The sequence below is a fragment of the Streptomyces sp. NPDC054783 genome (assembly GCF_053611725.1).
The window spans coordinates 172,589-216,740 of record NZ_JBSHAY010000015.1 but is presented as its reverse complement, the minus strand read 5'-3'; the positions used below and the strand labels follow the sequence as shown (position 1 = coordinate 216,740).

Genomic DNA, 44,152 nt, shown 5'->3' with positions numbered 1-44,152 from the left:
ACGCCCCGCCACCGGCTTCCACACCACCCGGTAACGCCAGCCGTCCACCACCGACCGCTCACGCACCTGCCGCCGCCACGCCGACAACGCCGGCACAACCTCACTCAACGGCTGCTCGACACCAACCTCCAACTCGGAAGCCAGCGACTGCACATCCCCCTGCTCCACCACCTCCCAGAAACGCGCGTCCACCGAACCGGCTTCGGCCGCGACTGCGGAGTTGGCAGCAGGAACAGCCGGAACCTCAAGCCAGAACCGCTCCCGCTGGAACGCATACGTCGGCAACTCCACCCGCCGCGCATCCGTCCCCGCGAAATACGCCCCCCAGTCGACACCAAAGCCCCTGACCTGAACCTGGGCAACAGCCGAGACAACCGCTTCCACCTCAGGACGGCTCCTGCGCAGCACAGGGACGAACACATACCCGTCCCCACTCACACAGTCCTGAGCCATCGCCGACAGCACACCGTCCGGACCCAGCTCGACAAACGCCGTAACGCCCTCGGCCTCCAGCACCCGGACACCGTCCAGGAACCGCACAGCCTCCCGCACATGCCGCACCCAGAACTCCGGCGAACGGATCTCCTCGGCGCCCACGACAGAACCGGTGAGGTTCGAGACGAGCGGAATACGGGGAGCCTGGAACTCAAGCACCTGCGCGATGCGCCGGAACTCCGCGAGCATGTCGTCCATGTGCGGCGAGTGGAAGGCGTGGCTGACCGTCAGGCGCTTCGTCTTGCGGCCCTGCTCCTCGAAGGCGGCGGCGATCTCCAGTACGGCGTCCTCGTCACCGGCGACCACCACGGAGGTGGGGCCGTTGACAGCGGCGATGCTCACCCGGTCGGTCAGGTACGGGGTGACCTCGTCCTCGGTCGCCTGGACGGCCACCATCGCACCACCGGACGGCAGCTCCTGCATCAGCCGACCCCGCGCCGCCACCAGGGTGCAGGCGTCCTCCAGCGACAGCACACCCGCACAGTGCGCGGCCGCGATCTCACCGATCGAATGACCGGAGACGAAGTCCGGGCGCACACCCCACGACTCCAGCAGCCGGAACAGCGCCACCTCCACCGCGAACAACGCAGGCTGCGTATACGCGGTGTCGTCGATCAGCTCGGCGTCGGGCGAGCCCGGTTCGGCGAACAGTACGTCGCCCAGGGGGCGTTCGAGCTGCTCGTCCAGGTACCACAGCGCGTCGTCCAGCGCTTCGGCGAAGACCGGGTACTCCTCGTACAGCTCCCGGCCCATCCCCAGCCGCTGGCTGCCCTGGCCGGTGAACAGGAACGCCAGCTTGCCGCCGGCGCGTGTTCCCCTGATCGGGCCGGCGGACGAGTCGGCACTCGCCAGGGCGCCCAGCTGTCGCAGGAACTCGTCGCGGTCACCGGCGACCAGCACCGCCCGCTCGTCGAAGGCGGCACGACCGGTGGCGAGCGAGTAACCCACGTCGACCAGGTCCACGTCCTCGTCGGCCAGCAGCTGTGCGCGCAGACGGGCAGCCTGGTCCCGCAGCGCGTCCGCTCCCTTGGCGGACAGCGCCCACGGCACGACCGAGGGGACACGGGCCGACGGGGTCTCGTCCCGCTCCACCTCGGCGATCGCCGGCGGCTCTTCGATGATGGTGTGGGCGTTGGTTCCGCTCATTCCGAAGGAGGACACGCCGGCCCGGCGCGGCCGGCCGGACTCCGGCCAGTCCTGGGCCTCGGTCAGCAGCTCGACCGCGCCCGCCGACCAGTCCACATGCGGCGTCGGCTCGTCGACGTGCAGCGTGCCCGGCAGTACGCCGTGCCGCATCGCCATCACCATCTTGATCACACCGGCCACACCGGCGGCCGCCTGCGTATGACCGATGTTCGACTTGATCGAGCCCAGCAGCAGCGGCCGGTCCTCGGCGCGCTCCTGGCCGTAGGTGGCGAGCAGCGCCTGCGCCTCGATCGGGTCGCCGAGCCTGGTGCCCGTTCCGTGGGCCTCGACCACGTCGACGTCCGCCGCGGAAAGCCTGGCGTTGGCCAGGGCCTGGCGGATGACGCGCTGCTGGGATGGACCGTTGGGGGCGGTCAGGCCGTTGCTGGCGCCGTCCTGGTTGATGGCCGATCCGCGGACGACCGCCAGCACGGGGTGGCCGTTACGGCGGGCATCGGAGAGCCGCTCGACCAGGAGCATGCCCACGCCTTCGCCCCAGGCGGTGCCGTCGGCGGCCGCGGCGAAGGGCTTGCAGCGGCCGTCGGGGGCGAGGCCGCGCTGCCGGCTGAAGGCGATGAAGGAGCCGGGGTTGGCCATGACGGCCACGCCGCCGGCGAGGGCGACGGAGCATTCGCCGCTGCGCAGTGCCTGGACGGCGAGGTGCAGGGCGGCCAGGGAGGAGGAGCAGGCGGTGTCGACGGTGACGGTGGGACCCTCGAAACCGAAGGTGTAGGCGATGCGGCCGGAGGCGACGCTCGCCGCGTTGCCGGTGACCAGATAGCCTTCGATGCCTTCTTCGGCCTCGTGGAGGCGGGGGCCGTAATCCTGGTTCTCGGCGCCGACGAAGACACCTGCCTGCTGGCCGCGGAATTCACCGGGGTCGATTCCGGCACGTTCGAACGCCTCCCAGGAGGTTTCCAGTAGCAGTCGCTGCTGGGGGTCCATGGCGAGTGCCTCGCGCGGGGAGATTCCGAAGAATCCGGGGTCGAACCGGTCGGCGTCGTGCAGGAATCCGCCTTCGCGGGCATAGCTGGTGCCGGGGTTGTCGGGGTCGGGGTCGTACAGGCCGGAAATATCCCAGCCGCGTCCGGCGGGGAATTCGGAAATCGCGTCGGTGCCGGAGAGTGCCAGTCGCCACAGGTCCTCGGGCGAGTGCACGTTTCCGGGGTAGCGGCAGCCGATTCCCACGATGGCGACGGGCTCGTCGTCCGCGGCGCCGGCGGCGTGGATGCCGGCGCCGGCGGGCTGCGAGGTCAGGCCGAGGATCTCGGTGCGCAGCAGGCGGGCCAGGGCGGCCGGTGTGGGGTGGTCGAACGCGAGGGTGACCGGCAGCTTCAGGCCGGTGGCCGCGGTGAGCCTGCTGTGCAGGTCGACGGCGGCGAGCGAGTCGAAGCCGAGGTCGAGGAAGGCGCGGTGGGGGTCGAGGGCCTGCGGGGCGTTGTCCCGCAGGGCGGCCCGCACGAGGGTGACGACCCAGTCGGTCAGCTGCTGTTCCTGCTCGGCCTCGGACAGGCCGGTGAGTCGCTCCCGCCAGGACGGCCGGTTCTCGGTCGTCCGGTCCGGCGCGCCGTTCGGACCCAGGTCCTTCACGTCGCTGTGCTCGGGCGTGAAATCCTCGGATCCACTCATCAACGCGCTCCATTACCCTGACAGACAGAATCCAACGACCATTTCACAGCCTGCCATGGGTGGGGTGCGCGAGAAACCCCTCGAAACCCCCTATGAACCCCTATCTTCGGGTGCCGGACAAGGGTTCTGCGTCGGTGCGCAACGGGAGTTCCCTGCGTTTCGCGATGATCGCCGTGGGGGCGTTCCGGAGGTATTTCCGTTGCCTTGACGGCTTCCCGGCACCCCATCGAGAATGCGCTCGACAAGGACGAAAAGTCAAGAATACGACTGCAATTCACCAGTCAGAAGGGAGCGCGTGCTCATGCGCGTCCTGTTTGTCGCCTATCCGGCCATCGGCCATGTCTTCCCGACGGTTCCGCTTGCCTGGGCCCTGCGTGCGGCCGGTCACGAGGTGCTGGTCGCGACCGGGTGCACCGGTCTGGAAGCGGCCAACGCCGGTCTGCACGTGGCGGATGTCGCCCCGGGCCTGGACATGGAGAGCTTCTTCCAGGAAACCGTTCCGGATCTGCTGACGCGGGTGCGGAACCCGGAGGGTCCGGATCCGATCGCCGGCATCCAGCTGTTCGCCCACCTCAACGACCATCTGACCGACGCGATCGTACGCACCGCGGAGGCGTTCCGCCCCGATCTGGTGGTCTACGAGCAGATCTTCGTCTCGGCGCTGATCGCCGCCCGCAAGCTGGGCGTGCCCGCCGTGCAGCACAACTTCGGTTTCGCGCGTGGGGCGGACATCCGTGCGATGACCGTCGCGCAGCTCGGCGAGACCATGCGCCGGCACGGTGTGGAGGGGGTGCCCGAGCGGGTCACGACCCTCGACATCGCGCCGCCGAGCATGGTGGAACCCGAGCCGGACGGCTGGTCGATGCGGCCGGTGCCGTACAACAGCGGTGCGGTGCTGCCGGACTGGGTGCTGCGGCGGCCGGAGCGGCCGCGCATCGGTGTCACCCTCGGCACGGCGTCGGTCCATGTCACGGGGCTGGGTCCGGTCCAGCGGCTGCTGGCCGCGGCCGAGTCGGTGGACGCGGAGTTCGTGCTGGCCCTCGGTGACGTCGACACCACTGCGCTCGGTGAACTGCCCGCGAACGTGCGGGTGGTGGGCTGGGTGCCGCTGACGATGCTGCTGCGCACCTGTGTCGGCGCGGTGCACCACGGCGGTTCGGGGACCACGCTGGCGGCGCTGAACGCCGGTGTGCCGCAGATCGTCCTGCCGGACGGCGCGGACCGTTTCGTCAACGCGGCCGCGGTGCACGACCGCGGCGCGGGCATCAGCGCCCGGGCCGAGGACATCGACGCGCAGTTGCTGCGGCAGCTGGTGGCGGACGACAAGATGCGTGCGGTCGCGGCGGAGGTGCGGGAGGAGATCGAGGGCATGCCCACTCCCGCGCTCGTGGTGCCGCGGCTGGAGGAACTGGCCGCCGGCTGAGTCCTGCGGACACCGGAACCGGAGGGGCGACGGGGGAGTCGCCCCTCCGGTTCCCGGGGGAGGGACAGATGGTCTGTGGGGTCAGCGCCGCCGATGGCCGCGCCGGGGGGCGGACGGCCCCTCCAGCAAGGACCCGAACAGCCCGAGGAAGAACCGGCCACCGGCCGAGCCCTCCCGGACACCGGAAGCGGAGGGGCGACGGGGGAGTCGCCCCTCCGGTTCCCGGGGGAGGGACAGATGGTCTGTGGGGTCAGCGCCGCCGGTGGCCGCGCCGGGGGGCGGGCTGTCGCTCCAGGAAGGGCGCGAGCAGTCCGGGTACGGCCTCTTCGGCCAGGGTGAGCCCTTCCGGCACGGCCACGTCGCGGACCTTGTAGCAGTGGTCGCCTGCCGCGGTGGCGGCTCCCAGGGTGAGCAGGCCGGCGCGCCGCTGGAAGAAGGACCGCGAGAGGCTCCAGCCGATGATCGCCTCGCGCTGCAGAGCGACGGTGCGGCGCGAGAAGGTGCCGTAACGGGTCACCAGGTAGCGGCCGTGCAGGCCGTGGCCGAGGGTTCGGTAGGCGTCGCGGGCGAGCGTTACGGTGACCGGGAGGAGCAGTACCGCGCAGGCGGCGGCCACGTAGAGCAGCGGTGTCCACAGCAGCGCGCCGAGCACGGCGGGTACGGCGGTGATGAGCGCCGTGACGGTCAGCCCGCGATTGACGCGGCGGCGCAGGGCGACGCGCGGATGCGGCCGGAGGCGGGTGACCGTGGTGGGCGACTCGGTCTCGCCGAGTACGTCGGCGGCGACCCGGAGTGCCTCGGCGCGCGGTGCCGGGGGTGTGAGCATCCGCCGTTTGCGGTTCTCGTCCTGGTCACCCAGGCCGCTGGCGACGGCGTTGAGCCGGGCGCCGCCCGCCCAGCGCAGCAGCATGGTCTCGCTGAGCTCCACTCCGCGCAGCCGGCGTTCCTCGATGGTGACGGACCGGGTGACGAGCAGTCCGCGCAGCACCCGGAGGTTGCCGGGGTCCTCGCGCTCGAGGCGGTATCCGTACCAGCCCTCGGTGAAGGTGGCGGTGGAGCCGATCATGCCGAGGGCGACGAGGATCAGCACGGTGACCAGGATTCCGAACCACAGCGGGACGGACCCGTAGCGGTGCTCGATGTCCTTGACGAAGCCGAGTTCGAGCGGGTCGATGCGCATCTCGTGCAGCGTGCGGTAGACGGTGCCGACGCCGAGCAGGACGCCGCCGACGCCCCAGATGGTCAGGGGCGCGTAGCGGATCCAGGACCAGTCCAGGTCGGCGATGGTCGCGTCGTGTTCGTCGGCGGCGTGCCCGCGCACCGTGTCACGGCGGCTGAGCAGCCGTTGCCTCAGTTCGGCGCCCTGTGCCCGGCTGACGCCGTCGAGGGAGAGCCGTCGGCTGGAGGCGGAGGTCTGGTCGCCGGTGCCGATACGGACCGAGGTGAGTCCGAACAGGCGGTGGACCGGGTTGGCGGTCAGGTCGACGCCGCGGATCCGGTCGAGCCGGACGGAGCGGTGGCTGCGGAAGAGCAGTCCCGAGCGCAGTTCGATCTTCTCGCCGGTGATGCGGTAACGGGTCGTCAGGAACCGCATCAGACCGATGCCGGTGATCACCAGGGCGGTGATCGCCAGGGAGCCGAGAGTGATCAGTGCCTGCAGGTTCAAGGTCCCGCCGGAGACCAGCAGGGTGCCGGCGCAGGACGCGACCGGCGCGGCCAGGACGCTCAGATGGACCAGGATCAGGCGGGCGTTGAGCCGCTGCCAGGAGTCGGCCGGCTCCGTGGCCACCGTGCGGTCCACCGCGGTCTGCTGGGTCATGTGGCGTCTCCGGGCGCGGCCTGCGCGTACTTGGTGAGGTGCTCGACGACGTCGGTGGCGACCCGCTGGTCGAGCCCCTTGATCTTCACCGCTCCGGCGCTGGAGGCGGTGGTCACCGTCACGCCGGACAGTCCGAACATCTGCTGGATCGGTCCGCGCAGGATGTCGACGGTCTGGACCCGGGCGAGCGGGACCACGCGCCAGCGCTGCCACAGCCAGCCCGAGGCCGCGTAGACGGCTTCGTCGGTGGTCTCCCAGCGGTGCACCCGGTAGCGCCAGGCCGGCATGATCGCCATGTAGGCCAGGCCGGGGACCAGCGTCGCCGCCAGGCACCAGCCGAACCAGGTGCGGGCCGGCGGGATGAAGAGGTAGAGCACCGCGAACACGATCGGCAGGGGCAGTGCGAAGATCGACGACTGCGTGGTCCACCAGGCGATGGCTCGGCGCTCGACGCGATTGCGCGGCGGCCGGAGCCTCACGTCATCCATGTCTTTCTGCTTCCAGTCCGGGAGGGGCTGCCGGTCGTTACGCGGCGGTCACCGCGTGGCGGTGTCGGCGCGCTGCTCGGGCCGGCTGGGGACAGTGGTTTCGGCGCCCTCTGCGTTCAGCCGGCGGCGACGGGCCAGCAGGACTCCGGTGCGGGCCAGCACCATGGCGAGCGACATGAACACGAAGGCGTTGGCGTAGACGTCCTGCCCGCTGAGCTTGTAGTCGATGCTGAACTTGATGATGCCCTGGGGGAACCAGTGTTCCGTGCCGTAGGCGAACAGCACGCGGCTGCTGGACAAGACGATCCAGAGCAAAGCGTATCCGATGCCTCCGCGGGTGTAGATCTCGCCCGAGGCCTCACGGTGAGCGGGGAGGAGTGCTCCGGCGATCAGGCCGCAGATGGCGCCGACTCCGATACCGGCGAGCTGCAGCGACACGTCGTTCCCGGCCGTCGGCAGCGAGTGCACGAACAGCGCGATGACGATGGCGACCGCGAGGAGCGAGCGCAGCATGCGCATGTTGGTGACTTTCCTGCGCCCCAGGTCGGTGGCGAGAATGATGGTGAGGATCGTCGCGCTGGCGATGAGCGCAGTGAGGAACGGGCTCATGTGAGGTGTGGCCTTTCGTGGTGGCGCTCGTCTGCCTGCGCCGTTGCATCCAACGTAGGCTGGGGTGGTGCGTCGCCGGGACGACCGACCGGTTGAACCGGCTGTCCGCCGACCGGTGGACACGGCGGGGGGCCGCAGGTGGTACGACTTGTGCTGTGCGCACTCACACCCAGGTGAACGTGGCGGAGCGACGCGGCGGCCCGCCGCCCGAGGCGGGCAACCGGTGGTTCGCCCTGTGGGACGGCTACTTCGCCATCAGCTACGCCGTGACCACCGTGCTGCTGTTCACCACCAGCGGTGACCAGACCTACCGGGCCGTGGCGATCGGCGCCCTGACGCTGGGCGTGCCGTGGTACGCGGCGCTCGGCCGTGGCCTGATGGTGCACAACACGGGCCACCGGAGCTTCGGCCCGCGCAACGTGGTCTTCGGGGTCGGGCTGTTCCTGCTGTTCACGATCGCCACCGCGTGTGACATCTCCGCGTCCTTCGCGTTGTTCGCCGTGGTACCCATGCTGATGATGGCGCTGTCCACCACGCGGGCGATCGCTGTGGTGCTGCTGGCCAACCTGGTGCCGGTGACGGTGGTGTGGCTGACCGGCGGGCAGATCGGCGCGGTGCTGCCCATCTCGCTGCTGGGCATCGCACTGTCGGTGTTGCAGGGGCTGTGGATCACCCGGGTGGTGCGGCAGAGCAGGGAACGCGCGGAGCTGATCGAGGAGTTGCGGCAAAGCCGTGAGCAGTTGGCTCAGCTGTCCCGCGAGGCGGGGATCGCCGCGGAGCGCGAGCGGCTGGCCCGGGAGATCCACGACACGCTGGCTCAGGGGCTGACCAGCATCATCAGTCTGGTGCAGGCCGCGGAGTCGGAGGTGGCCGAGTTGCCGGAGCTGGCCTGCAGGCATCTGGAGCTGGCCGGGCGGGTGGCGAAGGACAGTCTGGTGGAGGCGAGGGAGTTCGTCGCCGCGCTGACGCCTCCCTCGCTGCGCGAGAGTTCGCTGGCGCAGGCGGTCCAGCGGCAGGCGGACAACCTGGTGGCGCAGACCGGGCTGACGGTGCGGTGCCGTGTGGAGGGTCCGGAGGTGCCTCTGCCGATGGCGGTCGGCGTGGTCCTGCTGCGCACGGTGCAGGAGGCCTTCGCGAATGTGCGCAAGCACGCCTCGCGGGCCCGGTGCGTGGACGTGGTGCTCAGCTATGCGCCGGACAGGGTGGGACTGCTGGTCCGTGACGACGGTGAGGGTTTCGAAGTGCGCCTGGACGACAAGGGTTTCGGGCTGAGCGGCATGCGGGCACGGGTGCAGGAGATCAACGGGGAGGCCACCGTCAGGAGCCGGCCCGGCCGGGGCACGGCCATCGAGGTGACGGTCCCGTTGACGGCTGCCGGGGAGCTCGCCGATGAGCGATGAGAAGGCGGACGGCAAGAAGATGACGAAGCACACCGAGCCGGCGGCCGGGGACGGCCTGCGGGTCCTGCTCGCGGACGATCATCCGGTGGTACGGGAGGGGCTGTGCGCCATCCTGGAATCCGCGGACGGCATCAGCGTCGTCGGTCAGGCCGGCTCCGGGGAGGAGGCGGTTGCGCTCACGGCCCGGCTGGAACCCGACATCGTGCTGCTGGACCTGCGGATGGGCGGCATGGACGGGGTGGCCGCCACCGGGCACATCCTGCGCCAATGCCCGCGCACCAAGGTCGTCATCGTCACCACGTACGAGAGTGACGCGGACATCCTGCGCGCGGTGGAGGCGGGTGCCGCCGGGTATCTGCTCAAGGGCAGCAGCCGGGCGGAGCTGATCAACGCGGTGCTGGCCGCCGCCCGGGGTGAGACCGTGCTGACGCCGTCGCTGGCGGGCAAGCTGGTCCGGGCTCGGACGGTGGACGTCCCACAGCTGTCGGAGCGCGAGTGCGAGGTGCTGCGCCTGGTCAGCCAGGGACTGACGAACGCGGAGATCGGGCGGAAGCTGTTCATCGGCGAGGCGACCGTGAAGACCCACCTGCTGCGGGCCTACCGGAAGCTGGACGTGACCGACCGGACCGCCGCCGCCGTCACCGCGTTCGAGCGCGGGCTGCTGTGACGGCGGCGAGGTCCCGGAACGGCCGGCCCCGGCGGTGGGCCGCGTGGCCCGGGCGGGGTCAGGCGATACCGGCGAGACTGCTGTCGGAGAGCTTGGACGGCAGGTCACGGCGTCGTTTTACGTTCAACTTGCGGTAGATGCGGGTCAGATGCTGCTCCACGGTGCTCACCGTGACGTAGAGCTTGGTGGCGATCTCCCGGTTGGTGTGCCCGTGTGCGGCGAGGACGGCGACGCGCGACTCGGCCTCGGTGAGGGCCTCGGCCTCGCGCGAGACGTCACCGTCGCGGCCGCCGGCCGGATCGGCGTCGGCGTCGCCCGGCATCAGCTCCTGGCACAGCGGTTCCGCACCGCAGGCCTTGGCCACGTGCCACGCCTTGCGGACCAGCAGCCGGGCCCGGTTGAAGTCGCCGAGCGACCGGTAGCTGTTGCCCAGTTCGCCCAGGGCGGCGGCCAGGTGCAGCCGGTCGTCGCTGTTCTCCAGGATCTCCACGGACTCGTTGAGCAGCTGCAGCCGGCGCTTGACCTCCACGGTGCGGGCCAGGACGAGGAGCTGGGAGCCTCGGGTACGGCTGGGGGCGGCACCGCCGCGGCGCGGCTGCCGCTCGGCCAGGGCTCGGGCTCGCTCCGGCTCGCCGAGAGCCAGCCACGCCTCGGCGGCGTCGACGCGCCAGGGCACCAGTTCCGGGGCGTCGAGTCCCCACTTCTCCATCAGCCTGCCGCAGGTCAGGAAGTTCTCCACGGCGGCGTGGTAGCGGCCGGTGGCCAGATGGCAGCGGCCCCTGGCGCGGATGTACTGCAGGCCCAGCAGGGTGTCGAACAGCGCCTCGGGGACGGGCTGCTCCAGCAGGACCACGGCCTCGTCGTACCGGCCCATGCCGACTTCCGCCTGGATCAGCGTGCTGAGCGGGAGCGCGATGCCGATGCCCCAGCTCTGCAGCGAGATCAGCGACAGGGCGGCGCGGGCGTGGTGCGCGGCGCCGGGGAGGTCGCCCTGGCGCAGCGCGATGTCGCCCCGTACCGCGGACAGCAGCGCCTGCCAGCCGGGCGCGCGCCGCGTGGAGCACTCGCCGAGCAGCCGCTCGCACCAGGCCAGCGCCAGGTCGGCCCGGTCGGCGTAGATGAGCGCCAGGAGCGAGAAGACCAGCGGCTGCAGGGAGTTGTCGCTGATGCGGTGCCGCTGCAGCAGGCGCTGGGCCTCGGCGACAGCGTTGTCGCCGAGGGTGCCGGTCAGTGCGGCGGAGATGGCCGAGGCGGCCAGAGCGTGTGCGTCATCGACCGCACCGCGGCCGCCGGGGGCCGGGTCCCGGCGCGGTTCGGCTTCCGGGAGAACCGGTTCCAGCGAGGGGCTGATCATCGTCAGCCAGCGGCGCGCGGACTCCAGGGCGGCCGCCTGGTGCGCGGGCGGCTGCTCCGGGCCCCGGGACAGGGCGTGCACCACGTCACTCGCCTGGCCGAGCCGTCCGGACCATCCGAGGTAGGACACCGACGTGGCGAGGTCGCCTCCGGGCAGCCGCTCCGGGACGAGTTCGGCCGTCAGCTGCGGCAGATGGGCCTCGGCGGCTGCGGGGTTGAGCCGCCACACCAGGCTGACGAGCCGGGCCTTGATCGCCGTCCGCGTCACGCGGTCCCGGCAGGCCTGGTGGGCCAGTTCCAGACAGCGCAGCGCCACCTCGATGTCGTCGTCGATCAGCGCGTACTCGGCCGCCTCCTGCAGGACGGGGATCATGCCGGGGTCGACGTCCTGCCGACCGCACAGCAGGTGCTGGGCCACCTCCAGGGCCGAGGCGCCGTCGCGGTGCAGGAGGGCCGCGGCCCGCTGGTGCAGCGACGCGAGGGTCTGGGGCGGCGTGACCTCCAGAACGGCGGCGCGGGCCGACGGATGGCGGAAGGCTCCGCCGTAGAGCACCGCGCACCGGACGAGGTCCTGCACGCCCTGTTCCGCCTGCTGGGCCTGGATGCCCAGGACCTGGCCGAGCAGGGTGGGCGAGCCGGCGTCGCCGAGCACGGCTACGCCCCGGGCGACGGTCAGCATGTCCGGCTCGCCGCGGTGCAGGCAGTCCCGCACGGCCTGGGCGTACTTGTCGGCCGGTACGACGCGCTGGAAGGGCTCGTTGCGATCGGCGATGCCCTGGCAGTCCTCGAGCAGCGCGCGCAGCAGCAGCGGGTTGCCGCCGGTCATGGCGTGGAACTCCGGGGCCAGCCGGGCGGCCAGCGCGGGAACGAAGTGGCCGGCGATGACGCCCGCGGTGCCCTGCGGGGACAGCATGCCGACGTGGATGCGGCTGCAGTGCGGCTGGCGCAGTAGTTCGGCGTGGAACACGAGTTGTTCCTGGCGCAGCCGGGTGGCCTCGGTGAGCACGATCAGGATGTGCGCCTGCCGTATTCGCCGGGCCAGATAGAGGAGAAATTGCAAAGATTCTTCGTCGGTGCAGTGCACATCGTCGATCGCGATGACGATCGGATGTTCATGGGCGAGTTGGAGAAGAGCCCAGGCGGCGTAGGGCATGGGCCGCATTCGGTCTCGCTGGCTCGTCTCGTGCGCGGCCGCGTCCATCAGTCGCAGCGCCTCGGCGCGGACTTCGGGGGCCATCGAGGTGTGATCAAAAATCTTTCTCAGGATGCCGAAGGGCAAAGCGCTTTCGGCGCGGGAAGCAGTGGCGTCGAGCAGTATCGCGCCCTCGTCGATCGCCTGCTCGGTAAAGGCTTGCAGTAGTTCGGTCTTGCCACTGGCGACCGGGCCGCTGAGCAGGGCGACGCGGCCCCGTCCGGTGCCGGCGCTGAGCAACTGCTCATTCAGTGCGCTCAGGTGGCTCTCTCGTTCGACCAACTTCGATGACAAGGTCATTTTTTATCCCCCGAAAACCGCTGTCCGCCCGAATCGCTGAGTGGGGCAGGACGCGGCGGTGGTGTGCTGAAGAGCGGTGACGTCTGGGGCGGCGGAATGCATTGGAATCGGGCATCGCGGGCCTGATCGCAGCCGGGGACCGCTGGTCAGCGCGGTCCCCGGGGGGTCAGGTAAGGGAAGCGCTCCCGCTGGGAAGGGAGGTGCTGAGCGTTTCCGAGACGATCTTCAGGATCTCTTCCTGGTGGTTCGCCAGGAAGAAGTGACCGCCCGAGAACACACGCAGGTCGAACGCCCCGGTGGTGTGACCGCGCCACGCCTCGGCTTCCTCCAGGCTGGTCCTGGGGTCGTTGTCGCCGGTCAGCACGGTGATCGGGGCGCTCACCGTGAGCCCGGGAGCGGCACGGTAGTTCTCGATCGCGGTGTAGTCGCTGCGGATCGCGGGCAGCACCATCCGCAGGATCTCCTCGTCGCCGAGGATCTGGGCGTCCGTTCCGCTCAGCAGCCGCATCTCCTCGACGATTCCGTCGTCGTCACGCCGGTGGACGTTTTCGTCACGGTACCGCGAAGGGGCCCGGCGGCCCGAGGCGAACACGGCGAGGGGCACGAGGCCGAGGTCCCGCTCCAGACGCCTGGTCACCTCGAAAGCAAGCACGGCTCCCATGCTGTGCCCGAACAGCGCCACCGGGCGGTCCAGCCACGGCTCGAGCTCGGCCGTGATCGCGTCCGCGTATTCACCGATGTCCTCGACAGCCGGATCCATGCGGCGATCCTGTCGTCCCGGGTACTGCACCGAGACGACATCCACCTCGGGAGACAGCGCGCGTGACATCGGGAAGTAGAAGGGTGCCGACCCGCCGGCGTGCGGAAGGCATACGAGACGCACTCCGCTCTCCGCAGCGGGGTGGAAACGGCGTATCCATCGGCTGGGGTCCTGGAATTCACCCACTGCACCAAAACTCTTTCCTGAGATTGTCTGTCAGCGACAAGCGCGACCCTCCCGTGTCCGTCTCGAACACGGTCATCGCTGCCGAATCCTTTCCGGCACTTCCTGCCGTCGCCTCGACCAATCCATGTCTAGCAGAGGGCTTGATCTAGGGGGTACCCCTAGGTTTGGAGCCGCGCTCCGCGGGAACCGAACGGGGCACTGGGGCTACTGGTGGTTCCATTTAACGACCCGTGTTCGATGTAGCGTTACTCACACCCCTGTCGCCTCGATGCACGCCTGCCGGACGAGCGCGGTGACGCGTTCCAGCGTCGGTTCCCGGAGAATTTCGGACAGCCGGGCCATGAAGGCCTCCTCGGCGGCGGTGTCGAGCAGTTCGCGGCCAACGCCGGCGAGCATCGCCAGGAGCGACAACGAGTCACCGCCCAGTCGGTGGAAGTCGGACTGCCCGTCCAGCCGGGACCGCTCGATCTTGAGCGTGCGCGCCCATGTCCCGGCCACCGCCTCCGCGACCGGGTCGGCGGGGAAGGCCGCGTGCGGGGCGCCGTGCACGCTGCCGAGCGGGTCCGGCAGGGCCCGTACGTCCACCTTGCCGCTGACCGTGTACGGCAGTTCGGGCACCACGACCAGGGCGGCGGGAATCATGTGGGCCGGCAGCCGCTCGGCCAGGTACGCCGTCAGCTCCCCCGCACCGACCGCTTTGTTCGCCAGCAGGTAGCCGTACAGTGCCTTGCTCGTGTGGCCCGCCGTCGCCCGCGCAACCACCACGGCCCGGTCCACCGCCGGGTGCTCCTCCAGCGCCCGCGCCACCTCGGCCGGCTCCACCCGATGACCACGTATCTTGACCTGGTCGTCGATGCGCCCGACGAACTGCAGCTCTCCTGACGGCAGGACGCGGGCCAGATCGCCGGTGCGGTAGACGCGGGTGCCGTCGGCCAGGCTGGGGAAGCGTTCCCGGTCGAGGTCGGGCCGGCCGAGGTAACCGCGGGCCAGCTGGGCACCGCCGAGATACATCTCGCCCACCTCGCCGGGGGCGACGAACCGCCGCTCGGCGTCGAGCAGGAACACGGTGGTGTTGTCCGCGGGCAGGCCGATGGGGACGACCGTCCCCTCGATGTCGGTCTCCTCGTCGTAGGTGTGCGCGGTGCAACCGATGGTGGCCTCGGTCGGCCCGTACAGGTTGATGATCCGGCACTTCGGCCCGAACATCTCCTGGGCCCGGGCGGCGACCTCCACGCGCAGCTGCTCACCCACCACGACCACGCTGCGGTAACCGTCCGGCGCGATGTCCAGCCCGCCGATCAGGTCGAGGTGGGAGGGGGTCAGGTTCAGCATGTTGGCCCGCGTCCCGGTCAACAGGCGGCGCAGCGACAGGTGATGGGGGTCGTCCCGCATCAGCACCACCTCGCCGCCCGTCAGCAGCGGCAGGAAGACGGAGGTGCCGGAGACGTCGAAGGAGGGGGAGGTGAGCAGCGGCAGGCAGGTGTCGGCGTCGACGCCGAACTCGCGGGTGGCCCAGTGCACGTAGTTGAGCAGATTGCGGTGCTCGATCTGCACCCCCTTGGGCCGGCCGGTCGATCCGGAGGTGTAGATGACGTAGGCAAGGTCGCTGGGGTGGGTCTCCGCGTCATCCGGCCGCGGGTCGTCCGCCGGGGCACCGCCTGCGGCGACGGCGTCCAGCGGCAACGTGCGGCAGCCGACCGGGAAGCAGTTGCGCTCCTGGTAGGGGACCTCGACCAGACACAGGCTGCTGCCCGCGTCCGTCAGCAGCTCGGACAGGCGCCTGTCCGGGTGGCGTACGTCCAGCGGGAGATAGCAGGCGCCCGCCCTCAGGACGCCCCACAGGCCCGCGATCGACGCCACCGTGCGGCCGGCGAGCAGTCCGACCACCGTGCCGGGCCCCGCGCCCAGGCGGCGCAGCTCGGCCGCGACCGCGTCGGCGCGACGGCTGAGTTCCAGGTAACTCACCTCGCCCTCCGGGCCGCTCAGTGCGGTGCGGTACGGTGTGCGCTCGACCTGCTCGCGGAAGAGCCGTACCACCGACTCCTCGCCGGGCAGCGGCTGTTGCGGGCGGTTGCCGGCCCAATGGCGGTTCGCCCGGGGCGAGAGCGCCTCCTCGACGGTGTCCAGCAGCGCGTCGGCCCGGGCCGCGACGTCCGGGCCGTCGTACCAGCTCACGGTGATCTCCGTGCGTCCGGGAAGTTCCACGAGGCCGATCTCGGGCGGGCCGCCGGGAGTCATGCCGCCCAGCGCGTAGACCGCGGTGGCCCGGAATCCGTCGGCGCTGAAGTCGTCGGGGTCTACGGCGCCAAGGTGCGAGACGCAGGCCCGTCCGCTGTACCGGTCCGCGTCGGCGGCGGCGCGGTCGAGGTGGGCGATGCCCTCGCGCAGCATCGGCAGCGGCAGCTCCATGATCGCCGGATCGGTTCCGCCCGCCAGGTCCCGGTGGTCCGCCAGGGCGGCCAGCAGTCGGCTCTGCACCTGCTCCCAGCCGTCACCCGCACCCACCTCCAGGTCGACGGCGTGCGAGAGGGCGGCGGTGGACCGCAGGTCCGGCACGTGACGGCGCAGATCCACCGGGATGTGGAACCGGCCCGGGCCATGGGCGGCCGCGACGGCCGCCGCCACCTTGGAAGTGGCCGCGGGATGGGTGCCGTCAACGGTGCGGCGGCGCCACAACAGACCCCCGTGTTCCCGTGGTCGGGGACCGAGCGGCGACCGGAACGACAGTGCGCGGTCGGTGGCGCGGGGCGGTTCGCCGTCCGGGTGCAACCGCCGCAGCAACTGCTCGATGCCGTCGTCGGCCGCGCCCACCGGGTCCTCGCCGCGCAGCGCACGGAAGACGTCGCGCGCCCACATCAGCAGGCCGCGGCCGTCCATCACGGCGTGGTCGGCACGGAACACCACGGTGGCCCGGCCGCCGGGCACCAGCAGCACCTCGCCGGTTGCGGTCAGCTCGTCGAAGGGCACGCGCAGCGCCGGAGCGTCGAGCCGTGCCGGGTCGAGGGAGCCGGCCTCCAGCACGCGTACGGCGGGGGCCACGCCGCTGTCCACCCAGCGATCTTCGTGCCGGACCAGCCGGACCCCGCGATGCACGCGGGCCGCTGCGGCGACCGCCGCCGTCAGCCGCCCCGGTGAGATCGTCCCGTCGCCCTCGACGAGGTGATGCATCACCCTCAGCTCGGGCTCGATACCGAGAAAAGCCCATTCCAGCGGGGCCACTTTCCTCACGAAAGTTGCCAACTCAGTCACTTCTCCCCCATTCGGCGGCGCCGGATGCGCACGGCGAAGGCGCCCCGCCCGGCCAAGGCAGACGCGAGGTGTTCTCCATACATCCACGTCTAGGCCATCACCGCACCCACAACAGCCCCTAGCGCCCGCCGTTTCCCGCACCCGCCACCCCTGTTATTCCCCTGTGGAGGCGCCTCGCGCCCGGACGCACCCTGCATACGGCCCTGTGGACGAGGTCGCAGTTCCCGGGGCGGCTCCGGCCCATTGACGGCCACTCACCCCGTTCCTACACTCCGTTCCTGCACTGCGGAAATCGATTTCAGTGCCGCCGATGGACGGCTTGATTCCCCCCCGTACGGAGCCCACCATGGTGGACCTGCTCGGCCAGCGGCGGAGACCGCTCATGCGCACCCTCGCGGCGCCGGCCACCCTCGTACACCGTCTCGGCCGACGTGCGCTGGAGCGCCACCGGCACCACCTCGTCGTACCCCAAGTACGGCATCTACGCCTCGTACGCCGACAAGGACAACCACGTCGAGGTCTTCATCGACCGCAAGTACGGGGTGCTCGCCACCCACGCCGTGGTGCAGGGCGTCGAGCGGCCCTGGCAGAACTCCGCCCTGCCGGCCGGGCCGGGTTCGATCCGGCCCGGTACCACACGCTCAAGGTGGTGAAGGCGGGCGCCGGCTACACGTTCCTCCTCGACGGTGCCCAGGCCCAGCAGCGCACCTTCAACGGCGCGTCCTTCCCGGTACTGCTCAACGGGCAGCCCGGTCCGGTCACCGAGGACACCGCTGCCGACTACCGCAACGTCACGGTGGACGACACCTTCTGAGCGCGCCCCCGCCGGCCCTTGCCAAATCTCGCGTGTTCCCGCCCCAAGTCCTTGAAATCGATATCACAGACGCTAGGGTGTGGGCCGATACCGCGAACACGGGTTTTGAGCCAGGTATCTGACACCGACACAGCACCTCGCCGACCTTTGGCGTCCTTGTCATGATCATGTAAACAAAGAGAGGCCATGTACATGACCAGACCTGCCCGCGCCGGACGCGCGGTCCGGACTGCCCTGGCCCTGCTGCTCACCGCGGCATCCGCGGCACTGACCGCGCAGGGCGCGCAGGCCGCGACCGCCACCACCCAGGAGGTCGCCTACCGCGGCTACCACCTCCGTGTCCCGGCCGACTGGCCGGTCATCGATCTGGCCACCGCGCCGGACACCTGCGTGCGCTTCGACGTACACGCCGTCTACCTCGGCCACCCCGCGGGCCAGGAGCACTGCCCCACCCACCTCGTGGGACACACCGAGGCCCTGCTCATCGAGCCCCTGGACGGCACCGGCACCGCGGCCGTCGACCGCGACACGCTTGTCGCGCCGAAGGGAACCGCGACCTACGCCCCCGGGCACACCACCGCGGCCGAGCCCGGCGAGATCCGGCTGGCCGTGCCCTCCGCCGGGGTCATCGCCACCGCCGCGTACGGCACCGGCAAGGCGTCGGCCGAGCGGATCCTGCGCACCGGCCGGCTCGACGGCCGGGCCCGGCCCAGCGCGAGCGGCACGCGGCCCGGCGCCGACCGTGCCCCGAAAGCGACCGCCTCCGCCCTGGCCATCACCGCACAGCCCGGCGCCTACACCGGCAAGGGCTTCGACACATGCGCTGCCCCGAGCACCTCCACGATGAACGCCTGGGGAGCCTCCCCCTACCGGGCCGTGAGCGTGTACATCGGCGGCAACAGCCGCGCCTGTGCCCAGCCCGCTCTCACCTCGTCCTGGGTGAGCACCGTGACCGGCAACGGCTGGCACCTGATCCCGACGTACGTCGGCTCGCAGGCGCCCTGCACCTCCTTCGGCCACACGGTCTCCACCGATCCGGCCACGGCCCGCAGCCAGGGCACCGCGGAGGCCGACGACGCCGTCGCCCAGGCACAGGCGCTCGGGCTCCCGGCCGACAGCGTCCTCTACAACGACATGGAGGGCTACGACAACACCAACTCCTCCTGCAGCACCGGCGTCCTGAACTACCTCTCCGCCTGGACCGGCGAACTGCACGCGCGCGGCTACCGTTCCGGTGTCTACTCCAGCGCCGGCTCCGGCATGCGTGACCTGGCCGCCCAGTACACCACCGGCGCCTACACCCTGCCGGACCACATCTGGTTCGCCTGGTGGAACGGCGCCGCCGACACCGACGCCGGCACCTACGTGCCCGCCGCCGACTGGGCCGACCACCAGCGCATCCACCAGTACTTCGGCGGGACCGACGAGACCTGGGGCGGCGTCACCGTCAACATCGACGGCGACTACCTCGATGTCGACGGCGGAGGCAGCGTTCCCCCGCCGTCGGCCAAGTACTGGGTGGACACCTTCGCCGACGCGCCGGTGTACGCCTCACCGACCGGCACCACCCAGACCGGCACCCTGAACGCGGGCACCAACTACGTCTACTGCAAGGTGTGGGGCCGTCAGACCGGTGACGCCACGAGCTACAACCACTGGTGGCTGAAGACCGACCCCGACACCGGACCCGCCGATCAGTACGTCTCCGCCTACTACCTCTCCCGCTGGGGCAACGACGAGGCCAAGGACAACAACGGCACCGTCATACCGGACTGCTGACCACCGTGCCTCCGGCGGGCCGCCCCCGCCGCAGGCACGCTTTCGACCCTGTTGGAAATCGATTTCACCACTCACTCTTCTCTGGAGCCGCCCCATGCGCACAGCCGCCAGACCCTGGCGCACTGCCGCCGGCATAGCCACCGCCCTGCTGCTGATCCTCGCCCCGGGAACGGCGAGCGCGGCGCCCGCCGCCACCGCCCTCTCCTCAGCCCCGGAGAGCGACTTCTTCTCCACCGTGCAGATCGACTCGGGAGCCACCGTCGGCGCACCGGCCGTCGGGGACAACGCCAACCACGGCGACCTGTGGCCCAACTGCTGGTCGGACGACGACAACGTCTACGGCGCCTACGGTGACGGCGTCGGGTTCAACGCCCCCTTCAGCGACATAGGGGTCGCCCGCATCTCGGGCACCCCCGGAAGCCTCCAGGGCACCAGCCTGGCCCAGGGTGACGCCGTCGGCCAGGTGTGGACGGCCGGCCACACCCGCAAGCCCACCGGAATGGCCTGTGTGGACGGCGACCTCTACCTCGCCGTGCAGGACCTGGCCACCGACTTCAACGACGCCCCCGCCGCCACCATCGCCAAGTCGACCGACCACGGCCGCACCTGGACCTGGGACCGGACGGCTCCGATGTTCCCGGGCGGCGTCTTCACCACGGTCATGTTCCTCGACTACGGCAAGGCCTACGCCAACGCGCCCGACGGCTATGTCTACGCCTACGGCCTGGACCACAACTGGCGGGACTCGTTCAACGACCGGGTGCCCGACCCGGAGGACGTCTACCTCGCCCGGGTGCCCCGGGCGTCGGTACTGGACCGCTCCGCCTGGCAGTTCGTCAACGGCTTCGACTCCGCCGGCAACCCGACCTGGTCGTCCGACATCAACCAGCGCACCGCGGTCCTGCACGACGACCGCCACATCTACCAGAACGTCTACACCGCCGGTCGGGCACACGACCTGACCACCATCAGCCAGGGCGGCATCGTCTACGACAAGCCGCTGAACCGCTACCTCTACACCTCGTGGACCGAGTACACCTTCGAGTTCTACGAGTCACCCACCCCGTGGGGTCCGTGGAAGCACTTCGAGACCAAGGACTTCGGCGGCTACCCCTGGACCCACACCAAGCACGGCGGCTACGCCACCACCATCCCCTCGAAGTACATCAGCGCCGACGGCAAGTCGGTGTGGCTGCAGTCCAACGTCTGCCCCTGCGGCGGCGGCTACCCGGCGAACGACAACTGGGCCTACACCTTCTCGCTGCGCCGGATGCATCTCGAACCACAGGTGCCGTCCACCCCGTCCAACGCCGCGGACCCGGCCCGCAACCTCGCCCGTGAGCCCGGCACGGTGGGCATCGAGCGCGCCACGCACTACGGCAACGTCCAGTTCTACAACGACGGCAACCGTAACCAGTCCGACGACGACTGGAACGACGAGAACAAGACGGCGAGCTGGTGGGGCTACACCTGGCCGCGCAGCTACACGCTGGACCGGGTCGTCTACACCACCGGCGACATGTTCTCCGACGGCGGCTGGTTCGCGCAGGGTCTCCGGGTCCAGGTCCGCACCAACGGCACCTGGACGGACGTCGCCGGACTCCGTACGTCGCCGTCCTACCCGTACGACTCCTCCGCCGGCCCGAACCACTCCTACCAGTTCGACTTCACGCCGACCTCCGGCGACGGTGTGCGGATCATCGGCTTGCCCGGCGGCACGAAGACCTTCACGTCCATCGGCGAACTGGAGGCGTACTACAGCGGAGGCACATCGGGGGCGCCCGTCAAGTACTACGTCGACACCTCTCCCACCGCGCCGGTGTACGCCTCGCCGGCCAGCACCACCCAGACCGGCACCCTGAACGCGGGCACCAACTACGTCTACTGCAAGGCATGGGGCCGCCAGGTCGGTGACGCCACGACCTACAACCACTGGTGGCTCAAGACCGACCCCGACACCGGACCGGCGGGCCAGTACGTCTCCGCCTACTACCTCACCCGCTGGGGCAACGACGAGGCCAAGGACAACAACGGCACCGTCATCCCCGACTGCTGACCACCGCACCTCCGGCGGGCCACCAGTGCCCGCCGGAGCAGGCAGGCAAAGTGATATCCATCACAGCGAACTCGGCAACTAGGCGTCCTGCATAGTAGACACAGCTCCGATGACATAAGGGATTTGTCCGGCTTGCCACCGGCGCGAACGGTTCATCGGCCCACGGCGCGACGCCCGCTCGGCACCTTCCCGTATCCGCCGGACATGTCTCTTTCCTGACGGGGCGCCAGGCATCAGCAAACGTCGCGGAAGCGAACCCGACATCTCTTCGCTCGGCTGACAAGAGCCCTCCGGCTCTACTAGGCGCGGTAGTGGAAGTCGCCCTTTGCGCTCCTTGTGAAGCCCTTCCGAAAATGAGCGCCCGGCGATCACCGAACGAGGTTGACGAATGGCCAAGCACCGCAAGTCGCAGCAGTACCGGCGCATAGTCGTCGCCGCCGTCGCCATCGGAACCGTGGGCGTGCCGTCCGTCGCGCTGGCCTGTTCCGACTGGCCGTACGGCGGCAAGGACCGGGCGGACGTCGCCGCGACGAGCACGCCCCGGCAGCCGCAGCACCACGGTCACCGGCACCATCACCATCACCACCGCAACGACCATCACCACGTCGGCACGCCGCAGGCCACCGCGTCGCCCACGCACCGGCCCACCGCGCACCCGAGCACCAGCACGAAGACCACGGCCCCCACGCCCCGGACGACGGCTGCTCCCAGCACCAGCAAGCCGGCGCCCACGCCCACGGCCACCGCGTCGAGCGTCACCGCGCGCGTCGTACAGCTCGTGAACGCCGAGCGCGCCAAGGTGGGTTGCCGCCCCCTGACCGTGAACGCGAAGCTGGCGAAGGCGGCGCAGGCCCACAGCGCGGACATGGCGGCCCACCAGAACATGTCGCACACCGGGTCCGACGGGTCGTCGCCCGGTGACCGCATCACGCGGGCCGGCTACAGCTGGAGCTCGTACGGCGAGAACGTCGCCTACGGGTACGCCACCCCGGACCAGGTCATGACGGGCTGGATGAACAGCCCCGGACACCGGGCCAACATCCTCGACTGCTCCTTCACGGAGATCGGCGTCGGTCTCGCCCAGCCCGGCAGCTACTGGACCCAGGACTTCGGCAGCGCCCGGTGAGCACGGCTCAGCCGCCCGCCAGGGGGTTCGGCAGGGGCAGGTAGCGGGCGTCCGCGCCGTCCGCGCCGGTCCAGCGCAGCAGCAGGTTGGTCTTGCCGGGCAGCGTGGGCGAGGTGAGCAGGGCGGGGACCTCTGGCAGGTCGTGCCGGGCGAGTTCGCGGCGGACGGCGGGCCAGGGGTCGAGTCCGGGATGGTGTTCGGCGAGGGCGGCGGCGATCTCGGTGAGGTGGTTGACGACCAGGCAGTACACCAGCCGCTCCCAGCCCGCCGCCCGGGTCACGTCCGGCAGCAGCTTGGCCCCCTCGGCGTCCCGGTACAGCACCTGGACGGGCGTGCCGGCCGTGTCCACGGCGACGAGGGTGTTCTGCAGGTGGGCCTCCAGGACGACCCCGTGGTCGTCGAACGCCGTGAGGGCGGGCGGTACGACCTGGCGCAGATAGGCCTCCCACCAGGCCGCCGGGTCTGGTGCAGAGGTCAGCGGACTGCCGTCGAAGCCCTCGGCGAGGCCGGCGGCGAGCAGCGGGGTGGCGCCCGGCAGCAGGTGGCCGCGCAGTCCGTCGCGGACGAGGACGGCGAGCTCCTCGAAGGCGAAGGCGGCCGTGCGGTAGCCGCGGTCGCTCAGCCAGGCCGCGGTCGGACCCATCGCCGCGAGGGCGTGCCGGGCGGCCGTGTCGGTACGGCGCAGTCTGCGCAGGTCGTGTCGCCACAGGCGGCGGATGTCGTTCGTGATGCGGACGTCCAGGCTGAACTTCAGGAACAGGTCGCGCCGGGGCTCGTACACCGTGCGGATCGCCGCCGTCGGCCAGGTGTCGAAGGCGGTCGTGCCGAGGCGCAGCAGACGGCCGTCGGCGAAGGCCTCCGCCAGCTCGCGGCCCACCAGGTCCAGCTGCCAGGGGTGGGCCGGCAGCAGCCGGTAGCCGGGCGGCGCCGAGCCGAGCGCGTCCAGGGCGCGGGTGTCGCCCTCCTCGGCCACCTGGTCCTCGCGGACGCCGAGCAGCACCAGCGGGAAGCGGGCATGCGCCTCGGGGGCGTACGGCAGCCAGGAGGCGACCGGGCCGCCGCCGCGCGCCTTGGGCGCCGGGTGGTACGGGTGGCCGCCGATCAGGGACTGCTCGGACCGCAGATACGGGTCGGCGGGCGCCGTCGCCCCGGCGCGGGCGGTGAGCAGGGCCGCGACCGCGTCCCTGCTGTCGACCATCTCGGCGGGCAGGTCGCCGCCGGGCAGCCCGGTGTGCCGGCGCAGCTCCTCGGCGACCAGTTTGACCAGCTCGGAGTGGCCGACGCGGTGCCAGGTCCCGGCCGCGCACACCTCGGGATCGGCGGGGCGCCGGCCGGCCCGCACGCGCAGCAGCCGCCCGCTCGGCACCCGGTGGACCCGCAGGTCACCCGGGCTCGCCAGCGGCTCGGCCACCTCGCGCAGCAGGCAGTTCAGCAGGGGCGCGGCCGCGTAGGCGTCGGCACGGCCGCCGACGGCTCCGGTGGAGGGTGCTCCGGAGGAGGGTGAGGAGTCCACGCGATCCATTCGTTTCGTCCGGGGTGGTCGCGATCAGTATGTCTGTCGTCGCCGACAATCGTCCTCCGTGCGCCGTGTACCCGAGGAGCCGACCGTGCACCGTCCCCCCGTCGCCGAGGCCCAGGTCGCCGAGGAGCTGGCCGCCGTCCGGCCCGGGCTGCTGCCCCGGTACTCGGCGGAGCTGCCGGGAGCCCGCGCCGCGGTGCTGACCCGTCTGTGGCGGGCGCTGGCCCATGAGCCGCTGCCGTGGGTCGCGGGCCGGGTGCGCGGCGCGCACAGCCTGGCGCTGCGGATCGCCGACGGCCGCACGCTGCACGGGCCGCACGCGGACCCGTACGCCACGAGCGCCTACGTCACCGGCGTCCGCCTGGACCGGGAGCGGCATGTGGATCCGGCCGCGCTGATGACCGCCCTCGGGGTGCCCCACGGCGCCGCGTTCGCGGCCGAACTGGCCCACAGCGTCGCGTCGTTGGCGCTGTCGCGGGCCGACGCGGATCACCCGAAGGAGTGGCCGGACCGGGACTGGGAGTGGGAGCAGCGGGTGACGGACGGGCACCCGTACCACCCGGGCTGCCGTTCCCGGCCCGGTTTCTCGGTGGCGGACCAGCTGGCGTACGGCCCGGAGCACCGGCCGGTGGTGGAGCTGGGGACGGTACCGGTGCCGGCGGACGGGTGCCTGGTGACGGGCGAGTGGCCGCAGGAGCTGCGGGACGGCGAACGGCTGCTGCTGCCGGTGCACCCGTGGCAAGCGGAGCGCGTCCTGAAGGGACCGTACACGCCCTGGCGCCCGGCCCGCCCGCTGCTCTCCCTGCGCACCCTCGCGCTGCCGGACGGCCCGCATGTGAAGACCGCGCTCAGCGCACGGCTGACGTCGTCGGTGCGGGACATCTCGCCGTACTCGGTCCGGGCGGCCGCGCCCCTGTCCGCCCTCGGCGAGGAACTGGCGGCGCGCACCGAGGGCCTGCTGCACGTCACCCGAACGCTGGGCGCGGTCTCGGCCCACTCCCCCGGCCTGGCCGCGCTGCTGCGGGAGTCGCCCGAGGTGTACGCCGGTCCTGCCGAGCGGGTCGTCCCCGTGGCCGCGCTCGCCACGACCGGCCTGCCCGGCTCCCCCGCCTGGCTGGCGGCGTTCACCCGGCTGGCGCTGACCGTGGGGCTGCGCCTCCTCGAGCTCGGCGTGGCCCTGGAGGCGCACGGCCAGAACCTGCTGGTGATCCTGTCGGCCGACGGCACCCCGCTGCGGCTGGTCTACCGCGATCTGGCCGACATCCGGATCAGCCCGGCCCGACTGACCCGGCACGGCATCACCCCGCCGCCGCTGTCCGGCCGGCTGATCACCGACGACGAAACGGCCCTGCGCCGCAAACTGTTCGGCTCCCTGGTGGCGGGCGCCCTGGCCGGTACGGCGGGTTCGGGCCCGGCGCTGGGCGCGGCCCTGTCGGCCGCCGTCCCCGGCCTGCCGGACACTCCCGGCCTGCGGGCCCTGCGCGAAGGCCCCCTGCCGGCGAAGGCGTTGACCCTGATGCGGCTGTCCCCGCAGACCCCTGGTGACCAGTGGACCTCCCTGCCGAACCCGCTCGTTTTGGAGCACGACCCGTCTGATCAATAGGATCCGGCGATGATCACAAGACAACGGCTGGCGGCGGGCGTCTGTGCTCTGCTCGCCGCCCTGGCGGCCGGGATCGCGTTCCCCGGCGGGGCCGTCGCCGATGAGACGGAACAGGCCGCGCCCAAGGTCGAACTCGTGCTGGACGTCAGCGGTTCGATGCGGGCGCGGGACATCGACGGCGATTCGCGGATGGCCGCGGCGAAGCAGGCGTTCAACGAGGTGCTGGACGCGACTCCGCAGGAGGTCCGGCTCGGCATCCGCACGCTGGGCGCCAACTACCGCGGCAACGACCGCAAGGAGGGCTGCAAGGACACCGCGCAGCTCTACCCCGTCGGCCCGCTGGACCGGACCGACGCGAAGACGGCGGTGGCCACGCTGCAGCCCACCGGCTGGACGCCGATCGGGCCCGCGCTGCTGAAGGCGGCGGACGACCTGAACGGCGGTACCGGCACCCGCCGTATCGTCCTGATCAGCGACGGCGAGGACACCTGCCAGCCGCTCGACCCGTGCGAGGTGGCCCGCGAGATAGCGGCCAAGGGCATCGGCCTGACCATCGACACGCTCGGCCTGGTGCCGGACGCCAAGACCCGCGACCAGCTCAGCTGCATCGCGGACGCGACCGGCGGCACCTACACCGACGTACGGCACAAGCAGGAACTGTCCAGCCGCGTCGGACAGTTGGTGGACCGGGCGGCCGATCCGGTCGTGACGCCGGTGGCCACCGAGGGTGCCGCGCGGTGCGAGGCGGCGCCGACCCTGAAGTCCGGGCTGTTCACGGACCGTGAGGAGTTCGGGCAGCAGCGCTGGTACAAGGTCGACGTCGCCCCGGGCAAGGAGCTGCGCGCCTCGGTGAGCGTGGCCGACGACCGCGCCGTGAACCCGGACTACGGGGTGCTGCTGCGGGCGGTGACCCTGCACGGACGGGAGATCGTGCGCGGCGAGGCCGCGGGCACGGGTCGTACGGACGTCATGTCGACGGGCCTTCGCTACCCGAAGCCGGAGAGCGACGACGACAACGCACCCGCGGAGACGGTGTGTCTGCAGGTCACCAACTCCTTCTCGGCCGCGCCGGGCGTCAAGACCACACCGGGTCTGCCGCTGGAGCTGACCGTGGACGTCGTGGACGGGCCGTCCGGGCACCACGACGTGGCCTCCTTCGGCCTCGGCCGTGGCTGGTGGCTGCTGGGCGCGCTGGTGCTGACCGGCTTCCTGGCGGGTCTGCTGTGGGGCTGGCTGTCGCGCTGGCGGGTCGCGGTCTGGAGGACGAACTGATGCGGATCACACGTGTGCTGGGCGCCGCACTGCTGGCGCTCGGGATCGCGGCCGGTCCGGCCGCGGCCGACTCCTCCCCCTCTCCGAGCGCCTCCGCCGACGGCGCGGCGCCCACCCGGGCGGGCACCTCCTTCCGTACGGCGACGGAGATCCGGCAGGGGCAGCAGGCCACCGCGTCCGGCTCCACCGGTGACTACCTGTACTGGTCGTTCCCCGCGGACACCGGGCAGCGGCCCACCGTCAAGGCGACGGTGAAGCTGCCCGCCGCGCACGGGGCGCAGACCTGGCAGATCGACGTGTACGACGGGCTGCGGCGCCGCCAGGCGTGCCAGTACGGCGCGGCGACCCGCACGGCCGGGCAGGGGGCGTCCTCCGTCGAACTGGCCTGTGTCCTGCGGACCGTGCGCGGCTGGTCGGAGCCCTGGGGCAACGACCCGCTGCCGGGCACGTACTACATCCGGCTGACGGTCGTGGACCTCGGCTCCGCCGACCTGGGCAAGCCGGTCGGCGTCGAGGTCCACGCCGACTCCAAGGACATCGGCGGCACGGCGGCGGTGGACGGCTCGCTGGCCAAGCCGCTGGTTCCCGGCATTGCCGTCAAGTCCGAGCAGGGCGGCGGCGGTTCGAAGCGGGCGGTGCTGTCCAGCTTCGGCTCCGACGACGGCTGGTCCTCCGGGTGGTGGTCCGACCGGTGGGTGTGGACCGCGATCGGGGGTGTGCTCGCGGCTCTCGCCGGTGTCGGGGGGTATGCGCTGACTCGGGGGTCCGGCCGGCCCTCCCGGGTGCCGCCGAACGTGTGACCCGACGTGCTCGAAGGCCCGCCTGCCGGCGGGCCTTCCTCATTTCCGTCCCTGCGTCTCGCGCAGTGCCTTGGCCAGTGTGCCGTCCCCCGTCACCGTCACCCGGCCCGCCCGGACCGCGTCGGTCAGGCTCAGCTCACCCCGGGCGACCGCCTCGCAGGCCGCCGCGTCCATGGTGAGACGGGCGTCGGGCTCGCCCGGTGCCGGCCCGTCGCCGTACACGGTGCCCTCTTCCGCGCCGACCCGCAGATGGAAGTTCCCCTCCTCCAGCCGGACTTCGACCAGGCCCTCCCCTTCCGTTCCCCGCAGCAGCGGCAGGGCGAACCAGTGGGCGCGGACGGCGTCGGTCGGCCGCCGCTCTCCCAGCTCGGCCTCGCCCCACCGCCCGAGTGCCTGGAGCACCGGCAGCAACTCGCGCCCCCGCTCCGTGAGTTCGTACACGTAGGCCGCGCCCGGCGGCGGCAGCTTCCGGCGGGTCGTGAGGCCGTCGCGCTCCATGTCCTTCAGCCGGGAGGCGAGTACGTCCGTACTCACGCCGGGCAGGTCCGCGTGCAGGTCCGTGTAGCGGCGGGGGCCGGCCAGCAGCTCCCGCACGATCAGCAGGGTCCAGCGGTCGCCGACGAGGTCGAGGGCGCGGGCTGCGGAACAGTACTGGTCGTAGCTTCGGCGAGGTGGCATACGCCGCAGTCTAGACAAGATGTTGGACTTTCCAAGCGTCCACTTGGTAAAACCAAGTAACACCAGTTTCCGGAGGGGCGCATGGAGTTCCGGCAGTCGAACAAGCTCAGCGAGGTCTGTTACGAGATCCGCGGCCCGGTGATCGAGCACGCCAACGCGCTGGAGGAGGCGGGGCACAGCGTGTTGCGCCTGAACACCGGCAACCCCGCGGCCTTCGGCTTCGAGGCGCCGGAGGAGATCCTCCAGGACATGATCCGGATGCTGCCGCGGGCGCACGGCTACACCGACTCCCGCGGCATCCTCTCCGCCCGCCGGGCGGTCGCCCAGCGCTACCAGAACCTGGGGCTGGAGGTCGGGGTCGACGACGTCTACCTCGGCAACGGCGTCTCGGAGCTGGTCTCCATGGCCGTACAGGCGCTGATCGAGGACGGCGACGAAATCCTCATCCCGGCGCCGGACTTCCCGCTCTGGACCGCCGTGACCACCCTCGCCGGCGGCAAGGCGGTCCACTACCTGTGCGACGAGCAGGCCGACTGGAACCCCGACCTGGCCGACATGGCATCGAAGATCACGGACCGCACGAAGGCCGTGGTCATCATCAACCCGAACAACCCCACCGGCGCGGTGTATCCGAAGGAGGTCGTCGAGGGCATCCTGGACCTGGCCCGCCGGCACGGCCTGATGGTGTTCGCCGACGAGATCTACGACCAGATCCTGTACGACGACGCCGTCCACCACTCGGCCGCCGCCCTCGCCCCCGACCTGGTCGTGCTCACCTTCTGCGGACTGTCGAAGACCTACCGGGTGGCGGGCTTCCGCTCCGGCTGGCTGGTGGTGACGGGCCCCAAGCAGCACGCGAAGGACTACCTGGAGGGCCTGACCATGCTGGCCTCCATGCGCCTGTGCGCCAACGCGCCCGCCCAGTACGCCATCCAGGCCGCGCTCGGCGGCCGCCAGTCCATCCGCGAACTGACGCTGCCCGGCGGCCGGTTGTACGAACAGCGCAACGTGGCCTGGGAGAGACTGAACGAGATCCCAGGGGTGTCCTGCGTGAAGCCCAAGGGTGCGCTGTACGCGTTCCCGCGCATCGATCCCGAGGTGCACAAGATCCACGACGACGAGAGGTTCGTGCTGGACCTCCTCCTCCGCGAGAAGATCCAGGTCGTGCAGGGCACCGGCTTCAACTGGCCCTCCCCCGACCACTTCCGCATCCTCACCCTGCCGCACGCGGAGGACCTGGAGGCGGCTATCGGCCGTATCGGCCGGTTCCTCGGCGGGTACCGGCAGTAGCTGCGCCGTACCGTGCAGGGCTGCCGGCGCGTCCGGGGCAAGTCGACGGCGGGGTCCGCCTGTCCGGGTTTCGCGAAGATGTGCGAGGATCACGTGTCCCGCCGTCTCCGACGGCGCGGCCGGCCAGGGGAGCCTTCATCGCGTGGTTTCTCCCGGTGCGCTCGACCTGCGCACCGCCGCTCCCCTGATCGGTTCCAGCAGACCAGGGGGAGCGCCGTTGTTCTCGTACAGAAGACCGTCCTCGTCACGCATACGCCGGGTGACCGTCGCCGTGGTGTGCGGCGCCGCCCTCGGCGGTGGGGTTCCGGCCGCGCAGGCCGGGACGGCCGGATCGCCGGCGCCCACCGGCGGGCAGGAGGCCCGGCAGGCCGCACGGTTCTGGACCGCGCAGCGGATGGCGGACGCCAGGCCGCTGGACGGGGGCCGGGCGGCGCCGCGCGGGACCGGGCCGGGGGTCGCGGCAGCGGGACGGCCGCAGGGCACCCTGTTCAAGGGGACCCCGCTGGTCGGCACCTTCTTCGGGTCCGACGGGCCGGGCGGCACCACCTGGCACTGCACCGGCAGCGTCATCGACACCTCCGTACGGAACGTCGTCCTCACCGCGGCCCACTGCGCGCTGAACATGAAGGGCGACTACATCTTCGTCCCGCAGTTCGCCCAGGGCGCCGGCCCCGACCAGCAGCCGTACGGCATCTTCCACATCCAGCACGTCTACACCGACCCCCGGTACGCGCCCGACAAGGGCTCGGCGACCACCAAGGGGCCCTCGTCCGACCTGGACACCGCGTTCGCGCGGGTCTCCGCCAACCAGAAGGGCCAGAGCCTCGAGGACGCGGTGGGCGGCGGACTGACCTTCACCCGGCCCAGCGGCTACACGCACAACAACGTGACCGTCGTCGGCTACCCCTCGTACCAGCACAACAGCACGGGGCAGGCCGTCAAGTGCACCGTGCCGACGACACAGCTCCCCGGCTACCGGCAGATGGCCATGACGTGCGGCGGCTACTACGGCGGCACGTCCGGCAGCCCGTGGATCACCGACTACCAGGACGGCGCCCGCACCGGACACGTCATCGGCAACCTCGGCGGCTACAACGGCGGCGGCAACGACGCGAACGTCGACTACATCAGCTACGCCCCGGCGTTCGGCGCCGACGCCGCGAACCTCCTCGCGGACGCGGTGGCCGGCCAGGACCCGCCCTCCGGTCTGCCGCCCTACCAGGGCCTGCAGTTGCCCGGCGGCGCGGCCCGCTGGCAGAAGGCCACGCTGATGGCCTCCGCCGACTACACCGGCGACCACCTCGGCGATCTGCTCGTCGTCTGGTCCGACGGCGGGGTCACCCTGTATCCCGGTGACGGCCAGGGCGCGTTCGGGACCGAGAAGCGGCTGCTGAAGGCCAACTCCACGTGGACGCAAGCCCGCAGCATCACCGGCGGGACGTTCGGCGGCACCCGGCCGGGCCTGCTGGTGCGCTGGTCCGACGGCGAGGTCACCCTGTACCCGGCGCTCGGCACCTCGGGGGTGGGCCGTGAGGTCCAGATGGCGAAGCCCAACTCCGACTGGAAGAACGTCGTACAGCTCACCGCCGGGCAGTTCCACGGGGCGAAGGGCGCGACCGATCTGCTGGCGCGCCGGTCCGACGGCAGCCTGCTGCTGTACACGGGCATCCGCTCCGGCTCCTTCGGCTCCCCCAAGCGGCTCCTCGGGGCGAACGGCACCTGGACCAAGGCCGCGCTGCTGACCGGCGGCGCCCTCGAGGGCACGGCCGGCGCGGATCTGCTCGTGCGCTGGTCCGACGGCTCGCTCGACAGCTGCACCGGCGTCTCGGCCGCCGGGCTCGGCACCCGGTCCCGGCTGGTCGGCCCGAACGGCACGTGGCAGCACGCCCAGGTCATGACCACCGGCGACCTCACCTCCGACCACACCGGCAACGACCTTCTCGTGCGCTGGTCCGACGGCGAGACCTCGCTGTACGCCGAAACCGGCGCCAAGGCCCTCGGCGCCGAGAACACGCTGGTCCGGCCGGGCACCTGACCGACGCGACGACACCTCAGCGGGAACGGCGCGCGCGACGACCCGGCCGGCCACCGGCCTCGCCGTAGTCATCGCCGGCCCTGCCCCGACGGCCTGCGGCACGCCGACCACCACCACCGCCGAAGGCCCGGCTGACCGCCGTCGGCAAGGGCCCGGGAGGCTGTGTGTTCGACGGCCGCCCTTCGCTGCCGCCGTCGTACCGGTCACGGACACACACCGGAAGGCCACCGCGATCGGCGCCTGCGGGGAGACCGTGTCGGCGGCGTCGCCGAGTGCGCGTGGCAGGGGGACTGACCGGCCGCGCGACCTTCGGGGAATGCCCGGCGGTCACCGGCTGTTGACGATCCCCGTCGCTGATCACCTGACAGGGGGACGCCCGCATGACGGTCGACGTGCACGGCTCGGTGGCCGAGGGCTTCGAGGGCGTACGCGAGGAGTTCGCGGCGGTGCTCGCCGAGGAACGGGACGATCCGGGCGCCCAGCTCGTGGTGTACCGGCAAGGTCGCCGCGTGGTGGACCTGTGGGGCGGCGACGGCATCGACGGGGACTCGCTGACCACCCTGTACTCCATCGCCAAGGGAGCCGCACACCTCGTCGTCGCACTCCTGGTGCAGGACGGGGTGCTCGACCTCGACCGTGAAGTCGCCGCCCACTGGCCGGAGTTCGGCGCCCACGGCAAGGACCGGCTGACGCTGGGCGAGCTGCTGGAGCACCGGGCCGGGCTCGTGGGCGACGCCGAACAGGCCTTCACCGTCGAGGAGTTGGCCGACGACCGGATCACCGCCGCCCGGCTGGCGGGACGCGAGCCGCTGTGGGCACCCGGTACCGCCTGGGGCTACCACGCCTTCGTCATCGGCGCCCTCACCGGCGAGGTGGTGCGCCGGGTGACCGGCCGGTCGATCCAGGAACTGTACGAGGAGCGGATCCGGACGCCGTACGGGCTCGACTACCACCTGGGCCTGCCCGCGGAAGCCGAACCGCGCTGGGTGGACGTGCAGCCGCTGGTGCCGACACCGGAGGAGGCGGCGCTGCTGAAGGAGCGGGCGGCGGCTGCGGACAGCATCCGGGGCATCGCCTTCAACGCACACGCCTCGGAACCGATCGACCTGGTGGCCTTCGGCAATCACCCCCGGGTGAAGGCGCTCGGACCGGCGTCCTCGGGCGGGGTGGGCAACGCGCGCGGGGTCGCCGGGATGTACGCGGCCGCCGTCAGCACGGTGGACGGCCGGCCGCCGCTGCTCTCGCCCGCGACCGCGGCCGGGTTCGCCGCGCTGCGCACCCCGGGCGGCCCCGACCTGGTCACCGAAGGGCAGGACCATTTCGCGCGCGGCTTCGAGTACCTCCCCGCGCTCTTCCCGTGCCTGCCCGCCGGCACCTTCGGGCACTCCGGCGCGACCGGCTCGCTCGGCTTCGCCGAGCCGGCGAGCGGCATCGGGTACGCCTACACCCGGCGCCGGTTCTCCTTCCCCTCCGGGAAGGGCGCGTCCCCGGAGAACGGCCGTCTGGCCGAGTCCGTCCTGCGGGCGGCCGCCTCCCTGTGACACCGTGCTGACAGACGAGCGGGAAGGGCGCTGACGTGGGTGACCTCTTTCTCGTCCGGCACGGCGAGACCGGGTGGTCGCGGTCCGGACGGCACACCGGCTGGACCGACGTACCCCTCACCGAGCACGGGCGGGAGGAGGCACGCCGGCTGCTGCCGCTGATCCGCTCGCACCGGATCGGGGCCGCGTTCGTCAGCCCCCTGCAGCGGGCCCGGGAGACCGCCGAGCTGATCGGCGTCCCGGAGGCCCGGGTCGACGCCGACCTGCACGAATGGGACTACGGCGGGTACGAGGGCGTGACCACCGTGGAGATCCAGCGGAGCCGGCCGGGCTGGTTCCTGTTCACGGACGGGGTCGCGCCGGGGCCGCCGGAGCATCCGGGCGAGAGCCCGGAGCAGGTCGGCGAGCGCGCCGACCGGATGCTGGGCAAGGTCGACGCCGCCCTGGCCAACACCGAGGGCGTCGTCGTCCTGATCGCCCACGGCCATTTCCTGCGCGTCCTCACCGCCCGCCGCCTCGGCCTCCCGCCCCAGCACGGCGCGCTGTTCCAGCTGGCTACGGGAACGCTGTGCCGGCTGGGCACGGAACACGGGCGGCCGGTGGTGGCGGGGTGGAACATCCGGCCGCGGGAGTAGGCCCCGAAGACCCCGGACACGGGGCCCGCTGCGGGCGGCGGCCGCGTTGTCAGTCCCGGGTCGTACTCTGCGAAACGGGCCGTGTGACGGGCGGGCCCGGGCAGGGGACGGGACCGGAAGGAGTGCGCTGTGAGCCGACCGCCGACCGCCGCGCAGCGGCGGGTGATCGAGGCCGCCGACCCGGTGACCGGGCGGCTGCGCGGTACGGAGGCGCAGCTGGCGGCGCTGGTGAAGCGGGGGCTGGCCTTCCGGCATCCGCGGCCGCCGCACGAGCACTTTCTCACCCCGGCGGGACATCGGATACGCGAGGCGGTGCCCGAGGCGACGGAGGAGTCGGAGAAGCCCGCCCCGGACGCGGGGGTGTTCGCGGCGCGGGTCGGCGGCGAGGAGGAGCCGCCGGCGGACGGTCCGGCGCGGCTGCGTGAGGTGCACGGCGCCTGGCAGGGGCTGCTGGAGTTGCGCCGGATGACCAACACCGACGGCGCGGTGGACCGGCCGTGCGGCTGGGAGCGCGCGCATCTGGTGCGGGCTGCGGCGCTGGCCCTGGAGGCGGCCGGGCACCATCCGGCGAGCGGGGGCGCGGACGGCTACCGGGTGCGGGCGACCCCGCAGCCGGAGGCGGTCGCCGTGTACGCGGCGGACACGGACAGCCTGACGGCCTGTGCGGCCACGCTGGAGGGCGCGGGCTGGCAGGCCGGCGAGTACACCGAGCCGCGCACGAGGGTGCGCTATCTGTTGGCCTCGCCGCGCCGGGTGTGAGCGGCGTGCCAAGATCGATCGACCGGATATTCGAATGCGAGAAGGGCAAGCAGTGGCCGAACCGTTTTCCGTCCGTGTGACCGTCCGCGGCTACGAGACCGACACCCAGGGACACCTGAACCAGTCCGTATACCTCAACTACGCGGAACACGCCCGCTGGTCGCTGCTCCAGGCGGCCGGCATCAGCCAGGCCCGGCTGGTGGGCCAAGGTGTGGGCCCGGTGGCGCTGGAGACGACGATCCGCTTCCTGCGCGAGCTGCTCGCCGGCGACGAGGTCGATGTGACCTGTCAGTTCGAGTGGGGCGGCGGCAGGACCTTCCGGATCGTGCAGGAGATACGCAAGACCGACGGCACCCTGGCGGCCGAGGTCAGCGGGGTGGGCGGCCTGCTGGACCTGAAGGAGCGCAAGCTGGTCGCCGACCCGCGGGAGGTGTTCAAGGAACTGACGACGGACCTCGCCCTGTTCGGCCTGTAGCACCCCGCGGGCCTACGCACCGAGCAGCTCCGGGCCGGTGCCCGGCGTCGTGGGCCGCCCGCACCCCGGCGATGCACGTCCGGTTCCGCCCGGTCGGTCAACCGCTGCTGGGTGTCGCTCAGGACGAGCTGCCGGGCGGTGCGGCGTGCCGACTCGCGCGCGAGTTGCGCCGGCGGGAGCCTCGGGAGGCGCTGCCACGGCTCGCCGAGGTGCAGCCCGGGCTGCTGTCCGACGCCGCGGACCTGGCCCGGACGGCGCTGCTGCGGGCCGGCGTGGCGGCGTTGTCGGTACGGCTGGACCGGGCGCCCGCGCAGGTCCGGGACGTCGCCCCGGAACTGGTCGTCAGCGAACGTCAGTTGCGGAACCTGTTCGCCGAGGGCGTCGGGGTACCCCAGGCGATACGGCCGTATCGACCGCGTCCGTACGGTCGTCCAGGTCGTACTTCACCGGACGGCGTGCCCGCGGTCACGACCTGCCAGGCGGGCCCGCGCGCCTGAGCCGAATCCGGATGCGGGGCACCGCGCGTCGCTGCCATGCTGCGGACCCATGCCCGCACGACGCATCAAGCCCAGCCGCTGCATCTCCGTCGACATCGAGGCCGACGGGCCGATCCCGGGGCCGTACTCCATGCTGAGCATCGGCGCGGCCGTGGCCGGCACGCAGGACGCCTGCGGCTTCACCCCGGCGGACCCGGAACGGCAGACCTTCTACCGCGAACTGCGGCCGGTCTCCGGCGGCTTCGTCCAGGAGGCGCTGGCGGTCAGCGGCCTGGACCGGGACCGGCTGGCCGCAGAGGGTGCCGAACCGGCCGTCGCGCTGGCCGAGTTCAGCGCCTGGGTGCGGGAGGTGAGTGCGGGCGCGCAGCCGGTGATGTGCGGCTGTCCGGCCTCGTACGACTGGACGTTCCTGTACTGGTATCTGAGCAGGTTCACCGGAGAGAGCCCCTTCGGGCACTCCGGCTGCCTGGACATGAAGACGCTCTACGCCGCCAAGGCCGGGCTGCCGCTGCGGGCGGTGGCCAAGGGCACGATGCCCCGGCACCTCCTCTCCCGGCGCCGGCACACGCATCACGCCCTGGACGACGCGATCGAGCAGGCGGAGCTGCTGGCGAACCTCATGGCGTGGCCCGGTCCCGGCGGAGTGGCACCGGCACCTGATTGAAGCCGTAGTAGAGGGCGAGCAGGCCGTGCGCGGCCAGGGTGAGCGGGGCCGAGACGAAGGCCAGGCCCACCGTGACCGGGTAGCCGAGGGAGCCCAGGGCGAAGCGGGCCCGGGTCGCCCGGGCCGCCGCGGTGTCCACGCGCGCGTCGAAGAGGTGGCCGGTGCGGGTGAGGTGCCACCACAGGGCCTGGAAGGTGAGGGCCATGGCGACCATGACCAGGCTGTAGACCGCGGCCGCCGCGTGCGAGGCGGCGTCCTCGCGCAGGTACTCGGCGAGCATGGCGGTCGGCCAGGGCACAATGGCCACGACCATCAGCACCAGCAGGTTCAGGAACATCAGCTGCCGGTCGACGCGGGCGACATAGCTGAACAGCTGGTGATGGTTGACCCACATGATGCCGATGACCAGGAAGCTGACCACATAGGCGGCGTACGACGGCCACTGCGCGCCGATCGCGTGCCACAGGCCCCCGTGGTCACCGGTCCCAGGCACCTTGATGTCCAGGACGAGCAGGGTGATGGCGATGGCGAACACCCCGTCGCTGAAGGCCTCGACACGGCCGGACTCGTTCATGGCCCAAGACTGCCGTACGCGCCCGTGCGGGGCACGGCGATCGCCGTGCCCCGCGCGAGAGTTCAGCGGTGTTCAGTGGGCGGGCGTGAGTTCCTGCCCCGCCTCCATCGGGTGCGTGACGTCCTCGGCCTCCGTGCCCTTGCCTATGTGGTTGAAGAGGAGGTTGAGGACGACGGCCGCGACACAGCCGGTGGAGATGCCGGAGTCCAGGACGATCCTCGCGGTGTCGGGGAAGCCGTGGTAGAAGTCCGGCACGGTGATCGGGATGATGCCGACCGCGAGGGAGACGGCGACGATCAGGACGTTGTTGTCCTTCTCCAGGCCGGCCCGGACCAGGGTCTGGATGCCGCTCGCGGCGACCGACCCGAACAGGACGACACCGGCGCCGCCGAGGACCGGGCGGGGGACGACCGCGATGAGGGAGGCGGCCATCGGGCACAGGCCCATCAGGACGAGGAAGCCGCCGCCGACGGCGACGACGAAGCGGCTGCGGATCCTCGTCATGGCGACGAGGCCGATGTTCTGGGCGAAGGCGCTGCACATGAAGCCGTTGAACAGCGGGCTGAGAGCGGAGCCCAGGGTGTCGGCGCGCAGGCCGGCCGCGATGACCTTCTCGTCCGCGGGGCGTTCGACGATCTCGCCGAGCGCCAGCATGTCGGCGGTGGACTCCGTCATGGAGACGACCATCACCACGCACATCGACAGGATCGCCGCGAGGTGGAAGGTGGGGGCGCCGAAGTGGAAGGGGGTCGGGAAGCCGACGACGGCGGAGTGCGCGACGGGGCTGAAGTCGGTGACGCCGAAGGGGATCGCGATGAGCGTGCCGATGACCAGGCCGAGCAGGACCGCGATCTGCTTGACGAAACCGCGGGTGAAACGGCGCAGCAGCAGGACGATCAGGAGGGTGACGGCGGCCAGGGTGAGGTTGGTGGTCGAGCCGTAGTCGTGCGCGGCGGGGTTCGGTCCCTGGGCCCAGCCGAACGCGACCGGGAGCAGGGAGACGCCGATCAGGGTGATGACCGAGCCGGTCACGACGGGCGGGAAGAAGCGGATCGCCCTGCTGAAGAACGGGGCCGCTATGAAGCCGAGCAGGCCGGCGACGATGACCGCGCCGAAGATCATCGGCAGGGCGTCGGACTTGTCCTCGGCGGACGCCACGATCGCCGTCATGGGGGCGACGCCGGCGAAGGTCACGCCGTTGACGAAGGGCAGGCGGGCGCCGATCTTCCAGAAGCCGAGGGTCTGCAGGAAGGTGGCGAGCCCGGCGGTGAACAGGCAGGCTCCGGTGAGGAAGGTGAGGTCTTTGCCGGACAGGCCTACGGCCGCGCCGACGATCAGGGGTGGGGCGACGACTCCCGCGTACATGGCGGCCACGTGCTGCAGGCCACTGGTCGCCATTTTGAGGGCGGGGAGTTTCTCGTCAACAGGGTGGGCGGCCACGGCGGCTCCTCCGGTCGGGTGACACGTCGCCGTCGACGTGGGTCGACGTGGGTTTCATGGAGGTGGTGCGTGTGGTCGTGCGGGACCGGGACGGGGTGCTGCTTGAGCGGGCCGAGCGGTGACCGTTCCGGGGCGCGTGCGTGCACACGCGCCCCGGAGACGGCTGCCGTGGACCCCGCTCGGGTCCACGGACCCCGGCCGGGAGCCGTCCCTCCCGACCGGAGCGTTCCGGCACACCGCCCGTACGGGGCAACCTGCCGAGACCTCCGGCGAACGCCCGCACAGAGCGCCCGCCGCGTCTTCCGGCACACCGCCCGTACGGGGCGACCTGCCGAGTCTCCTGACGAGTCACCCGCGAGGGGCGACCGCCAAGCCTCCTGGCGCGCCACCCGCGAGAGGCGACCGCCAAGTCCTCCGACAGACCGGCCACATCAGCCAACCTGCCGAAACCTCCGGCGACCGCCCACGCGGGGCGACCGCCAAGTCCTCCGACAGACCGGCCGCATGGTCCGGCCTGCCCGGTGCTCCGGCGGCCGGCCCTTGCAGGTCGAGCGCCGGGGCTTCTGGCAAGCCGGCCGCGGGGCCGGTTGCCGAGCTCTTCGGCGAGCCGCCCGTACGGGGCGACCACCAGGTTTGCCGGCGGGCCGCCGGCTGCGGTCGCCAGAGTTTCGGCGTACCCCGCGGCTTCGCCGAAGTGTCCGGTGGGCCGGGCGTAGGCTGGGCCGGCCCACCGGCGTGTGGGTGGGGATCAGGCCTGGGCGCTGATCCGGGCGAGGCGCTGGGCCTCCTCGCGGGTGGTGCGGGCGATGGCGTCCTCGTCGACGGTGGTCAGGCGGCCGTTCTCCACGATCTGCTCGCCGTTGACGAAGGACGCGGTGACCGGGGCCGCCGCGCCGAAGACCAGCGCGATCACCGGGTCGGCGATGGAGGCGTGGGCGAGGGTGTCCATCCTCCACAGCACCACGTCGGCCAGCTTGCCCGGCTCCAGCGAGCCGATCTGGTCGGCCCGGCCGAGGACCTGCGCGCCGCCGTAGGTGCCGAGCCGCAACGCCTGACGGGCGTTCAGCGCGGCCTCGCGGTGGGCGCCGAGGCGGTTGATCAGCAGGGCGTTGCGCAGCTCGGTGTGGAGTTCGCCGGACTCGTTGGACGCGGTGCCGTCGACGCCGAGGCCGACCGGGACGCCGGACTTCAGCATGTCGGGGACGCGGGCGATGCCGGCCGCGAGGCGGGCGTTGGAGGACGGGCAGTGGGCCACACCGGTCTTGGTCCGGGCGAACGCGGCGATGTCGGAGTCGTTCATGTGGACGCAGTGCGCCATCCACACGTCCTCGCCGAGCCACCCGGTGGACTCGAAGTAGTCGGTCGGACCCATGCCGAACAGCTCGTGGCAGAACTTCTCCTCCTCCATGGTCTCCGAGCCGTGGGTGTGCAGCCGTACGCCCAGTCGGCGCGCCAACTCGGCGCCCTGCTTGAGGAGTTCGGTCGACACCGAGAACGGGGAGCAGGGGGCCACGGCCACCTGGGTCATCGCGTCGAAGGAGGCGTCGTGATGCTTCCTCACCGTCTCCTCGGTCGCCGCGAGGGCGCCCTCCAGCGTCTCCACGGCGAAGTCCGGCGGCAGGCCGCCGTCCTTCTCGCTGCGGTCCATCGAGCCGCGGGCCAGCGTGAAGCGGACGCCCATCTCGGCGGCGGCCCGGATGATCGAGCCGGACAGGTCGCCGGAGCCGTGCGGGAAGACGTAGTGGTGGTCCATGGCGGTGGTGACACCGCCGCGGGCCATCATGGCGAGGGAACCCTGCGCGGCCGCGTACGTCATCTGCTCGTCGATGCGCGCCCAGGTGGGGTAGAGCGCGACGAGCCAGTTGAACAGGTTGTGGTCGGTGGCCAGGCCCCGGCTGATCCACTGGTAGAAGTGGTGGTGGGTGTTGACCAGACCGGGCGTGGCCAGATGGCCGCTCGCGTCGATCCGGCGCACTACGTTCTCAAGGCCTTCGGGGGCCTGGCCCGCGCCGACTGCCTCGATGCGGTTGCCGGCGAGGACGAGGTGTCCGGAGGCGTACTCGGTGTCGCCCGCGTCCACGGTCGCGATCGCGCAGTTCTCGATGACAATACGCTGGGCTGCCGATGATGCCATCGTGCTTCCTTGTCTTTCAGTGGCGGTCCGTGGAGGGGGAGTGTCCACGGGGAGGGCACGGCAGGACCCTAGGAGGATTTGAGTGCCGGAGCGGGGCCGCCGCTCCGGGTGCCGAGATGGTGGAAGAACAAATTGGGCAGGACCGCGGCGAGCGCGCCGGCGCTGATGCCGGAGTCGAGCACGGTCCGCGCCCAGGCCGGGAAGCCGGCGCAGAAGGCCGGTGCGGCCGGCGTGATGATGCCGGCGCCGAGCGCCACGGCGACCGGGATGATGGTGGAGCTGTCGGCCGGGCCCGCCTCGGGCAGCTCCTCGGTGTGCGCCGGCGGGGTGGAACAAGGGATGTGGGCCGACCCCTTCGCAGGCTGTGCCATGGTGTTCCCTCCGGTGTGGCGTGCCCCCGGCCCGGTGGGCGGGTCCGGGGACACGCGTCCCGCGTCAGAGGTTGGTGAGGTCCACCGGGATCTGCGGCTCACAGCCGTCCCGGAGAATCGTCGCCTCGATCAGGCCGTAGGGCCGGTCGGCGGCGAAGTAGACCTCGTTGTCGTTCTTGAGCCCGAAGGGCTCCAGATCGACCAGGAAGTGGTGCTTGTTCGGGAGCGAGAAGCGGACCTCGTCGATCTCGCTGCGGTTGTTGATGATGCGCGCGCCCATCTGGTACAGCGTCTGCTGCAGGGAGAGGGAGTAGGTCTCGGCGAAGGCCTGGAGCATGTGCTTCTTGACCTGCTCGTAGGACTTCTCCCAGTTGGGCATCTTCTGCTCGTCGTCGGTCCAGTTGAACCGCCAGCGACCGGAGACCTGGGTCGCCAGGATGCGGTCGTACGCCTCCTGCAGGGTGGTGTACTTGTCCTTGACGTAACCCCAGAACTCCGAGTTCGTCGAGTTCATCACGACCAGGTCCTTCAGGCCGGAGACGACCTCCCACTTCTCGCCGTCGTAGGTGACCTGGGTGACGCGGGTCTCCTGGCCCTTGCGGACGAAGGAGTGCTTGACCTCGTCCGCGCCGATGAACTTGGAGTTGGCGTCGGAGGTCTCGATCCGCTCCCAGGCGTACTCCTCGATCCGGATCCGGGCGCGGTGGATCGGTTCCTGCGTGGTGACGAAGTGGCGGGCGAGGTGGATGCCGAACTGCTCGGCGGACTCGATGCCGTGTTCCTTGGCCTTCGCGTACACCGTGTTCTTGGTGGTGTCGGTCGGCAGTACGTTGGCGTTGGAGCCGGAGTAGTGGACCTCTTCCATGTCGCCGCTCAGCGCGACGGAGACGTTGAGGTCCTTGATGTGGTGGGTGGCGCCGTCCCGCGTGATCTTTACGACTCGGTTCTCGGCCTTGCCGTACTGGTTCTGTCCCAGGATCGTGGGCATTTCTGCTAGCTCCCTCGGTAAACGGAGTAGCCGAACGGGTTGAGCAGCAGCGGTACGTGGTAGTGCTCCCCGGGCTTCACGGCGAAGGTGATCGCCACCTCGGGGAAGAACACGGCACCGCTGTCCCGATTCGCGGGGGCGTCCTGCTGCGCATCGGCTTGCTTTTTCTCGAAATACGGTTCGACGGCGAAGTCGAGCCGTACGTGGGTGGTGCCCTCCGGCAGTGCCGGCAGGTCCTTGCACCGGCCGTCGGCGTCGGTCGCGCTGCCGCCGAGTGCCTGCCAGTTCGCGTCCCGGCCACTACGGGCGGCGAGCTGGACGGCGACGCCCTCGGCGGGGCGGCCGATCGAGGTGTCCAGGATGTGGGTGGACACGGAGGCGGTGGTGCTGGTGCTCATGGTGTCAGGCGTCCTCTTCGACGAGTCGGGCCAGTCGGATGCGGTTGATCTTGCCCAGCTCGGTGCGGACGATCTCCCTCTCCTGCTCCGGCGAGTTCCCGATCCGCTCCTTGACCGCGTCGCGCATCTGCTCGCCGGTCCGGCCGGTGGCGCAGATCAGGAACACATGGCCGAACTTCTCCTGGTAGGCGAGGTTGAGTTCGAGCATCTCGGCCTTGAGTTCCTCGGCGGCGCCGGCCATGCCGGCCTGCTCCCGTGCGGAGGTCGGGTCCCCGGGCCTGGGACGCCCGATCGGCGGATGCCCGGCCATCGCCTCCGCCAGGTCCGCGGTGCCGAGCTCGGCCATGGCGGCGTCACTGGCGGCGTAGAGCGCCTCGGGGGTGGCGTAGGGGCGGACGGCGAGCAGTCGCCGGGCCCACTCGGTGGAGGCGCACGCCTCGTGGAGGGCGGCGAGGGCCTCGCGCTCCTCCAGGTCGTTGAACCGGGCCAGGCCCGGGGGCGTGGAAGTCGAAGTCACGGGAGCCTCCGTGGCCGGATTCGGCCTTCGTGCTGAACGGGCTGCGAACAGCTAACGCCCTCCGAAACACGACGTCAACACTTTGTTGAAAATTCGGCCGCAACGCTACGGATCCCGTGGCGCCGGCTCAGGCACCCTTCTCCCGGTTGAGGTAGTTGTAGACGGTGAAGCGGCTCACCCCGAGCGCGCCGGCCACGGTTTCCACGCCGTGCCGCACGGCGAAGGCGCCGCGTGCCTCCAGTATCCGGACGACCTCCTGTTTCGCCTTGCGGTCCAGGTCGGCCAGCGGGCGGCCCTCCCGGCGCTCCATGGCGGCCAGGATGTGGTCGAGGGAGTCCGCGAGCTGGGGCAGGCGTACGGCGACGACGTCGACGCCCTCCCAGGCGAGGACGACGTCCTCGGGGCCGGCCTCGTCGGGCGGGATCATCTCCCCGCCCATGGCGTCGACCAGCGGTTTCACAGCCGTGATGAAGGGCTCGTCGCCGGTGCCGGTCATTCCCCCGCTCCGATCACGTTGACCTGCAGCGAGATCCGGGTGGCACCGGCTTCCAGGGACCTGCGCAGCAGCGCGTCCACGGCGGCCAGCACCGCGCCGGCGCCGCCCTCCGCCGTGTTGCCGAACGGACCGACGTCCACCGCGTCCAGCTCCGCGGCCTCGATCACCTCGCGGGCCGCCAGCGCATGCGCGGGCGCCTCGTCCAGGTCGAAGGGCTCGGTCGTGAACTCCACTCTCAATCGCACGGGCTCAACCTAGCGCGCGGCATCGTTCTTCCGGCAGTCCCTCCGAGTCCTCCAGTTGCCCCCCCCCGGCTCCCACTCCTCCCACTCCTTCCCACTCCGTGCGACGGACCGGCCGTCCGGCCGCGTAGAGCGGACGACGGGTCCATGCAGGGAGGGGACGGGACAATGACAGCGCGTGAGCTCAAAGGAGCGTTGCGGGGTGCCAGGGGTTCGGCGATCACGGCGGCGGCGATGGCCGCGCTGACCGCGTCGCAGGCGCCGGGGGCGGCCCCGGCGCAGGCCACGGAGCCCGCGCGGCAGACGGCACCCGCCGCCGAGCAGGGACCGAGCGTGTCCGGTGACGCGCCCTACCGCACCGGTCTGCCCCCGCTGCGCACCCCTGGGCGGGCCTCGGCCCAAGTCGTGACGGGCGGCGCCCTGCCCGCGACGGTGTTCGCCGCGTACCGGCGTGCCGAGGAGGAGCTGGCGCGCACCGCGCCCGGCTGCCGGCTGCGCTGGCAGCTGCTGGCCGCGATCGGCCAGGTGGAGTCCGGACAGGCACGGGGCGGCCGGGTGACCCCGGACGGTACGACCGTGACGCCCATCCTCGGTCCCCGGCTGACCGGCGGCGCCTTCGCCGTCGTGGCGGACACCGACGGCGGCGCCTACGACGGGGACGCGGTGTACGACCGCGCGGTCGGCCCGATGCAGT

General features: G+C 71.5%; 36 protein-coding genes and 2 pseudogenes (1 of these 38 only partly in view). 20 read left to right on the top strand and 18 right to left on the bottom strand.

Features of this window, described 5'->3' with window-relative positions; all coding sequences use genetic code 11:
• Positions 1–3,312: type I polyketide synthase (locus tag ACWGJ5_RS25935; RefSeq protein ID WP_453312058.1), on the bottom strand; the 3,312-nt coding region annotated here is incomplete at its 3' end.
• Between the two features lie 298 nt (positions 3,313–3,610).
• On the opposite strand from ACWGJ5_RS25935, the gene ACWGJ5_RS25930 reads away from it, so the two are divergent.
• Positions 3,611–4,732, top strand: coding sequence for a nucleotide disphospho-sugar-binding domain-containing protein (locus ACWGJ5_RS25930; RefSeq protein ID WP_385313547.1), 1,122 nt, complete (start codon positions 3,611–3,613; stop codon positions 4,730–4,732).
• Between the two features lie 250 nt (positions 4,733–4,982).
• Here the strand turns inward: ACWGJ5_RS25930 and ACWGJ5_RS25925 are convergent, their stop codons facing one another.
• Genes ACWGJ5_RS25925 through ACWGJ5_RS25915 form a run of 3 tightly spaced genes read right to left on the bottom strand, consistent with a single transcriptional unit; the run spans position 4,983 to position 7,648 of the window.
• The gene (locus tag ACWGJ5_RS25925; RefSeq protein ID WP_453312057.1) at positions 4,983–6,551 is read right to left on the bottom strand and encodes a PH domain-containing protein; all 1,569 of its coding nucleotides are present in this window, start codon (positions 6,549–6,551) and stop codon (positions 4,983–4,985) included.
• Entirely contained in the window at positions 6,548–7,039 is a 492-nt protein-coding gene (locus ACWGJ5_RS25920; protein WP_228616055.1) for a PH domain-containing protein, read from the bottom strand. The genes ACWGJ5_RS25925 and ACWGJ5_RS25920 overlap by 4 nt, the downstream gene beginning before the upstream one ends.
• A gap of 48 nt (positions 7,040–7,087) precedes the next feature.
• Positions 7,088–7,648: a hypothetical protein gene (locus tag ACWGJ5_RS25915; RefSeq protein WP_453312056.1), complete on the bottom strand. Its 561-nt coding sequence runs from the start codon at positions 7,646–7,648 to the stop codon at positions 7,088–7,090.
• A gap of 155 nt (positions 7,649–7,803) precedes the next feature.
• Here ACWGJ5_RS25915 and ACWGJ5_RS25910 point away from each other — a divergent pair, with 155 nt between their 5' ends.
• Entirely contained in the window at positions 7,804–9,048 is a 1,245-nt protein-coding gene (locus ACWGJ5_RS25910; protein ID WP_453312055.1) for a sensor histidine kinase, read from the top strand.
• Between the two features lie 19 nt (positions 9,049–9,067).
• Positions 9,068–9,715 (top strand): response regulator, encoded by a 648-nt coding sequence (locus ACWGJ5_RS25905; RefSeq protein ID WP_388624940.1) that lies wholly within the window; start codon positions 9,068–9,070, stop codon positions 9,713–9,715.
• 58 nt (positions 9,716–9,773) lie between these two features.
• On the opposite strand, the gene ACWGJ5_RS25900 is transcribed toward ACWGJ5_RS25905, so the two are convergent.
• The 3 genes from ACWGJ5_RS25900 to ACWGJ5_RS25890 form a co-directional block, all read right to left on the bottom strand.
• On the bottom strand, positions 9,774–12,560 hold the full coding sequence (locus ACWGJ5_RS25900; protein WP_453312054.1) for an AAA family ATPase: 2,787 nt from the start codon (positions 12,558–12,560) through the stop codon (positions 9,774–9,776).
• A 166-nt stretch (positions 12,561–12,726) separates the two neighbouring features.
• Entirely contained in the window at positions 12,727–13,506 is a 780-nt protein-coding gene (locus ACWGJ5_RS25895; protein ID WP_453312053.1) for a thioesterase II family protein, read from the bottom strand.
• Between the two features lie 249 nt (positions 13,507–13,755).
• Complete coding sequence (locus tag ACWGJ5_RS25890; RefSeq protein WP_453312052.1) at positions 13,756–16,725, bottom strand: non-ribosomal peptide synthetase; 2,970 nt, start codon at positions 16,723–16,725, stop codon at positions 13,756–13,758.
• Positions 16,726–17,186: 461 nt separating this feature from the next.
• On the opposite strand from ACWGJ5_RS25890, the gene ACWGJ5_RS25885 reads away from it, so the two are divergent.
• The 5 genes and pseudogenes from ACWGJ5_RS25885 (at position 17,187) to ACWGJ5_RS25865 (ending at position 22,530) form a co-directional block, all read left to right on the top strand.
• On the top strand, positions 17,187–17,408 hold the full coding sequence (locus ACWGJ5_RS25885; RefSeq protein ID WP_453312051.1) for a hypothetical protein: 222 nt from the start codon (positions 17,187–17,189) through the stop codon (positions 17,406–17,408).
• Positions 17,405–17,569 carry a hypothetical protein gene (locus tag ACWGJ5_RS25880; RefSeq protein WP_453312050.1) on the top strand — a complete coding sequence of 55 codons (165 nt, stop codon included), beginning with the start codon at positions 17,405–17,407 and terminating at the stop codon, positions 17,567–17,569. The genes ACWGJ5_RS25885 and ACWGJ5_RS25880 overlap by 4 nt, the downstream gene beginning before the upstream one ends.
• A 192-nt stretch (positions 17,570–17,761) precedes the next feature.
• Positions 17,762–19,348 (top strand): DUF1906 domain-containing protein, encoded by a 1,587-nt coding sequence (locus tag ACWGJ5_RS25875; RefSeq protein ID WP_453312049.1) that lies wholly within the window; start codon positions 17,762–17,764, stop codon positions 19,346–19,348.
• 1,762 nt (positions 19,349–21,110) lie between these two features.
• Positions 21,111–21,404, top strand: a pseudogene (locus ACWGJ5_RS25870) (M23 family peptidase); the annotation flags it as partial.
• 388 nt (positions 21,405–21,792) lie between these two features.
• Positions 21,793–22,530 (top strand): CAP domain-containing protein, encoded by a 738-nt coding sequence (locus ACWGJ5_RS25865; RefSeq protein ID WP_453312048.1) that lies wholly within the window; start codon positions 21,793–21,795, stop codon positions 22,528–22,530.
• Between the two features lie 7 nt (positions 22,531–22,537).
• Here ACWGJ5_RS25865 and ACWGJ5_RS25860 read toward each other — a convergent pair whose 3' ends face one another.
• Positions 22,538–24,052 (bottom strand): IucA/IucC family protein, encoded by a 1,515-nt coding sequence (locus ACWGJ5_RS25860; protein WP_453312047.1) that lies wholly within the window; start codon positions 24,050–24,052, stop codon positions 22,538–22,540.
• An 85-nt stretch (positions 24,053–24,137) separates the two neighbouring features.
• Here ACWGJ5_RS25860 and ACWGJ5_RS25855 point away from each other — a divergent pair, with 85 nt between their 5' ends.
• Genes ACWGJ5_RS25855 through ACWGJ5_RS25845 form a run of 3 tightly spaced genes read left to right on the top strand, consistent with a single transcriptional unit; the run spans position 24,138 to position 27,724 of the window.
• The gene (locus ACWGJ5_RS25855; RefSeq protein WP_453312046.1) at positions 24,138–25,652 is read left to right on the top strand and encodes an IucA/IucC family protein; all 1,515 of its coding nucleotides are present in this window, start codon (positions 24,138–24,140) and stop codon (positions 25,650–25,652) included.
• A 9-nt stretch (positions 25,653–25,661) separates the two neighbouring features.
• The gene (locus ACWGJ5_RS25850) at positions 25,662–26,924 is read left to right on the top strand and encodes a VWA domain-containing protein (protein WP_453312045.1); all 1,263 of its coding nucleotides are present in this window, start codon (positions 25,662–25,664) and stop codon (positions 26,922–26,924) included.
• The gene (locus ACWGJ5_RS25845) at positions 26,924–27,724 is read left to right on the top strand and encodes a hypothetical protein (RefSeq protein WP_453312044.1); all 801 of its coding nucleotides are present in this window, start codon (positions 26,924–26,926) and stop codon (positions 27,722–27,724) included. The genes ACWGJ5_RS25850 and ACWGJ5_RS25845 overlap by 1 nt, the downstream gene beginning before the upstream one ends.
• Positions 27,725–27,763: 39 nt before the next feature.
• Here the strand turns inward: ACWGJ5_RS25845 and ACWGJ5_RS25840 are convergent, their stop codons facing one another.
• On the bottom strand, positions 27,764–28,402 hold the full coding sequence (locus tag ACWGJ5_RS25840) for a winged helix-turn-helix transcriptional regulator (RefSeq protein WP_453312043.1): 639 nt from the start codon (positions 28,400–28,402) through the stop codon (positions 27,764–27,766).
• An 81-nt stretch (positions 28,403–28,483) separates the two neighbouring features.
• On the opposite strand from ACWGJ5_RS25840, the gene ACWGJ5_RS25835 reads away from it, so the two are divergent.
• The 8 genes from ACWGJ5_RS25835 to ACWGJ5_RS25800 all read left to right on the top strand — a co-directional run bounded on the left by ACWGJ5_RS25835 (position 28,484) and on the right by ACWGJ5_RS25800 (position 36,298).
• Entirely contained in the window at positions 28,484–29,692 is a 1,209-nt protein-coding gene (locus ACWGJ5_RS25835; RefSeq protein WP_453312042.1) for a pyridoxal phosphate-dependent aminotransferase, read from the top strand.
• A gap of 142 nt (positions 29,693–29,834) precedes the next feature.
• Complete coding sequence (locus tag ACWGJ5_RS25830; RefSeq protein ID WP_453312041.1) at positions 29,835–31,727, top strand: trypsin-like serine peptidase; 1,893 nt, start codon at positions 29,835–29,837, stop codon at positions 31,725–31,727.
• 380 nt (positions 31,728–32,107) lie between these two features.
• Positions 32,108–33,268 carry a serine hydrolase domain-containing protein gene (locus ACWGJ5_RS25825; RefSeq protein WP_453312040.1) on the top strand — a complete coding sequence of 387 codons (1,161 nt, stop codon included), beginning with the start codon at positions 32,108–32,110 and terminating at the stop codon, positions 33,266–33,268.
• A gap of 35 nt (positions 33,269–33,303) precedes the next feature.
• Positions 33,304–33,903 (top strand): histidine phosphatase family protein, encoded by a 600-nt coding sequence (locus ACWGJ5_RS25820; protein WP_453312039.1) that lies wholly within the window; start codon positions 33,304–33,306, stop codon positions 33,901–33,903.
• 129 nt (positions 33,904–34,032) lie between these two features.
• On the top strand, positions 34,033–34,662 hold the full coding sequence (locus tag ACWGJ5_RS25815) for a hypothetical protein (RefSeq protein ID WP_453312038.1): 630 nt from the start codon (positions 34,033–34,035) through the stop codon (positions 34,660–34,662).
• Between the two features lie 52 nt (positions 34,663–34,714).
• Positions 34,715–35,137 (top strand): acyl-CoA thioesterase, encoded by a 423-nt coding sequence (locus ACWGJ5_RS25810; RefSeq protein ID WP_453312037.1) that lies wholly within the window; start codon positions 34,715–34,717, stop codon positions 35,135–35,137.
• Positions 35,138–35,208: 71 nt separating this feature from the next.
• The gene (locus ACWGJ5_RS25805) at positions 35,209–35,634 is read left to right on the top strand and encodes a hypothetical protein (protein WP_453312036.1); all 426 of its coding nucleotides are present in this window, start codon (positions 35,209–35,211) and stop codon (positions 35,632–35,634) included.
• Between the two features lie 49 nt (positions 35,635–35,683).
• Positions 35,684–36,298, top strand: a complete 615-nt coding sequence (locus ACWGJ5_RS25800) for a 3'-5' exonuclease (RefSeq protein WP_453312035.1) — start codon at positions 35,684–35,686, stop codon at positions 36,296–36,298.
• Here ACWGJ5_RS25800 and ACWGJ5_RS25795 read toward each other — a convergent pair.
• The 9 genes and pseudogenes from ACWGJ5_RS25795 to ACWGJ5_RS25755 form a co-directional block, all read right to left on the bottom strand.
• A complete protein-coding gene (locus tag ACWGJ5_RS25795) occupies positions 36,252–36,872 on the bottom strand; it encodes a TMEM175 family protein (RefSeq protein WP_453312034.1) in 621 nt (206 codons plus the stop codon). The genes ACWGJ5_RS25800 and ACWGJ5_RS25795 overlap by 47 nt on opposite strands.
• A 72-nt stretch (positions 36,873–36,944) precedes the next feature.
• Positions 36,945–38,312, bottom strand: a complete 1,368-nt coding sequence (locus ACWGJ5_RS25790) for a nucleobase:cation symporter-2 family protein (protein WP_453312033.1) — start codon at positions 38,310–38,312, stop codon at positions 36,945–36,947.
• A 748-nt stretch (positions 38,313–39,060) separates the two neighbouring features.
• Entirely contained in the window at positions 39,061–40,446 is a 1,386-nt protein-coding gene (locus ACWGJ5_RS25785; protein ID WP_453312032.1) for an 8-oxoguanine deaminase, read from the bottom strand.
• Positions 40,447–40,514: 68 nt separating this feature from the next.
• Positions 40,515–40,751 (bottom strand): annotated as a pseudogene (locus tag ACWGJ5_RS25780) (purine permease); the annotation flags it as partial.
• A gap of 130 nt (positions 40,752–40,881) precedes the next feature.
• Complete coding sequence (pucL, locus tag ACWGJ5_RS25775; RefSeq protein ID WP_453312031.1) at positions 40,882–41,805, bottom strand: factor-independent urate hydroxylase; 924 nt, start codon at positions 41,803–41,805, stop codon at positions 40,882–40,884.
• Between the two features lie 5 nt (positions 41,806–41,810).
• Positions 41,811–42,203, bottom strand: a complete 393-nt coding sequence (gene uraH / locus ACWGJ5_RS25770; RefSeq protein ID WP_228616095.1) for a hydroxyisourate hydrolase — start codon at positions 42,201–42,203, stop codon at positions 41,811–41,813.
• 4 nt (positions 42,204–42,207) lie between these two features.
• The gene (gene uraD / locus ACWGJ5_RS25765) at positions 42,208–42,720 is read right to left on the bottom strand and encodes a 2-oxo-4-hydroxy-4-carboxy-5-ureidoimidazoline decarboxylase (RefSeq protein WP_453312030.1); all 513 of its coding nucleotides are present in this window, start codon (positions 42,718–42,720) and stop codon (positions 42,208–42,210) included.
• 127 nt (positions 42,721–42,847) lie between these two features.
• Entirely contained in the window at positions 42,848–43,216 is a 369-nt protein-coding gene (locus ACWGJ5_RS25760; RefSeq protein WP_228616099.1) for a helix-turn-helix domain-containing protein, read from the bottom strand.
• Positions 43,213–43,461 (bottom strand): hypothetical protein, encoded by a 249-nt coding sequence (locus ACWGJ5_RS25755; RefSeq protein WP_453312029.1) that lies wholly within the window; start codon positions 43,459–43,461, stop codon positions 43,213–43,215. Before ACWGJ5_RS25755 ends, ACWGJ5_RS25760 begins: the two co-directional genes overlap by 4 nt.
• 165 nt (positions 43,462–43,626) lie before the next feature.
• On the opposite strand from ACWGJ5_RS25755, the gene ACWGJ5_RS25750 reads away from it, so the two are divergent.
• Positions 43,627–44,152 carry the start of a lytic transglycosylase domain-containing protein gene (locus ACWGJ5_RS25750; protein ID WP_453312028.1) on the top strand. 560 nt of this gene lie beyond the right edge of the window, so the window shows 526 of its 1,086 coding nt (coding positions 1–526); the start codon lies at positions 43,627–43,629; its stop codon lies beyond the right edge, outside the window.

Bases quoted from the DNA above. Each gene is read 5' to 3' on its own strand.
- ACWGJ5_RS25930 (WP_385313547.1), top strand. From the start codon at position 3,611: ATGCGCGTCCTGTTTGTCGCCTATCCGGCCATCGGCCATGTCTTCCCG.
- ACWGJ5_RS25925 (WP_453312057.1), bottom strand. From the start codon at position 6,551: ATGACCCAGCAGACCGCGGTGGACCGCACGGTGGCCACGGAGCCGGCC.
- ACWGJ5_RS25920 (WP_228616055.1), bottom strand. From the start codon at position 7,039: ATGGATGACGTGAGGCTCCGGCCGCCGCGCAATCGCGTCGAGCGCCGA.
- ACWGJ5_RS25915 (WP_453312056.1), bottom strand. From the start codon at position 7,648: ATGAGCCCGTTCCTCACTGCGCTCATCGCCAGCGCGACGATCCTCACC.
- ACWGJ5_RS25905 (WP_388624940.1), top strand. From the start codon at position 9,068: ATGACGAAGCACACCGAGCCGGCGGCCGGGGACGGCCTGCGGGTCCTG.
- ACWGJ5_RS25900 (WP_453312054.1), bottom strand. From the start codon at position 12,560: ATGACCTTGTCATCGAAGTTGGTCGAACGAGAGAGCCACCTGAGCGCA.
- ACWGJ5_RS25875 (WP_453312049.1), top strand. From the start codon at position 17,762: ATGACCAGACCTGCCCGCGCCGGACGCGCGGTCCGGACTGCCCTGGCC.
- ACWGJ5_RS25865 (WP_453312048.1), top strand. From the start codon at position 21,793: ATGGCCAAGCACCGCAAGTCGCAGCAGTACCGGCGCATAGTCGTCGCC.
- ACWGJ5_RS25860 (WP_453312047.1), bottom strand. From the start codon at position 24,052: ATGGATCGCGTGGACTCCTCACCCTCCTCCGGAGCACCCTCCACCGGA.
- ACWGJ5_RS25850 (WP_453312045.1), top strand. From the start codon at position 25,662: ATGATCACAAGACAACGGCTGGCGGCGGGCGTCTGTGCTCTGCTCGCC.
- ACWGJ5_RS25845 (WP_453312044.1), top strand. From the start codon at position 26,924: ATGCGGATCACACGTGTGCTGGGCGCCGCACTGCTGGCGCTCGGGATC.
- ACWGJ5_RS25840 (WP_453312043.1), bottom strand. From the start codon at position 28,402: ATGCCACCTCGCCGAAGCTACGACCAGTACTGTTCCGCAGCCCGCGCC.
- ACWGJ5_RS25835 (WP_453312042.1), top strand. From the start codon at position 28,484: ATGGAGTTCCGGCAGTCGAACAAGCTCAGCGAGGTCTGTTACGAGATC.
- ACWGJ5_RS25825 (WP_453312040.1), top strand. From the start codon at position 32,108: ATGACGGTCGACGTGCACGGCTCGGTGGCCGAGGGCTTCGAGGGCGTA.
- ACWGJ5_RS25805 (WP_453312036.1), top strand. From the start codon at position 35,209: ATGCACGTCCGGTTCCGCCCGGTCGGTCAACCGCTGCTGGGTGTCGCT.
- ACWGJ5_RS25800 (WP_453312035.1), top strand. From the start codon at position 35,684: ATGCCCGCACGACGCATCAAGCCCAGCCGCTGCATCTCCGTCGACATC.
- ACWGJ5_RS25795 (WP_453312034.1), bottom strand. From the start codon at position 36,872: ATGAACGAGTCCGGCCGTGTCGAGGCCTTCAGCGACGGGGTGTTCGCC.
- ACWGJ5_RS25785 (WP_453312032.1), bottom strand. From the start codon at position 40,446: ATGGCATCATCGGCAGCCCAGCGTATTGTCATCGAGAACTGCGCGATC.
- pucL (WP_453312031.1), bottom strand. From the start codon at position 41,805: ATGCCCACGATCCTGGGACAGAACCAGTACGGCAAGGCCGAGAACCGA.
- uraH (WP_228616095.1), bottom strand. From the start codon at position 42,203: ATGAGCACCAGCACCACCGCCTCCGTGTCCACCCACATCCTGGACACC.
- ACWGJ5_RS25760 (WP_228616099.1), bottom strand. From the start codon at position 43,216: ATGACCGGCACCGGCGACGAGCCCTTCATCACGGCTGTGAAACCGCTG.